Origin of the sequence: Pseudomonas sp. PDM01 (assembly GCF_014852325.1) — a bacterium.
In the GTDB taxonomy this organism is placed as follows: Bacteria; Pseudomonadota; Gammaproteobacteria; order Pseudomonadales; family Pseudomonadaceae; genus Aquipseudomonas; species Aquipseudomonas migulae.
This window is the reverse complement of record NZ_JACVBK010000009.1, coordinates 56,830-114,500: the sequence shown is the minus strand read 5'-3', so window position 1 is coordinate 114,500 and position 57,671 is coordinate 56,830. Positions and strand designations below refer to the sequence as shown.

Genomic DNA, 57,671 nt, shown 5'->3' with positions numbered 1-57,671 from the left:
GTTTGCTGGCCAGCCCCGGTGCCAGCGTGAACAACTGCCGCTCCAGTTCCGGCACGGTCTGGCCTTTGCTGATCTGCCCCAGAGAACCGCCTTGCGCCTTCGAAGGGCAGGCCGAATATTTCACCGCCAGCTCGGCGAAGCTGCCGGGGAAGTCTTCCAGCCGTTGCAGCAGGATTTCTGCCTGGGCATGCGCCAGCTCGCGAGCCTCGGCATCGTCCGGCGCGCATTCCAGCAGGATGTGCCGCACCGCCAGCAACGGCGCGCTGTGAAAGCGCCCGCGATTGTTTTCGTAGTAACGAAGGCTGGTTTGCTCGTCGCATTGCGGCACGATCACCTCGCGTTCGAGCAACAAGCGCGTGGCGGCTTCTTCTTCGTTCTCACCGGCACCGACCTCCAGCGACACGCCCAGTTCGGCAATGCGCTGCTGCAACAACTCGCGGATCACCAGCGCCTTGGCGGCCAGATACACCGCCTCTTCGCGGCTTTCGGCCGGGTGATATTGCAGCTCCTGGGCCATCGCTTCCGGGGTGATCACCACCTCGTTGACGCTGATGATCGGCCACTCCTGCTCACTGCTGGCGATCAACTGCGCCGGCGCGTCATCGGCCGCCGCAGGCTCAACCGCGAGCTCTTCAAACGGCGCGACATCGTCCGGCACCACAGCCTCTACTTGTTTGGAAGATCCGCAGCCACCGCTGCCGCCGTTACCACCGCCACATCCACATCCACCTGACATGATTGTCTCCTCAGAATTTCTGCCGAACGATTTGATAACGGCGTCCCAGGTACCAGACCGGTGCACTGATCACATGTACGAGACGGGTGAAGGGGAACAGCACAAACAGGGTCAGGCCGAGGAACACGTGCAGCTTGTAGGTCAGCCCGACCGGCGCGATGGAGGCCGCCGCTTCCGTCGGCCGCAACAGCACGGTGTTCTGCGCCCAGTCGGCGAGCATCACCATCACCGAACCGTCCATGTGCGCGGTGGACGCAACGATGGTCAGCAGGCCGAGCAGCAATTGCGCCAATAGCACCAGCAGAATCAGGATGTCCGACGTACTGGACGTGGCGCGGACCCGAGGGTCGCTCAGGCGCCGGTTGACCAGCATCAGCAGGCCGATCAGGCACAACAGGCCGAAGAAGCCGCCGGACACCATCGCCAGCAACTGCTTGTTCTCAGTGCTGATGACATGGTGATAAACCGACGCAGGCGTCAGCAGGCCGACGAAATGCCCGGCCAGCACGAACAACACACCGATGTGGAAGAAGTTGCTCGCCACACGCATGCCGCGCTGGTTGAGCATTTGGCTGGAGCCCGCCTTCCAGGTGTACTGCGACAGGTCGAAGCGGGCCCAACTGCCGATCAGGCAAATGGCCAAAGCGATATAGGGATAAATCCCGAACAACAACAGGTTCCATTTAGACATTGCCTACCTCCTGGACTGGCGCGGCGGCCAGTCCTTCATGCTGAAAATCCACCCAGTGCAACGGCACCGCGCTTTCTTCCCGGGCCTTGCCCGGCGCGCTTGGCAGCGAACCGCAACGGTCCTGCTGTTCGGCCTGGAGAAAGTCCACGGCCTCCTCTTCCCAGATTTTGTCGAGGGCTTCGAGCGAGTCGTCGCGCACTTCCGCCGCGACCTGCTCACGCAGGTCGGCCACGGCCTGATGCGGTTCGGCCCCGGCAATCTGCAGCAGCGCCCGGAAGCAACTGGCGTAGGCGCTTTCACGCTCTTCCAGACGCGCCGCGAGCAAGGCCAGCAGGTGCGAGACATCCGCCAGGCCCTCGCGGGCCTCGATGTCTTCGCGAGTGGACAGAAACTCCAGGTACAGCGGGATGTAGTCCGGCAGCTCTTTGACGCCGATGGCAAAACCGGCGTCCTCGTACTGCGCCATCATGTCGACCATGGCCTGGCCACGGTCGCGGGACTCGCCGTGCACGTGTTCGAACAACAGCAACGAGAGCGCGCGCCCCCGACCGAACAGCGCACCGTAGTGCTCCTGCCCGTCCATCAGGTCATTGGCGCAGATCAGCTCCAGCAACTCGAACAACGCACCGCGCTGCTTCGGGCTGATTTCACGCGACTGAATGATCGCCTGCTCCAGTTCGTCGCGGCCGCTGATCAGCGTTTCAGTCGGGTAATCGAGCAGCAGCGAAATCACTTTGAGAATTTGCATGCTCATTCCTCCCACAACTGCACGGTTTTCAGGACGTCGCGACGGTTGGCCTTTTTCGCGCCGAACATGTTGGTGTCGGAGCTGCCGCTGCAACCGCTGCCGAAGCTGAAACCGCAACCGGAGCGTTCGGCAAAGGCGTCGCTCATGGCGTCTTCGCGGTGGGCGGTCGGTACCACAAAGCGGTCCTCATAGTTGGCGATGGCCAGGTAGCGGTACATTTCCTCGACCTGGTCCACGCTCAAACCGACGTCCGCCAGCACTTGCAGGTCTTGCACGCCATCGACTTGCTCGGAACGCTTGTAGGCACGCATCGCCAGCAAGCGTTTCAACGCACGCTTGACCGGTTTTTCATCGCCGGCAGTCAGCAGGTTGGCCAGGTACTTCAGTGGAATACGCAGGCTGTCGACGTCCGGAATCACCCCGTTCATGCCGACGGTGCCAGCGGTTGCAGCGTTTTGAATCGGCGACAGTGGCGGTACGTACCAGACCATCGGCAAGGTGCGGTATTCCGGGTGCAGCGGCAGCGCGAGTTTCCAGTCCACGGCCATTTTGTAGACCGGCGAACGCTGGGCGGAATCGATCACCGACTGCGGTACACCGTCTGCCAGGGCCTGACGGATCACCGCCGGGTCATTCGGATCGAGGAAGATCTCCAGTTGTTTTTCGTACAGATCCTGCTCATTGGCGGTGCTCGCCACTTCGCTGATGCGGTCGGCGTCGTACAGCAACACGCCGAGGTAACGGATACGACCGACGCACGTTTCGGCGCACACGGTCGGCATCCCGGCTTCGATACGCGGGTAGCAGAAAATGCACTTCTCGGACTTGCCGCTTTTCCAGTTGAAGTAGATTTTCTTGTACGGGCAGCCGCTGATGCACATGCGCCAGCCACGGCATTTTTCCTGGTCGATCAGGACGATGCCGTCTTCTTCACGCTTGTAGATCGCCCCGCTCGGGCACGATGCCGCACACGCCGGGTTGAGGCAGTGCTCGCACAGGCGCGGCAAATACATCATGAAGGTGTTTTCGTACTCGCCGTAAATGTCCGCCTGGATCTTGTCGAAGTTCTTGTCCTTGCGACGCTTGGCGAATTCAGTGCCAAGGATTTCTTCCCAGTTCGGGCCCCACTCGATTTTCTCCATGCGCTTGCCGGAGACCAGCGAGCGTGGGCGCGCCGTAGGCTGATGCTCGCCCAGCGGTGCGGTGTGCAGGTGCTGGTAATCGAAGTCGAACGGCTCGTAGTAGTCGTCGAGGCTCGGCAGGTCCGGGTTGGCAAAGATGTTGGCCAACACGCGGAACTTGCCGCCGATGCGTGGGTTGATCGAGCCGTTGGCATTGCGGATCCAGCCGCCCTTCCACTTGTCCTGGTTTTCCCATTCTTTCGGGTAGCCGATCCCGGGTTTGCTTTCGACGTTGTTGAACCAGGCGTATTCCATGCCTTCACGGCTGGTCCAGACGTTTTTGCAGGTGATCGAGCAAGTGTGGCAACCGATGCACTTGTCCAGGTTCAGCACCATGCCGATTTGTGAGCGAATCTTCATCTCAGTTCTCCTCGATATCGGTCGGCAGAGGACGCGGCAGGTCATCACCGGACGAACCATCGAGCCAGTCGACTTTGGACATTTTGCGCACCACGACGAACTCGTCGCGGTTGCAACCGACCGTGCCGTAATAGTTGAAACCGTAGGCCTGCTGGGCATAGCCACCGATCATGTGGGTCGGTTTGAGCACGACGCGGGTCACCGAGTTGTGGTGGCCGCCACGGGTCTTGGTGGTTTCCGATCCGGGCACGTTCACGATCCGTTCCTGGGCGTGGTACATCATCACCATGCCGTCCTTGACCCGCTGACTGACCACCGCACGGGCGGTCAGCGCACCGTTGGCGTTGAAGCACTCGATCCAGTCGTTGTCCTCGATGCCGGCGCTTTTCGCGTCGTTCTCCGACAGCCAGACAATCGGGCCGCCGCGGCTTAAGGTCAGCATCAACAGGTTGTCGCTGTAGGTGCTGTGGATGCCCCACTTCTGGTGCGGCGTGATCCAGTTCAGGACGATTTCCTTGTGGCCGTTGCTGCGCTTGCCTTTCACCCCGGCGATGGTCCGGGTGTTGACCGGCGGCCGGTAACTCATCAGCTGCTCGCCGAACGCCTGCATCCACGGGTGATCCTGGTAGAACTGCTGGCGACCGGTGATGGTGCGCCATGGAATGGCTTCATGAACGTTGGTGTAACCGGCGTTGTAGCTGACGTGATCGTCTTCAAGACCCGACCAGGTCGGGCTGGAAATGATCTTGCGTGGCTGCGCCTGGATGTCGCGGAAGCGAATCGCCTCATGCTCCTTGCCCACCGCCAGATGGCTGTGGTCGATGCCGGTGAATTCCGACAGCGCGGCCCAGGCCTTGACCGCGACGTGGCCGTTGGTTTCCGGTGCCAGCGACAGGATCACTTCCGCTGCATCGATGGCCGAGTCGATTTTCGGACGGCCGTGACTGATACCGGCGTCCCGTTCGTGGTGGTTGAGCTCACCGAGGAACTTCACTTCGGCTTCGGTGTTCCAGTTGATGCCCTTGCCGCCGTTGCCGTGTTTCTCCAGCAATGGCCCGAGGGACGAGAACTGCTTGTAGATGTTCGGGTAGTCGCGCTCGACCACGTGCAGGTTCGGTGCGTTTTTACCCGGCACCGGTGCCACGCCTTCGCTTTTCCAGTCGGTGCCGCCAAACGGCTGGGCCAGTTCGCCGACGCTGTCGTGCATCAGCGGAATGGTCACCAAATCCTTTTCGACGCCCAGGTGCCCTTCGGCCATGCTGGAAAACGCCTTGGCGATGCCTTTGTAGATTTCCCAGTCGGAACGCGATTCCCACGCCGGGTCGATCGCGGCCGACAACGGGTGAATGAACGGGTGCATGTCCGAGGTGTTCATGTCGTCTTTTTCGTACCAGGTCGCGGTCGGCAAGACGATGTCGGAATAGACGCAGGTCGAGGACATGCGGAAGTCCAGCGTAGTCACCAGATCGAGCTTGCCGATGGCGCCCTCGTCCACCCATTCGGCTTCTTCCGGTTTGCAGTCGCCGACCTGGCCGATGTCTTCGTTCATCACCCCGTTCTTGGTGCCGAGCAGGTACTTGAGCATGTACTCGTGGCCCTTGCCCGAGGAGCCCAGCAGGTTGGAGCGCCAGATGAACATGTTGCGCGGGAAGTTCACCGGGCTGTCCGGTTGCTCGCAAGAGAAGCGCAGCGAACCGTCCTGCAGCGACTTGACCACGTAGTCTTTCGGCTCCATGCCGGCAGCAGCGGCATCACGGCAAATGTGCAGCGGGTTGGTGTTGAGTTGCGGTGCGCTAGGCAACCAGCCGGCGCGTTCGGCGCGGATGTTGTAGTCCAGCGCATGCTCGGGGAATTGCGACTTGTCGGCCAATGGCGAGAGCACGTCGTGCATGCTCATCTTCTCGTGGCGCCACTGCGAACTGTGGGCGTAGAAGAAGCTGGTGCCGTTCATTTGCCGTGGCGGACGGTTCCAGTCCAGGCCGAACGCCAGGGGCAGCCAGCCGCATTGCGGACGGAGTTTTTCCTGGCCGACGTAGTGCGCCCAACCGCCACCGGTCTGACCGACACACCCGCAGAGCATGAGCATGTTGATCAGCCCGCGGTAGTTCATGTCCATGTGGTACCAGTGATTCATCGCCGCGCCGACGATGATCATCGAGCGGCCCTTGGTCTTGTCGGCGTTATCGGCAAACTCACGGGCAATCTGGATCGCTTTCTCGCGGCTGACGCCGGTGATCTGCTCCTGCCAGGCCGGGGTGCCGGGCACCGAGGCGTCGTTGTAATCCTTGGCGACGTTTTCGCCACCCAGGCCACGGTCGATCGCCAGGTTAGCGGCCGACAGGTCGAACACGGTGGCGACTTTGGCCACGCTGCCGTCAGCCAGAACGAGGCTGTGCACCGGCACACGACGGTATTGCACGGCATCGCCGGCCACGTGCTGGAAGTGCTCGTGGGACTCGCCGGCAAAATACGGGAACGCCACTTCGGCCACGTCATCGCCGATCAGGCTCAGTTTCAGATCGATCTCGCGACCTTCGCCGCCTTCACGCGGCAGGATGTTCCACTTGCCCTTCTCGCCCCAGCGATAACCGATGGAGCCCTGAGGGGACACCAGTTCGCCGCTGGTATCCAGGGCGATGGTTTTCCATTCCGGGTTGTTTTCCTGGCCGAGGTTGTCGGTCAAGTCGCTGGCGCGCAGGAAACGGTCCGGCTGGTAACCGGCGCCCGGCGCCTTGTCGGCCATTTGCTTGAGCAGCACCAGCACCGGCAAATCGGTGAAGCGCTTGGCGTAGTCAGTGAAATAGGCGCTCGGTTTGTCCAGGTGGAATTCTTTGAAGATCACATGGTTGAAGGCCTGCGCCAGCGCCGCGTCGGTGCCCTGCTTGGGGTTCAGCCACAGGTCGGTGAGCTTGGCGACTTCCGAATAGTCCGGGGTGATCGCCACGGTCTTGGTGCCCTTGTAACGGACTTCGGTGAAGAAGTGCGCATCGGGGGTACGGGTCTGCGGAACGTTGGAGCCCCAGGCAATGATGTAGTTGGAGTTGTACCAGTCGGCCGATTCCGGCACGTCGGTCTGCTCACCCCAGACCATCGGCGAGGCCGGTGGCAAGTCGCAATACCAGTCGTAGAAGCTCAGGCAGGCGCCGCCGATCAGCGACAGGTAACGCGAACCTGCGGCGTAGCTGACCATCGACATGGCCGGGATCGGCGAGAACCCGACGATCCGGTCGGGGCCGTACTGTTTGATGGTGTAGACGTTGGACGCCGCGATGATCTCGTTGACTTCGTCCCAGCTGGAACGAATGAAGCCGCCCATGCCGCGCTTGCTTTTATAGGAGTCGGCCTTGGCCTTGTCCTCGACAATGCTGGCCCAGGCTTCGACCGGTGCCATGGTCTGGCGCGCATCGCGCCAGAGCTTGAGCAACGGCTTGCGGATTTTCGGGTACTTGAGCCGGTTGGCGCTGTAGATGTACCAGCTGTAACTGGCTCCGCGCGGGCAGCCACGAGGCTCATGGTTGGGCAGGTCGTTGCGGGTACGCGGGTAGTCGGTCTGCTGGGTTTCCCAGGTGATCAGGCCGTTCTTCACGTAGATCTTCCACGAGCAAGACCCGGTGCAGTTCACCCCGTGGGTGGAACGCACGATCTTGTCGTACTGCCAGCGCGAACGGTAGACGTTCTCCCAGTCGCGCGACTCTTTGCGGGTCTCTCCATGACCCTCGGAAAACTCGTTTTGCTTGCGATTGAAAAACCGCAATTGATCCAGTAAATGACTCACGGTGTAGTCCTCTCAGGCTTGCTGCGGGGTTCTGTGCCCCGCCCACGCAATGGTTGGATTCGGGTCGTCTCAGCAGGGTGTCGCGGCGCCTTTGCGCGCGTACCACCACCAGGTCACGACGATGCAGCTCAGGTAAAAACCGACGAACATGTAGAAGGCCATCTCCGGTCCGCCGGTCTGGGCCATCGAAGTGCCGAAGGATTTGGGAATGAAGAACGCACCGAAGGCGCCCATGGCCGAACTGAAGCCCAGGACGGCGGCGGACTCTTTGCCGGCATTCTTGAGTGCTTGTTCGCGTACGGCCGGGGATTTTCCGGCAGCGGCTTTTTCATGCTGGGTGCGGAAGATCACCGGGATCATGCGAAAGGTGGAGCCGTTGCCCACGCCAGTGGTGATGAACAGCAGCATGAACATGCCGAGGAAGCCGTAGAAGTTGCCGCCCGTACCGTTCTGCGGCAGGAAGTGCATGACGCCGAAGACCATCACGATCATCGCGACGAAGTTCCACAAGGTCACTTTCGCGCCGCCGAGCTTGTCCGCCAGCCAGCCGCCCAATGGACGCACGAGCGCGCCCACCAATGGGCCGAGGAAGGCGAATTTCAGTGCGATCACATCAGGGAACGAGGTTTTGATCAGCAATGGAAACGCAGCGGAAAAACCGATGAACGAACCGAAGGTCGCCAGGTACAACCAGCACATCAGCCAGTTGTGCTTGCGTTTGAAGATCACCGCTTGCTCGCTGAACGAGGCCCGCGCACTGGACAAATCGTTCATGCCGAACCAGGCCAGCACCGTCACCAGAACAATGAACGGCACCCAGATGAACCCGGCGTTCTGCAGCCACAATTGGCCACCGTCCGGCAGGGTTTGCGGATTTCCACCCATGACGCCGAACACGCCGAAGGTGATCACCAGCGGTACGCAGAACTGCATCACCGAGACGCCCAGGTTACCCAACCCGGCGTTGAGGCCCAGGGCCGTGCCTTGCTGGGACTTTGGATAGAAGAAGCTGATGTTGGACATGCTCGAGGCGAAGTTGCCGCCGCCAAAACCGCAGAGCAAGGCAATCCATACGAACACGCTGTACGGGGTGCCCGGGTCCTGCACCGCGAAGCCCATCCAGATCGATGGCACCAGCAACGATGCAGTGCTCAGGGCGGTCCAGCGCCGGCCACCGAAGATCGGCACCATAAAGGAATAGAAGACGCGCAAGGTCGCGCCGGACAGGCCCGGCAACGCCGCCAGCCAGAACAACTGGTCGGTGGTGAAGGTGAAGCCGATGGCGTTCAGGCGCACGATCACCGTGCTCCAGACCATCCACACCGCGAAGGCCAACAGCAGCGCGGGAATGGAGATCCACAGGTTGCGCGTGGCGGTCTGTTTGCCGCTGCTTCCCCAGAACGCAGGGTCCTCGGGGCGCCAGTCATGAATGACCGGCCCTTTTTCAGGCTTTTGCAGAACGGACATGTTGTTCTCCTTGGGCAATGCTGGAAATCGGGGACGGGGTCAGCGTCGGCGCTTTACCAAGCACCGGGCTTTTGCGCATTTCGCTGAAGTACATCCAGGTGAGGGAGACCCAGACCACGCCGTACATCAACATGAAGCAGGACGAGCGCACGCCGGTGAGGTCCACCAGGGCGCCAAACATGATCGGCAGCACGAAACCGCCCAGGCCACCGGCCAGACCGACGATGCCGGACACCGCGCCCATGTTTTTCGGGTAGTCATTGGCGATGTATTTGAAGACCGAGGCCTTGCCGAACGCGAAGGCAATGCCCATGACGAACAGCAGCACGGTGAACAGCGCGGGATTGAGGCCGATGTGGAAATCCACGGTGCCGTTGATGGTCTGCACTTGCAGTTGGGTCTGTGGGTACGAGAGCAGGAACAGGCAGATCCAGCTGACCCACAACACCCACCAGGTCACGCTTTGCGCGCCCCAGCGATCCGACATCCAGCCACCGACGGCACGCAGCACGCCACCGGGCAGGGAAAAACACGCCGCCAGCAGCGCCGCGCTTTGCAGGCTGAAACCGTATTCCTGCACGTAGTACTTGGTCATCCACAGCGCGAGGGCCACATAGCCGCCGAAGACGATCGAGTAGTACTGGCAGTAGCGCCACACCGCAGGATCTTTCAGCGAACGCAGTTGCTCACGCAGCGTGGCGCCCGAGGCACTGCGGTGGTCCTTGTTTTCGGCACTGAGGAACCAGAACGACAGCGCAGTGATAAAGAGGATGGCGCTGAAGACTTTCGGCACCAGCTGCCAACTGCCGGCGGCGATCAAGGCCGGGGCGAGAAATTTGGTGACCGCAGCCCCGGCGTTACCGGCGCCGAAGATGCCCATGGCGAAGCCCTGGTTCTCTTTGTCGAACCACTTGGCGACGTAGGCAATCCCGACCGAGAACGAGCCACCGGCCAAACCGACGAACAGGCCCAGCAGCAAAAACTGCCAATAAGCAGTGGCGTGGCTGATCAGGTACAGCGGTGCGACGCAAGACAGCATCAGCAGAAAGAACACGCTGCGCCCGCCAAAGCGGTCGGTCAGCAGCCCCAGCGGCAAACGCACCAGCGAGCCGGTCAAGACCGGGGTCGCGGCCAGCAGGCCGAACTGGGTTTCGTTGAGCTGGAGCAGTTCCTTGATCGGCACCCCGAGCACGGCAAACATCATCCAGACCATGAAACATACAGTGAAGGCCAGCGTGCTCATGCCCAGCACCAAGCCTTGTCGTACACGGGGTTGGGTCACAATGCTCTCCAGTCAGTTAGCCATGGCGGCAGACTAGAGAGAGCAACCCCGTAAAAACTTGATCCACGTCAACGAAGCCCAAGCGGGCCCAAGCCTATGCTTGCACTGCCTACCTCCAAGGAGGTAGACCGGAGAATGCTTAAAACCCCTTGTTTATCAGCGTTTTAACTTTTTCCACCCAGTGTTCTGTCGACAGGGAGCCGTCGACAACTCTTTAGAGGTAGCGCGCCCGGGATCGGTGGTTTTCTTTAGATCGCCTTCGCGGGCAAGCCTCGCTCCTACAGGTTGCCGGCGTTTCAGTGATCGATACCTAACCTGTAGGAGCGAGGCTTGCCCGCGAAGAGGCCATAACAAACAACCTCACTCTGGAGCTGTACATGCTCTGCTTTCTGCTTTACCCCCGGGACCTGCGCCGATGATTCGCTGGTTGCGCAGCTCCCTGCCCGCCCGCGCCGGGCTCGCGGTGATCCTGATCGCCGTGCTCGCCCTCGCCAGCTCGTTGAGCGCGGGGTTGATCGCCTGGTTCAGCCAGGGCGATGCCGCCGCCATCAATACTGCGGGCTCGGTGCGCATGGAGACCTACCACCTGAGCTGGAAACTCGCCGCCGGTGCCACCGATGAAGAAATCATCGGCATCACTGAAAGCCTGCAACGTCGCCTCAACAGCCAGTCACTCAAGGCCGTGCTGGAAGATGGCCCGACCACCGCGTTGCAAACCAGCTACGGGCAACTCCAGCAACAATGGAACGAGGCGTTGCGCCCGGCGCTGGAACGCGGTGATGCCGTGGCGTTTCAAGCCCAGGCCCGGCCGTTCGTTGAGCAACTGAACCAGTTCGTCAGCCTGCTCCAGCGCCAGAGCGAGCAAAAGCAAGGCTGGCAACAAGTGATCCAGGGCATGGCGCTGTTCACCACCATGATTGTCCTGTTGATCGGTTTGTACGAGTTGCAGTACGGCGTCGTCACGCCCCTCAAGGAGTTGGTGGACGCAACCCAGCGCTTTCGACGCGGTGATTTCAAGGTGCGGGTCAACCATCAGTCCCAGGACGAACTGGGCCAGTTGGCCACGAGCTTCAACGCCATGGCCGAAACGATAGAAGAGTCGCACCGCACGCTGGAAAGTCAGGTCCGGCAAAAAACCCTGAACCTGCAACAGGCCAACGCTGCGCTGGAGCTGCTGTATCAAAGCAGCCGCAGCCTGGCCACACGCCTGGCCAATGCCGAAGGGCTGGACGAGTTGATCCGGCGCTTCCAGCAACGCCTGCCGGGCTTGCGCCTGTCGCTGTGTTTGCAGGGCCAGGCGCAGGCGCCTGCCCAGCAACTGATCGCCCTGCATGGCGCCAACATCCGCGACGTCTGCGCCAGCAGCGATTGCGCCACGTGCCAGAAACACCACGACGCGAGGCCGCAATCCTTCAGCATCAGCAACCAGGGCAGCGAACTGGGTGAACTCAAGGCCTACTTTGTCGACGGCCACCCCACGCAAGCCTGGGAAACCCAACTGATCCAGGCCCTGGCCAACCTGATCGGCACTTCGCTCTCACTCAAACGCCAACGGGAACAGGATCATCGGCTGCTGTTGCTGGAAGAGCGCACGATCATCGCCCGCGAACTGCACGACTCACTGGCCCAGGCCCTGTCCTACATGAAGCTGCAAGTCAGCCGCATGCAGACCCTGATGCGCCGGGGCGAACCGGTGCAGACCCTGGAAAACGTCACCGCCGAACTGCGCGAAGGACTGAACAATGCCTACCGCCAATTGCGCGAACTGCTGACCACTTTCCGCCTGCAGATTCACGATGCCGGGCTGGTGCAGGAGCTCAAGGACACTGCCGCAGAATTCTCCCGTCGTGGCGAATTCCAGGTGCACCTGCACGTCGATGCGCTGGCCTTTCAGCTCTCGGCCAGCGAGCAGATCCACATTTTGCAGATCACCCGCGAGGCGCTCTCCAATTGCCTGCGCCACGCTCACGCGCAAAACGCCTGGCTGGAACTGCGTCAGGACGGCGAAACCGTGAGGCTTTCGGTCGAGGATGACGGGCGCGGCTTCAGCGGCGACGTCGACCAGCGCGAACATCACGGCCTGAACATCATGGATGAGCGGGCGCGGAGCTTGCGCGGCCACTTGCACATATTTTCCAGGGAGCCTCAAGGCACCCTCGTCCAGCTGGAATTCCACCCGGAATTTCTCGGACAGCACACAGAAGGTAGCGTCACATGAACCCGTCCCCACACCATAGAATCCTGCTGGTAGACGACCATCCCATGATGCGTCGCGGCATCCGTCAAATGCTCGAACTGGAAGATGACTTCCTGATCGTCGGCGAAGCCAACCATGGCGAGGAAGCGCTCAGCCTGATCGAACCGCTGCAACCGGACCTGGTGTTGCTCGACAACAACATGCCGCAAATGAACGGCATTGAAACCCTGCGTCGACTGCGCGCGATGCACTACACCGGCAAGGTGTTGCTGTTCACCGTGTCGGACGCCGAAGACGATATTCGCGACGCGTTGCGCCTGGATGCCGACGGTTATCTGCTCAAGGACATGGAGCCCGAACTGTTGATCCAGTACATCCGCGAAGCGTTGGACGGTGCATTGGTCATCAGCCCCGGCCTGACCCAGGTCATGGCCCAGGCGTTGCGCTCGCCACCACGCCAGGCCGTAGTCGAACTGACAGAGCGCGAACGCCAGGTGTTGAAAACCATCGCCAGCGGCTTCAGCAACAAGGTCATCGGGCACAAGCTGGGCATCACCGAAGGGACGGTCAAGGTTCACGTCAAGAACCTGCTGCACAAACTCGGTTTGCGCTCGCGGGTCGAGGCGGCGGTGTGGGCCATGGAGCATCTGCGCAGTGCGGGCTGACGGTCATGCCTCCTTGGAGGTAGGCCTGCAGAGGCATAGGTCAACCGGCCTGCGCTCTCTACTATGACCGTCAGCGGAGGTACGCCATGCTGACCCACCCTTCCATCGTTTTAACGTTGCGCCGTCATCATCTGTTCAGCCAATTGCCGGAGAAAGTCTTCGAGGAAGTCTGTGCCCTGGCCATGCTCAAGCGCCTGCCCTGTCACAGCACGCTCATGCATCAGGGCGATCCGGCCAAACGATTTTTTCTGCTGGTCAGCGGCCAGGTCAAGTTGTACCGGCTCACTGGCGAAGGCCAGGAAAACCTGGTGGAGATCATCCAGCCAGGGCAAACCTTTGCCGAAGCGCTGCTGTTCAGCCAGGCCCGGCTCTACCCGGTGAGCGCCACCGCGTTGAAGGACAGCGTGCTGGTCAGCATCGAGGGCACCCACTATCGCAATGCGCTGGAGGACCAGCCGAAAGTCTGCCTGGCGATTCTGGCGAGTATGAGCGTGCACCTGCACTTGCGGCTGCGGGACATCGACACCTTGACCATGGCGAGCGCGAGCCGTCGGGTGATCAATTTCCTGTTTCAGGAACGCAACCCGGTCACCGGCCAGATTGTCTTGCAGATGTCCAAACGCCTGGTGGCGTCGAAGCTGGGGATTCAGCCGGAAACCTTTTCGCGGATTTTGCATCGCCTGGTGGACAGCGGCCTGATCGCCATGGAGCGACGCCACATCAGCATCCTCGCGGAAGAGGACCTGGCGGCGTTCCAGTAACCGGAATTGACTGCCATCAATGCGCAATGTCCTGTGCCTTGCACACTTGAACACCCCATCAACGGAGAGCGTCAATGCCCCCTTCGACTTTGCCTCTGGTCTATGCCTGTTCCGGCTGTTCCAATGTTGCGCAACTGGCCAACACATTGGCTGTGCGCCTGGATCGCAGTGGCGTTGCTGAAATGTCCTGCATCGCCGGTGTCGGCGGGCATGTGGCCGCGCTGGTCAACAAGGCGCGGTCGGGGCGGCGGATTTTTGCGCTGGATGGTTGCCCGCTGCAATGTGTCGAGAACTGTCTGAAGCAGCATGGTTTGCATGCGGATGTGCATTTGATTCTGAGTCATTACGGGGTGCGTAAGCGTTATGGCGAGGATTGCACCGAGGCGCAGAGCGATGAGTTGTTTGAGGGGATCAGGGGGTTGATTGTCAGTGATACCCGGCAGCATGTAAGCCGGGCTTGAGGGCAGCGAGCATCCCCTGTAGGAGTCGGCTTGCCGGCGATGGCTGTGTTTCGGCTGACGAGTTTTTTGATGGGGTGCATATCCATTGCTGCGGTAACGGCGGCTATTGGTTTCGCCCTTACGGCGAGTCACTTGGAAGAGCCCCAAGTAACCAAGGGCTCTTGCCCCTTTCGTTCGGTGCCTCGCTAATGCTCGGCATACCCTCGCTCCGGTCCTGCTCCGTGGGCCCGCCGCCATCGGCCATCCATGGCCGGGGGCGGCTAACCCGGCATCCATGCCGGGTTGCCCACTGCGCAGAACCTCCACTCGGCCTCTCGAGGGGGCGCTCAGATCAAAAGCGGAAGGCGAGCTAACGCTCGGCCTGATGGGTGGTGAAAAGCGAAAGCGTACGCAGATCTCCTGTAGGAGCCGGCTTGCCGGCGAAAAACGCCCAGACACCGCGTTCATTCAGACACCCCGCGTTATCGTTGACGTCCATCGCCAGCAAGCTGGCTCCTACAGGGAATGTGTACGCCTGACATCTCAGATCAACAACAAAGCCCCAGCAGCATCGTCATACGAATCCGATACGCGGGCATGACACCGATCAACTGTAGGAGCCGGCTTGCTGGCGATGGCGGTGGGCCAGCCAACATATTTAATTGACTGGACGAACGCTATCGCCAGCAAGCCGGCTCCTACAGGGGAATGCGTACGATCATAGAGACAGGTCGGCTGGCAGGCCGCCTCGTTTTTGCTTTGCCTTGGTTTTTGCTTTGCTTTGGCTTTTGATTTTGATCTGCCCCGTCGGAAGGCCGAGTGGAGGTTCTGCGCAGTGGGCAACCCGGCATGGATGCCGGGTTAGCCGCCCCCGGCCATGGATGGCCGATGGCGGCGGGCCCACGGAGCAGGACCGGAGCGAGGGCATGGCGAGCCTTAGCGAGCCACCGTACGTCAGGGGCAAAGCCTTTTGGTTCCTTTTCGGCGTTTGGAAAAGGGACTCGCTGTAAGAGCGAAACCATCAGCGGCCGTTACCGCAGCAACGGATATGTACACCATCAAAAAACTCGACACACAGCCATCGCCGGCAAGCAATACCGATCACCCCGCCGCCAGCCCCTTCCCCGCCCGCTCCAGATTCCGCCACAACCAGACCGGCAACACATCAGGATCAAGACTGTCGATCAAATTCTTCAACGCCAACCCCAATTCTGTGTCGCCCTCAATCACCAGACGCCGACGAAAAAACAGCGTGTCCGGATCCTCCTGACGACTGGCCAACAGTAAAAACTCACGCCAGTTCCCGCTGATGGTCACAGCCGCCGTAGCATGCTCGGCAATCCGCAACCCCTGACGACTGAGCGTCAAGTACCAGGACAACCCCAGATCCGGAATCCGCAAACACAACCAACGCCCGCGCAACACCTCAAACTCGCCATCGCGCAACGGCTCGGCGAGGCAACGATTGAGCGCCTGCTGCAACGCCAGGCGCTGCACGGCAAACGGCACCCGACGCACCAGCGGCAACAACCGGTCGGCACCTTTGAGCAGCCACTTTTTTCGGTTCAGCACAGGCCGACCTCCTCGACGCGCAACATGCCGGCCTGGCCATGCCAGTAGCCATTGCACCCTTCGACAAACAACGGCGGCATCTCGCCCGAACGAACCCGCTGATAACTGTCAATCACCTCAGCCATGCCCTGCGCACGCGGGCTCAGGCGCAACAGATCGGCGCCGCAGTCCACCAGCCCGGAATAATCGGCGAGCAAATTGGTGACTTCGGCCGACATGGTCTGAATACCGTTGAGGGTAAACAGTGGCTGCCCTTCCTGGCTGGTCAACGCCATGCCGTCGGGGTAATTGATGCAGCAAAACTGGCAGTCGTCCTTGGGCCGGTTTTCCGCGCGGGCAGTGAAACAGCGCGCGGAATAGGCCAGGGGTAAATGCCCATAGGCAAAAATTTCAACTTCCGGCACCGCACGCCCAAGTTCACGGACCTGCCCGATCACGTCGCGGATCAGCGCCGCCGAACACTCCACGGGCGGCACCCAGCGGGTCATTCCGCAGTCGAGCAGCTGCGCCAGCGAGTGGCCGTTGTACAGATTGAGGGCCGGACCACCCACGAACGGCAACTGGCGCTCGGCGAGAAACTGCACCGCGCCCATGTCATTGGCCTCCACCAACAGTTGGCCGTTGTCACACAGGCGGCGCAGGCTGGAAAGTTCCGACGCTGCTTCGATCAGCGTCAGGCTGGAGAGCACCAACTGCGCCCGGCTGCACTCCTGTAACTCGCGCCCCAGTCCCAGCCACTGATCCAGTGAAAAGGCCCGGCGTTTCGAGCACACGGTTTCCCCCAGGTAAATCACGTCCAGGGGCATGGCCGACATCTCGGCGTAAAAGTTGCTGAGTTGCTCCTTGTCCCAATAAAACAGGACCGGTCCCAGGCTGAGCTTCATGTCGCGTCCCCTCATTGCCATGATCGATGATAAGCACCCAGGGTGGTCTGGCTGCCCTCGGACAACCCGGCCAGCACCTGACGCCATTCTTCCTTGACCCGAAAAGCACCCGGCGCACCGCGATGGGCATCCAGCGCGGCGCGCCAGACCCGGGTGACTTGCTCGACATAGGCCGGGCTGCGTTGGCGGCCTTCGATTTTCACGGCTTCGACGCCGATGGCCGTCAGCTCCGGCAGCAGGTCCAGGGTGTCGAGGCTGGTGGGTTCTTCCAGGGCATGAAAGCGTTTGCCGTCGACCAGGAAACGGCCCTTGCACAAGGTCGGATAACCGGCCGGTTCGTCGGGGGTGTAGCGGTCGATCAGGACTTCACTGAGCCGCGCGCTCAACCCTTCGGCGTCCTCGCTCCAGCGCACCGCCTTGGCCGGCGAACAGACGCCGCACAGGTTCGGTGACTCGCCGGTGATGTAGGACGACAGGTGGCATCGCCCTTCGGCCATGATGCACAGGCTGCCGAAGCCGAAGACTTCAATGGGCACTGGGCTGCTGGCGGCCACCTGGCGCACCTGCGCCAATGACAACACCCGTGGCAGCACGGCGCGCCGAATATCGTAGCGCTGCGCGTAAAACGCCAGCGCAGCGGCGTGGGTCGCCGAGCCCTGGACCGAGAGGTGCAACGCCAGTTGCGGATGACGCTGGCTGGCATAGTTGAGCACCCCGGGGTCGGCGGCAATCAGCGCATCCACACCGAAATCGGCAGCACGGTCCACCGCCCGCTGCCAGCGCTCCCAGCCCTTGGGTTGCGGGTAGGTGTTGACGGCGACATAGAGTTTGCGTTGATGCTGACGGATGTGGGCGACGGCGGCGTCGAACTGCTTATCGTCCATGTTCAGCCCCGCGAAATGCCGGGCGTTGGTGTCATCGCGAAAGCCGACATACACGGCATCGGCGCCTTGGCGCACCGCCGCTTTGAGCGCAGGCAGGTTCCCTGCCGGGCAGACCAGTTGCATGGGTAATCCTCATGAAAAAAGCGGCGCTGCCAGTCTAGCCAGACCGGCAGGCACTGCCTTGACGGCAATCAATTGCCCTCACTGCATCAGGTCGGCAAAGGACAGGAACATCACGTTGTCGTGCTTGAGCACTTGCTGCTCGCAGTCGATCACTGCCAGCCCGTCAGCCCAGCACGCGGCCGTCAACATCGCCGAGCTTTGCTGAGGGTGCAGTTCCACGCGCAACTGGCCGTCTGCGCCGGGCGTCAACCTGGCTCGCAGGTATTGCCGGCGCTTGTTGCTTTGCAACCACTCGAACCCGGCGGGCACGGCCAGTGGCCGTGGCATCACGTCCGTCATACCCTGAGCCCGGAGCAAGAACGGTCGCACCACCACCAACGCGGTAATCAGTGCCGCCGAAGGATTGCCGGGTACGCCGATCCACGGTTTGCCCGCCACTTCGCCAAAGGCCAGCGGTTTGCCCGGCTGCATGGCGATGCGCCAGAAATCGATGCTGCCCAGTTCCTCGATGGCGTGCTTGAGATGATCCTCCTCGCCGACCGAAACGCCGCCGCTGCTCAGCAACAGGTCGCATTCCGACGACGCCAGGCTCAAGGCGTGCCGACTGGCTGCCAGCTCATCGGCCATCACGCCGTAGTCATGCACCTCCACGCCCCAGCCACGCAACAGCTCCGCCAGGCAGTAGCGATTGCTGTTGTAGATCTGTCCCGGCGCCAAGGGATCGCCCGGCTCGCGCAGTTCATTGCCGCTGCTGAGCAAACACACCTGCAACGGTCGATAGACTTCGATCCGCGCAATTCCGGCGCCGGCCAGCAACCCGATTTCCTGTGCGCGCAGGCGCTTTCCCGCCTTGAGCAGCAGGTGCCCGCGACGAACTTCTTCACCCTCTTTGCGTACGTGATCGCCAACGCTTGCGGGCGGCAACCAGACACGCTCGCCGTCGACCCGGCAACGCTCTTGCGGCACGACGGTGTCGGCGCCCGGAGGCAAGGGTGCACCGGTAAAAATCTGCACCGCTTGTTGCGCGAGCAACGGTGCGCACGCTTGATCCCCCGCCGCAATTCGCCCGCCGATCAACAGCCAGCCACCCTCCTCGGGCAGGTCGACGGCCCTGAGGGCGTAACCGTCCATGGCGCTGTTGTCCCAGGCCGGCAGGTTCACCGGGGAATGGATATCCGCTGCCAGCACGCGCCCCATCGCTTGATCCAGGCGGATCATTTGCACCAGGGGCGGCGGCGGAGCCTGATCGAGCAGGCGGCTGATGGCCTCGTCCACCGGCATCAGGTTGCCGAGGTCGCACACCCGGCCGGTCATGAGCGTGTCTCGCAGGCATCAATGTTGCGTTGGGCCTGAGGTTTCAAATGCGGGGCGAAATTGCAGGGGCCGGTGCGACTGTCCAGTTGTTCGAGCAGGATCTTGTTCCAGGCCGTCCGGCAGGCACCGGGCGAACCGGGCACGCAGCACACCAGCACGCCGTTGCTCATGCCGGCCAGTGCCCGGGATTGCAGGCTGGACATGCCGATTTCCTCCAGGGACACCTGGCGGAACAATTCGCCGAAGCCTTCCACGTGCTTGTCCAGCAGCGGCAGGACAGCTTGCGGCGTGTTGTCGCGAGCGGTGAAACCGGTGCCGCCGGTCATCAGCACAACTTGTACTTCGGGGTCGGCGATCCACCGGGAAACGGTGGCGCGGATCTGATAGATATCGTCCTTGACCAGATCACGATCGATCAATACATGCCCGGCGGTTTGCAGCAAATCGGTGAGGGTCTGTCCTGAGGTGTCTGTGTCGAAGGTGCGTGTATCGCTGATGGTCAGCACGGCAATGTTCAGGGGTTCAAATGTGCGTTGCGCCAGATGGGCCATGTCCAGGTTTTCCCGTAGATGAGGGTATGGGCCCAAGCCTGAACCGGAATCCTTGATGAGCCTATTCCTCCAAGGAGGTACCTCTCGGGCGCATGGGTATAGCGCGATGAGCGTAAAACTTTGTTGGTGTACATATCCGTTTCTGCGGTCGCGGCGGCTATTGGTTTCGCCCTTACGGCGAGTCACTTTGGAAAAGCCCCAAAGTAACCAAAGCGCTTTTGCCCCTTTCGTTCGGTGCCTCGCTAAGGCTCGGCATGCCCTCGCTCCGGTCCTGCTCCGTGGGCCCGCCGCCATCGGCCATCCCTGGCCGGGGGCGGCTAACCCGGCATCCATGCCGGGTTGCCCACTGCGCAGAACCTCCACTCGGCCTCTCGAGGGGGCGTGTACCTCAAGATCAAAAGCTGAAGGCGAGCTAACGCTCGGCCTGATGAGTGGTGAGAAGCAAAAGCGCACGCAGGTCCCTGTAGGAGCCGGCTTGCCGGCGAAAAGCGTCTAGGCGACGCGCTCATTCAGACACCCCGCGTTATCGTTGACGTCCATCGCCGGCAAGCCGGCTCCTACAGGGGATCGGTGTACATATCCGGAATGAGGGAACGCGTGCACCAAAGAGCCAGGTCGGCTTTCAGGCCGCCTCGGCGGCTGTGGCGGTAGCCGCCCCCTCGAGAGGCCGAGTGGAGGTTCTGCGCAGTGGGCAACCCGGCATGGATGCCGGGTTAGCCGCCCCCGGCCAGGGATGGCCGATGGCGGCGGGCCCACGGAGCAGGACCGGAGCGAGGGCATGGCGAGCATTAGCGAGGCACCGAACGAAAGGGGCAAGAGCCCTTTGGTTACTTTGGGGCTTTTCCAAAGTGACTCGCCGTAAGGGCGAAACCAATAGCCGCCATCACCGAAGAAACGGATATACACACCAACAAAGCCCCCCACCATTTCCCATCAGACTCAAGGCGCCAAACGGCTCCGTTTCCAGACACCCTCATGCAAGCGATAGTCAATACGGTCATGCAACCGGTCCGCACGCCCCTGCCAAAACTCCAGGCGCTCAGGATGCAGACAATAGCCGCCCCATTGCTCAGGTCGCGACACAGTCTGCCCGACGAAGCGTTTGATCGTGTCAGCCAACAGCAATTCAAGCGCTGCCCTACTCGCCAGCGGACGGCTTTGCGGCGAAGCCCAGGCGCCGAGACGACTGGCCATGGACCGGGAATCAAAGTACTCATCCGACAGCGCCGGATCCAGCCTCGAGACGCGACCTTCGATACGCACCTGCCGCTCCAGCCCCGGCCAGAAAAACGTCATGGCGGCATAAGGATTGGCGGCCAGTTGCTGGCCCTTGTCACTCTGGTAATGACCGAAGAACGTAAAACCTTCCTCGCTCAAGCCCTTGAGCAACAGGACACGACAGTGCGGCCGCCCATCGCTGTCGACCGTCGCCAGCATCATGCTATTGGCTTCGACAGGCGCGCTCTCGGTGTCGCGGGCCAGTTGCAGCCATTGGCGAAACATCACCAAAGGGTCATCCAGCGCATGCTCGTCCTGCAAGCCATACAGGGTGTAGTTGCGGCGCATTTGGGCCAGGGAAAGTGGCATGACAGTGATCTCCGGAAGGTTTTGCTCAGTGTGCTAGGCACTGCGCCAACCGACCTTGACCGCCATCAACAGTGTCGATTACTTGAGCCGCAGACGCCGCGCCAGTTTGTGCAAATTGCTCGGATCGACTTCCAGAATCCGCGCCGCGCTGGCCCAGTTTTCCCCGGACAGGCTCAGGGCCTGGAGAATTTTCTTGCGTTGATAATCGTCGACGGCTTCACCCAACGGCTGGAACGGCAGATCAGCCGGAGCGGCGTCGCAAGGCTCAGAAACAACCTGCGGTGCGTTCGGAGCACTGTCGAGATCAAGAATTTCGGGCTCCAGTGTCATGATCAACGCACGACTGCTGCCGCGACTGAGCTGCTTCAAGGCAGCACGACTGATCACATGCTCGAGCTCGCGCACGTTGCCCGGCCAGGTATACGCCAGCAGCGCGCGTTCCGCCGCCGGCGACAGACGCAAGCCACGCAGGCCGAGCCGAGCCCGATTGAGCTCAAGGAAATGCCCGGCCAGCATCAACACATCATTGCCGCGTTCGCGCAACGACGGGATCGGCACCGGGTACACCGAGAGCCGGTGATACAGATCGGCCCGAAACAGACCATCGCGAATGCTGTCCGGCAAGTGCCGATTGGTGGCGGCGATGATCCGCACATCGACATGCAGCGGCTTGTCCGCGCCCAGGCGCTGGATCTCGCCGTTCTGCAGAGTGCGCAGCAATTTCGCTTGCACACTCAATGGCAACTCACCGACTTCATCGAGGAACAGCGTGCCACCGTTGGCCGCATCGAAGCGCCCGGCACGGTCACCCGTGGCACCGGAGAAGGCGCCTTTGACGTGACCGAACAATTCACTCTCCGCCAACGACTCGGGCAAGGCCGCGCAGTTGACCTGAATCAGCGGCTTGTGGCTGCGCCGTGACAGACGATGCAAGCGCCGGGCGAACAGTTCTTTGCCAACGCCGGTCTCGCCCAGCAGCAACACCGGCAGATCGGAATCGGCCAACACATCCAGCTCATTGAGTAACTGATGCAACACCTCGCTCTGCCCGAGGATCTCGCCTTCCTCGACCGGCATTCGCAAATCCTGAGGATCGCTGCGGGACAGGCGCAAGCTGCGGTTTTCCTGTTCCAGGCGAGTGACCCGCACGGCTGCTTCGATCTGCAAGGTGCAGCGCTTGAGTTCCTCCCGTGCGCGGCTGTCGAAGGTTCCGGCGTGCAGCGCATCAAGGGTGATCGCGCCCCAGATCCGCCCCTCGACATACAGGCTCACGCCCATGCAGTCATGCACCGGCAGCGGTTCGCCGATGTGGTTGTCGAGCAATCCGTCGTAAGGATCCGGCAGGCGACTGTCGGGCTCGAACCAGACGGGTTCGCGCGAGGCCATGATCGCCGCCAGCCGGGGATGCTGGGCGATGACGAACCGGCGCCCCAACGCTTCATGCACCAGCCCCACCGTCGCCACGGGCCTGAGGCTGTCGTCATCCAGACGCAACAAACCCACCGCGCCACTGTTGAAGTATTGGCGCAGGGTCTGGACCAGTCGTTGCAACCGCACGGCATTGGGCAACTCGACAATCAGGTCGGCCGCCAGGCTTTCACGCAGCATGGTTTTAATTACCCTCTATGGTGGGATTCACCCTAATGCGTCAGGGTGCGCATCACCACAACTAAAAATAAATTCATATTTATCAATCAGTTAAATATGGCACGCCGGATGCAACAAGCCAGGGGAACCGTTGAAACCCAAGCAAGGAACCCCTGATGAGCCAGACCCTACTGGAACAAAGCCTCGGCCAACTGGCCTGCGACATTCCCGGCGCCACCCGAATCTTTCACAACTTCAAACTGGACTTCTGTTGCGGCGGGCATAAAAGCCTGCGGGAAGCGGCCCTTGGCAAAGACCTCGATCCGCTGCTGATTGCCGATGCCCTGGAAACCCTGCAAGACACCGGCGAAACCCAGCACGACTGGCGCACCGAAACGTCCGAGGCGTTGATTGCCCACCTCCTGACGCGCTACCACGCCCGCCACCGCGAGCAACTGCCGGAACTGATCCGCCTGGCCCGACGCGTCGAGCAAGTGCACGGGGCGCGCAGCACCTGCCCCAACGGCCTGGCCGATCTGCTGAGCGACATGCAGCAAGAACTCGAAGGCCACATGCTCAAGGAAGAACAAGTGCTCTTCCCGATGCTGCAACAGGGCATCGGCCCGCAGGCCGCACCGCCGATCCAGGTGTTGCGTTTCGAACATGATCAACATGGCGAAGCGCTGGAACAGATGCTCGCCCTGACCCACCACATCACCCCGCCGGCGGATGCCTGCAACACCTGGCGCGCACTCTATCGCGGGTTGCTGGAATTCAAGGACGACCTGATGCAACACATTCACCTGGAAAACAACGTGCTGTTCATCAACGCCCTGAACCCACACCACTGATCACACTTTTCGCGAGCAGGCTTGCCCCCACAGGGATCAACATTCCCCTGTGGGAGCGGGCTTGCTCGCGAATGGCGCCACCTCAGAACTACCGGTTTTACAGCGCCATCAGCCGTGCCAATAGAACATTGCCTTGGCCAGGATCACGATCAACACCATGTGCCCGAGAATGCTGCGGCGAATCCAGGTCGCGCGGGTCGTGGACAGCCGCGCGCTTTTCAGCCAATACGCCAGCAGCAGGTAATGGCCGATGATGCTCAGGGCCAGGATGATTTTCAGGCTCAGCAAAGTGCCAAAACTGCTGGCCAGCGGCTGGCTCAAAACACCGCGGTGTTGCCAGGCGAGTGCGATGCCGGCGCCATACAACAGCAACACCACACCGTGCAGCACCTTGCGCGAGCGCACGGCAATCGCCTGATCCGCCGTCGCTCGCGCCACTTCCGCCAGCGGCTGGCGGGCGCGGTGCCAGATCACCACTTCGAAAAACAGCGTGCCGATGAAGGCGATGGCTGCCAGCAAATGCGTAATCAACAAAAAGGGATACATCATCGCCCGCCTCCATTCTTTGGCCTGCTCATCCCGGATGACCGTCGACCCGGGCCCGCAGCAGCATCGGCCCATAACGCCAGGCGTACAGCGCAAACGCCAGCGTCCAGCACAGACCGGCCAGCCACAACGCCGGCAAAGGGAAAAACACAATCAACACGACCCGACTCAGACACGCCAGGTTGAGCAAAATGAACGCCAAGGTCATGCCCGACGGTGGCTCCAGCGCACGGCCGGTATGCCCGAGCGTTACCCGCGCGATCATCGCCAGCACCAGACCGCCCATGGCGCCGATTGTCAGGCAATGCACTGCCAGGCTCGGGTTCAGCGGTACGCCGAAATGCCACAGCGCCATGCCGAGACAAGCCACCGCCAGCCAGCCGTAAGCCAGGTGCAGCGACCACAACAACGGCACGCGCCACAGGCCGCGATCTTGCCAGCGCACCAGGCGCACCAGATGCCCAGCCCCCAGCACCGCGAACAACAAACCCACCCAGACATTGGCGTTGAGCGCAGGGCCGACGGCATACAGCAACGCCACCAGTGGCGAGCCAATCAGCAGCAGCCAATCCAGCCATGGCCAAGGGGCAACAGCGTCAACCCGGCCGAGGCCGCGCTGGGTAAAGAACGGAATCACGCGCCCGCCGATCAACCCCATCATGGCCGCCACCAGCCAGATGCCGGTCAGCACGCCCTGACGCTGCCAGCCTTCATGACCTGCAACCAGCCCCGACACAGACAACCCGTCGGCCCCGGCCAGCAACAGCAGGACCACCACAATCGGGTAGTTACGCTTTTGCCGTACCTTCCACAACGTGAAGCCCATCAATACCGCCACCGCCAGCGGGAACGCCATTTCCAGCACCACCAGCAGCGGCCACGGGGCATTGACCAGCCACGCCACGCGCGCCGCCAACCACAGCAGCGCCAGCGCGGCCAACGGTTTGCCGCTGAGGCCGGGGCGACCGGTCCAGGTCTGTACGGCCGTCAGCAGGAAGCCCGCAATAATCGCCAGCCCGAACCCGAACAGCAATTCATGCCGATGCCAGCCCAGCCAACCACCGGCCGGCTGCCATGCGGACAACGAACCGCTGAAGGCCGCCAGCCAAAGCGGGATGACCAGCACGGCCAACAGCCCACCCGCGAGGAAGAACGGCCGAAAGGCCAGACGTAACAGCGGCGCGATGGCCATCGCTTTACGGCGGTCAAGCACTTGCATAAAGCCACTCCTCTACCTTGTTGCTGACCTGGCGCCAACCAGCGCGCGAGGTAATTCCGGGTGCAATCATCGGGTATTGCCGAACAATTGCCTTTGTCGCAGATCAAGTGTGCAAGGGCCGTGCCCCCGCTCCAGATCAACGGCTGGCGGCACTTCCTAGCTGTAACGGTAGCTGACGCAGGGTAAAAATGACCATTTGAAGGTTGTTTTTACCCTGATTGCATGGGTCTTTTTTACCCTATCCGTCTACAACCCCAATAAACAAAGGCCTTCAGGCATGGCCCGCGTCTTGCTCAAGCCTCGGGAACTCAAAGCAAACTCGATCCCGGGAGTCCTCATGAAAAAAGTCGTCCAGCCACTGGCCTGGTTTGTGGTGTTGACCTCTGTCCTGGCGTTGGCCAGCGGCATCTCCCTGGGCCTTGTCTGATTCTTGATCGCAAGCCACCTCCTCAACCTTCAGGATGAATTCCCATGGTGCTTCATCGCGTCCATCACCAGATTTTGCGCAGTCATCACTTGTTCGAGCCGTTGAATGAAGAACAGCTGGATGAATTGATGAGTACCAGCCAACTGCTGAGCATCGACAAAGGCGAGCCGTTGTTCCGTCAGGGCGAGCCGGCCGATTCGTTCTATTTCGTGATTGCCGGGGCGGTGAAGATCTACCGCCTGACACCCGACGGGCAGGAAAAAGTATTCGAGGTGCTCAGCGATCGGCAAACCTTCGCCGAAGCGATGATGCTGATGGACACCCCCAACTATGTGGCCTCGGCCGAAGCGGTCTGCCCTACCCAGCTCTACCGGTTATCCAACAGCACCTACATGCGCTTGCTGCAGAACAACAGCCGGCTGACCTTCGCGCTGCTGGGCAAGCTCTGCGTTCGCCTGCACCAGCGGGTCAACGAAATCGAAACCCTGTCACTGAAAAACGCTACCCACCGGGTCGTGCGCTATCTGCTGACGCAACTGGTGCGCCAGCAAACCATCGACAGTCAATTCGAACTGCCGATGGCCAAGCAACTGATTGCCGGGCACCTGTCGATCCAGCCGGAGACGTTCTCGCGCATCATCCGCCGCCTGATCGATGAAAAAATCATTACCCAGGACGGCCGCCAGATCGCCATTCTTGATCGTCCACGCCTGGAACAGTTCGAGTGAGCGCCATGCCCGTCTGCCTGTATTGCCAGCACGCCAACCCATCAAAAGAAACCGAATGCCGCCACTGCGGTATGCCCCTGCCGGCGCTGGCCGAACGCTCTGAAGAGCGTCGGCAGCATCGGTTCATGTGGTTCTGCATCGGCCTGACGATCTTTTGCGTGGCGATGTTTTTCTGGCTGCCGCGCTGAAGCCAGGGTCAAGGCTGGGTCAACTGGCGATACAACTGCGGTAAGCGCAGGGGCAGTTGTTCGGGCTGGCGGATCAAGGTGTAGCCATTGGCGCCAAACATGTACGGCAAGTAGTCCCCGGCCTCGCGATCAATCGTGATGCAGAACGGCGTCAACCCCTGGCGCCGCGCCTCCCGCACCGCCTCGCGGGTGTCTTCGACACCGTAGCGGCCCTCATACAAATCCAGATCATTCGGTTTGCCGTCGGTCAGCAGCAGCAACAATTTGCTGCGGCGTTTGCTGGTGCCCAGCAGTTTGGTGGCCTGGCGAATGGCGGCGCCCATGCGTGTGTAATAACCCGGCTTGAGTCCCTGTATGCGACCTCGGGTGTTGTCGTCATAACGCTGGGTGAACGACTTGAGTTCCTGCATGCGCACTTGCTGGCGACGCAATGAGGAAAACCCGTACAGGGCAAAATCATCACCCAGCACCGACAGGGTTTCGCCGAACAGCAGCAGGCTGTCGCGGATGACGTCGATGACACGATGTTCATCGTTGAGATGGGCGTCGGTGGACATCGACACATCGGCCAGCAACAGGCACGCGAGGTCGCGGCGGGTCTGGCGTTGTTCCATGAACAAACCCCGCTCGGCGCACTCGCCATGCTCGCGTTCAACGTGAAAATCCAGCCAGGCCTGCATGTCCAGTTCAGAGCCCTGGGGTTGCTGGCGTAACCACTGGCGGTCGTTGCGCAGGTGCTCGAACTGGCGGCGCAAACGTCGCGCCGAGGCCTTGAGCCGTGGCGGCAGCGGCTGCGCTTCACAGTCGCGCGGCACCATCATTTGCAGATTGACGAAGCTGTCCTGCATCCGCTGCTTGCGATAGTCCCACTCCGGCAACTTGATGCCCTCGCCCAAGGGAATATCGTCGACATCGGCCGGCGGCAGGTCCAGGTGCAGCTTGAGGCCACCGCCCTTGCGCAGACGGGTGCGCGACAGCGTCAGTTCGTCCAGGTCATCGGCGACCCGGGCGGCGTCCGGGTCTTCGCTGTCGTCTGACCAGCGATCCAGATCCACGTGTTCGGTCCAGCTGAACAGATTCTCCAGGCGCACCACCAACAGCCCGCCATCACGGGTGCTTTCATCGATCCGCGTGGCGCGTTTGCGTCCGCTTTTCTGTTCACCGGGTGGCGTGGTCAACGATTCTTCGGATTCATCGCCCAGATCGGCTGCCTGCGCACTGCCGAAATTTTGCGGCGGGTACAACCACAACGGCAGCGGCCAGGCTGCACGTTCGCTACGAGGAAAATGCTCGACACTGCCCGGCTCACGCAACGCCTGGCATAACGCCCGTTCCAGCGCGGCTTCGCTGCGGTTCAACGAGGCGGGATCCGGGCGTAATTGCAGATGCGCATCGACCAGGCGTTGATAGCGGACGCGCAACGCGGGGAAGCGCTGCAACAGCTGTTGCGTCCAGCGCTGATTGTCCCGCCCCCAGTGACGCATCGGCCCGGCCTGCGCCGCCAGCAGCGCGAGCCAACGATAGAGTTCTTCGTTCAGAGCGACGTCAGGAAACACCGCCAGGCTCGACGGCAGCCGAAGATTTGCGTCGTCGCACCACGCCAACGGCACTTGTTTGCAGGTGCCGGCGATCTGCTGCAACACGTTGCGCCGCAGCAGCAGATCGCGGTCGCTGGCGGCTTCGACGCCGACACCGTTGGCACCGCCCATGGCGCGAAACAACAGCGCCAGCGGGCGTTGCTGGCTGATCAGCTCAACGCGTGCCTCGGGGAAATCCGCACTGGCGCGCCGGGTGATGAAACGGTGCCAGACACTGCCGACCCACTCTTCCAGTTCAACGGTAAAGGCCATGGTAGTTGCCCTTTTTCCAAAGCAAAAAAACGGCCCGCTGTCTCAGCCGGGCCGACCTTTTCTAGCCGTTATGCAGGCTCATGACGGAACCACGGCAGCCGGGGCGCGCAAAGCGGCGCGGCCACGTTGCTTGAAGCTGAACAAGTAGCAGAGCAACCCGGCGAAGAACCCCACACCGGAACCCAGGCGGGCCCAGAACAGCACTTGCAAATGTTCGACCGTGGACATGAAGGGCAACGCGATTCCGTCGGCCTGCCAGCGTTGCAGGTAGACCTGCACGACACCGGCAGCGGTGAGGAACAATGTGATCATCACCATCGACAGGGTCATCAACCAGAAGCCCCAGATCTCCAGCGTCTGCGAGCGCTCGTCGCCGGCTTCACCCAAGCCGCGCAAGCGTGGCATGGCGTAGCTGATCAAGGTCATCACGATCATCGCGTAAGCGCCGTAGAAGGCCAGGTGACCGTGAGCCGCCGTCAGTTGCGAACCGTGGGTGTAGAAGTTGACCGGGGCCAACGTGTGCAGAAAACCCCAGACGCCCGCACCGAAGAACGCCGTGACCGTGGTGCCCTTGGCCCACAGCGTGGCCGCACGATTCGGGTGTTGCCGACGACGGTTTTTCACCATGCTGAACGCGAAGATCACCATGGCCAGGAACGGCAGCGGTTCCATGGCGGAAAAGATCGAGCCGACCCACAACCAGACCTCGGGCGCACCGATCCAGAAGAAGTGGTGACCGGTGCCGATGATCCCGGTAATCAGCGCCATGGCGATGATCACGTACAGCCATTTTTCCACGACTTCCCGGTCTACCCCGGTGATCTTGATCAGCACGAAGGCGAGCATCGAACCCATGATCAGTTCCCACACGCCTTCCACCCAAAGATGCACCACCCACCACCAGTAGAACTTGTCACGGGCGAGGTTGCCGGGGTTGTAGAAGGAGAACAGGAAGAACACCGCGAGCCCGATCAACCCGGTCATCATCACCATGCTGACGGTGGTCTTGCGACCTTTGAGCAGGGTCATGCCGATGTTGTAGAGGAAACCCAGGCACACCACCACGATGCCCATCTTGGTGATGGTCGGCTGTTCGAGGAACTCCCGGCCCATGGTCGGCAGCAACTCGTTGTGGGTCAGCCTGGCCAGGCCCGCATAAGGCACCAGCAGGTAGCCCAGGATCGTCAGCACACCGGCGGCGGCGAACACCCAGAACAGGAGGATCGCCAGTTTCGGGCTGTGCAGCTCTCGGTCGGCTTCTTCCGGAATCAGGTAGTAAGCCGCGCCCATGAAGCCGAACAGCAGCCAGACAATCAACAGGTTGGTGTGCACCATCCGCGCCACGTTGAACGGAATGATCGGGAACAGAAAGTCTCCGATCACGTATTGCAGGCCCATGATCAAACCGAACAGCACCTGACCGAGGAACAGGATCAGGGCAAACACGAAGTACGGTTTGGCCACGGCTTGCGAGGCGAATTTCAGATGTGGATTGGCAATGCTCATTGCTCAGCCCTCCTTGTTTGGCGGCCAGCCATTGGTGTTGATGTTCGAGCTCCATTTGAGGAACTCGGCGATGTCATCCACCTCCTGGTCACTCAATTTGAACTGAGGCATCGCGCGCCGGCCCGGTACGCCCAGCGGCTGCATTTTCATCCAGGCATGCAGGAAAGGTTTGAAGCCCTGTTCCCCGCCGCGCCGCTGAAAGACGTTGCCCAGCTCAGGCGCAAAGTAGGCGCCCTCGCCCAGCAGCGTGTGGCAGCCGATGCAGTTGTTTTGCTCCCAGACTGTCTTGCCGCGAATCACTGATTCGGTTAATTGCGCTTCGTTGCTGCGCACCGGGAAGGTCTGTTCCGTGTGGTAGGTCAAGGCCAGGAATACCAGGAAGAAGAAGATGCTTCCCCCGAAGTAGATGTTCCTGGCCATGCCTTTGGTGAAGGTCTCTGACATGGTCGCTTCCTCTTTGCTTGGCCCGTCCATGATAGGAAGCGAAGGGTTGAAACCTGCTTGATGGCGATCAAGAAACTCCGATGGTTTTGCTCGGGTATTGCCGATGCCGCTGATCTAATGTCGGAGCGTTTTTGTGTCAGGTGGTTTGTTTTTTTGAAGGGGGGGCATATCCGTTTTTGCGGTGATGGCTGGTATTGGTTTCGCCCTTACGGCGAGTCACTTTGGAAAAGCCCCAAAGTAACCAAAGGGCTCTTGCCCCTTTCGTTCGGTGCCTCGCTAAGGCTCGGCATGCCCTCGCTCCGGTCCTGCTCCGTGGGCCCGCCGCCATCGGCCATCCCTGGCCGGGGGCGGCTAACCCGGCATCCATGCCGGGTTGCCCACTACGCAGAACCTGCGCTCGGCCTCTCGAGGGGGCGACCACCGCCACAGCCGCCGAGGCGGCCTGAAAGCCGACCTGGCTCTCTGTTCGAACGCGTTGTTCTTCACTGCTGCGCTCACTCATTCCGAACATGTACACCAATTCCCTGTAGGAGCCGGCTTGCTGGCGATGGCGTCCTTTCAGGCGATAAATGCGCGACTGACCCACCGCTATCGCCAGCAAGCCGGCTCCTACAAGGGATTGGGCTCACACGACTCAAAATTGTAGGAGCCAGCTTGCTGGCGATGGACGCCAACGATAACGCGGGCTGTCTGAATGAACGCGTTGTCCAGACGATTTTCGCCGGCAAGCCGGCTCCTACAGGGATCGGCCTGCGCTTTTGATCTTCACCACTCATCAGGCCGAGCGTTAGCTCGCCTTCCGCTTTTGATCTTGAGGTACACGCCCCCTCGAGAGGCCGAGTGCAGGTTCTGCGCAGTGGGCAACCCGGCATGGATGCCGGGTTAGCCGCCCCCGGCCATGGATGGCCGATGGCGGCGGGCCCACGGAGCAGGACCGGAGCGAGGGTATGCCGAGCCTAGGCGAGGCACCGAACGAACGGGGCAAGAGCGCTTGGTTACTTGGCGCTTCTCCAAGTGACTCGCCGTAAGGGCGAAACCAATAGCCGCCATCACCACAGAAACGGATATGTACTCAATCAACCACCACCAACATCCCCCCCACAACCACCGCCAACACCAACGCCCAACTCACCAACAACCGACGCCACAATCGCGGCGCATGGCGCATTTCCATAAAGCCATCAGTAATCAACCAGGCTTTGACAACCGCCACCAGCAAAATGGCCACGGACAACACCCCTGTCGCACCCGACTGCGCCAGCAACACAGTGCTTACGCTCAGCGTGGCCAGCGCTGCCCAGCAGACAAACAAGAACCTGGAAGCAGACATGAAAACCTCATCAACCCAGCACGTAAACCAGCGGAAACAACACCACCCAGATCAGATCAACCATGTGCCAATACAACACGCCGGATTCAAATCCGCTGCGATTACTGGCGTCGTACAACCCACGACGGCAACGCTCGGCCAGCCATCCGAGGATGAACATGCCAAGCAACACATGAAGAAAATGAAACCCGGTGAGGATCCAGTACAGCGTGAAAAATGTGTTGTGCTCCATCCCCAGCCCCGAGGCCAGCAAGTGTCGGTACTCGGTGACTTTCAACACCACATAGACACTGGCGACGAGCAACGCCGCCAGCAACCAGACAGCGCCGTGGCGAGGCCTTGAGCGCCTGACTTGCGCCTGCGCCAGCGCCGCGAACAGCCCGGCGGTCAGCAGGCTCAGGGTCATTGCCAGACCGGTCGACGTGTTCAGCAACAGACGGCTTTCACTGAACAGCTGCGGCTTGAGTGCCTGGGTCACGGCGAACACCAGAATCAGAATGGCAAACACCGACAGCTCGGCCAGAATGAAAAACCACATTGCCAGATCACCCGGCAAATGCCTGGGCGCGACGCCGCCGGTCTCAACCGAAGTGGACATCAACCACGTCCATCAGCGCCGCAACGGTCAGCGGATCATCGCTCAATGGTTCGGCCAGGCAGGCCATGCACGCCTCACGCGGGCTCATGCCGGCGCGGATCATTCGTGCGGTGAAAATCAGCAACCGCGTCGAAGCGACTTCCTCCAGATCATGCTGATCGAGCCGCCGTAGCGCCTGCCCCAGCCTGACCACTTGCGCCGCCAGCGCGCTGTCCACCTGAGCCTCGCGGGCAACAATGCGCTCCTCATCGGCCACCGGCGGGTAATCGAAACGCATCGCCACGAAGCGTTGTCGGGTACTGGGTTTCATGCCTTTGAGCAGGTTCTGGTAACCGGGGTTATAGGACACCACCAGCATGAAGGACGGCGGCGCCTGCAACACCTCGCCGGTGCGCTCCAGGAACAACTCGCGACGATCGTCGGCCAGCGGATGCAACACCACCACGGTGTCCTGGCGCGCCTCGACCACTTCGTCGAGATAACAGATGCCGCCTTCACGCACAGCGCGGGTCAGCGGTCCGTCCTGCCACCAAGTGCCTTGGGCACCGATCAGATGGCGACCGATCAAGTCAGCCGCGCTCAGGTCGTCGTGGCACGCCACGGTGTACAGCGGCAAGTTCAACCGATGCGCCATGTGCTGGACGAAACGGGTCTTGCCGCAACCGGTCGGCCCCTTGATCAGCACCGGCATGCCGTGTTGCCAGGCCTGCTCGAACAGCGCCTCCTCATTGTTGAGCGGTTGGTAGAAGGGTTCGGCCTTGTGTTCGCCAGACGGGAGATGGTCCATGGGGCACCTGATTCAACAACAGAATTGAGGGACACGCTACGGACCCCTGCGACAACCTGGCAAGTGACATGGCCGACAAACTTGATCGCCGTCAAGCGGGCATTGGCCTGCTCGGGCATAGCCTTGCAGCGCACTAAGAACCTGCGTCCTGCGCTGTCGTTCCAGCGCATCGCAAAGGTCTTGCCTGAGGAGAAATGGAATGCTGATCAGCAATAGAAAAACGTTTGCTCTGACCGTCGCCACCCTGTGTTCGACACTGGCCTTTGCGGTGTCTCACGCAGCCAGAGCCAACGAGCCCGCCGCCTCACCGCCCATGGTCAAAACCGCTGGCGCTCCCGACATGAGCCGGGCCGAGTTCGATTCATCCAAGGAAATCTACTTCCAGCGCTGCGCCGGCTGTCACGGCGTGCTGCGCAAAGGGGCGACCGGCAAGCCGCTGACCCCGGACATCACCCAGTCGCGCGGGCAACCGTTCCTGGAGGCCTTGATTACCTACGGTTCACCGGCAGGCATGCCGAACTGGGGGACGTCCAATGCCCTGACCAAGGAGCAAATCACGGCCATGGCCAAGTTCGTTCAGCACACGCCGCCGACACCACCGGAATGGGGCATGGCCGAGACGCTGAAAACCTGGAAGGTGCTGGTCAAACCCGAGGATCGTCCGAAAAAGCAATTGAGCAAACTCGACCTGCCCAACCTGTTTTCGGTGACATTGCGCGATGACGGCAAGATTGCCCTGATCGACGGCGACAGCAAGAAAATCGTCAAGCTGATCGAGACCGGTTATGCGGTGCACATCTCGCGGATCTCCGCCTCGGGCCGCTACTTGCTGGTGATTGGCCGCGACGCCCGGATCGACATGATCGACCTGTGGCCGGTGGAGCCGACCAAGGTCGCCGAAGTCAAAGTGGGCATCGAAGCGCGCTCGGTCGAGACCTCAAAATTCAAGGGCTACGAAGACAAGTACACCATCGCCGGTTCCTATTGGCCGCCGCAGTTCACCATCATGGACGGCGAAACCCTGGAGCCGAAGCAGATCGTCTCGACACGCGGCATGACCGTCGACAAGCAGGAATATCACCCTGAGCCGCGTGTCGCGGCGATCATCGCGTCCCACGAATGGCCGGAGTTCATCGTCAACGTCAAGGAAACCGGCAAGGTCATGCTGGTCAATTACCAGGACATCAAGAACCTCACCGTCACCTCCATCGACGCCGCGCCGTTCCTGCATGACGGCGGTTGGGACAGTACGCACCGCTACTTCATGACCGCCGCCAACAACTCCAACAAAGTCGCCGTGATCGACTCCAAGGAGCGCAAGTTGACCGCGCTCGTGGACGTCGGCAAAACCCCGCACCCAGGGCGCGGCGCCAACTTCGACCACCCGACCTACGGGCCGGTCTGGGCCACCAGCCACCTGGGCGACGAAGGCATCTCGCTGATCGGCACCGACCCGGTCAAACACGCGCAATACGCCTGGAAACAGGTCGCCTCGATCAAGGGTCAGGGCGGTGGATCGCTGTTCATCAAGACCCACCCCAACTCCCGTCACCTGTACGTCGACACCACCCTCAACCCGGACGCAAAACTCAGTCAGTCGGTGGCGGTGTTCAACATCGACAAGCTCGACGCCGGCTACACCGTGCTGCCCATCGCCGAATACGCGGGCATCAAGCAAGGGGCGATGCGCGTCGTGCAACCGGAATACAACAAGGCCGGCGATGAAGTCTGGTTCTCCGTGTGGAGCGGCCAGGCCGACGAATCGGCGCTGGTGGTGATCGACGACAAAACCCTGAAGCTCAAGTCAGTCATCAAGGACAAACGACTGATCACACCCACCGGAAAGTTCAACGTCTACAACACCCAACACGACATCTATTGAGCTCCATCAATGCAAGGAAACACCATGAAAAATACTCTGCTTTCACTGTTCGCCCTGACCGCTGCGCTGAGCGTGCAACCGGCCATGGCCCAGGACGCGCTGGAGCTGTTCAAGAGCAAACCCTGCGCCGCCTGCCACTCCATCGACACCAAACTGGTCGGCCCGGCACTCAAGGATGTAGCGGCCAAGAATGCGGGCGTAGCCGGGGCCGCGGACACCCTGGCCAGTCATATCAAAAACGGCACACAGGGCAATTGGGGGCCGATGCCGATGCCGGCAAACCCGGTCACGGATGAGGAAGCGAAGATTCTCGCGACCTGGGTCCTGACACTCAAATAACCGCCTGGAGGGCGCCAAGATGATTTTTCGAAAGGCTCCGGTTCTGGCGGCCCTCCTCCTCATTTGCGCAACCACGGTTGCCGCGCCCGACGCCCAGCGTCAGGCGCAACTCGAACACCTGCTGGCCCAGGACTGCGGCGCCTGCCATGGGCTGCACATGACCGGCGGCCTCGGCCCCGAACTGACCCGCACAGCGCTGGCGGGCAAGTCCAGGGACAGCCTGATCGCCACCGTCACCCATGGCCGGCCCGGCACCGCGATGCCCGGTTGGGCCCCGCTGCTCAGCACCGCCGACATCCGTTGGCTGATCGATCTTCTTCTCCAGGGATATCCCGCACCATGATCCGCTCAATCCTGCTGTCAGCGGCGACCGGGCTGTTATTGTCCGCCTGCGCTCAGCCACCCTTGCGTGGCACCGGCGACTTGGGCGTGGTGGTGGAACGCGCCACCGGCAGCCTGCAAATCATCGAAAGCGACAACCGCATTTCGCTGGCCCGGCTCGAAGGATTGGGCGACCTGTCCCACGCCTCCGTGGTGTTCTCCCGCGACCAGCGCTATGCCTATGTGTTCGGCCGCGACGGCGGTCTGAGCAAGATCGACCTGCTGACCCGACGCATCGATCACCGAGTGATCCAGGGCGGCAACAGCATCGGCGGCGCCATCAGTCAGGACGGAAAATTGATCGCCGTGTCCAACTACGTGCCCGGCGGGGTCAAGGTCTTTGATGCGCAGACCTTGCAGCTGGTGGCCGACATTCCCGCTACCCCGCTGGCCGATGGCAGCAAGCGTTCCCGCGTGGTCGGCCTGGTCGACGCGCCTGGCCAGCGTTTTGTGTTCAGCCTGTTCGACACCGGCGAGATCTGGACCCTGGATTTCAGCCAGGGCACCACCCCGCAGATCAGCCGCTTCACCGACATCGGCGAGCAACCCTACGACGCGCTGATCACCCCGGACGGACGCTACTACATGGCCGGCCTGTTCGGCGAAGACGGCATGGCGCAACTCGACCTCTGGCATCCCGAGCGTGGGGTAAAGCGGGTGCTCGGTGATTACGGACGCGGCCAGGCAAAACTGCCGGTCTACAAAATGCCGCACCTTGAGGGCTGGGCCGTCGCCGACCATCAGGCCTTCGTCCCCGCTGTCGGTCGCCATCAAGTGTTGGTGATGGATTCGCGCACCTGGCAGCAGAGCGCCGTGATCCCTGTGGCCGGCCAACCGGTGTTCGTCACCTCGCGACCGGACGGTCGGCAACTGTGGGTCAATTTCGCCTACCCGGACAACGATCGGGTCCAGGTGATCGACACCGAAACCCACGCCGTGGTCGCCGACCTGCGACCGGGCCCGGCGGTGCTGCACATGGAATTCACCGCACGCGGCGATCAGCTGTGGCTGTCGTTACGCGACGGCAATCAGGTTCAGGTCTGGGACCCGTACAGCCTGAAACAGCTGAGCACCCTGCCGGCCACCGCACCGAGCGGCATCTTCTTCAGCAGCCGCGCACAAAAAATGGGCTATTGAAATGGACCTCGACCTGCTTGCCTGCCAACTGATCGATCGCTTCCAGCATGGCATGCCGCTGTGCCCTGAACCTTATCTCGAAATGGCCCAGGTGTTGGGTTGCAGCGAGTCGCAAGTGATCGCCTGCCTGCAACGCCTGGAACTGGCCGGGGCCTTGTCGCGGATCGGCCCGGTGTTCGACCACAGCCGTGCCGGCGCCAGCACCCTCGCCGCCCTCGCCGTGCCCGCCGAACGCCTGCATCAAGTTGCCAAGCGCGTCAGCCAATACCCCGAGGTCAATCACAACTATGCGCGCGAGCATCACTACAACCTGTGGTTTGTGTTGACCGGCCCCGATCGCCAACACATCGAGCGCATTCTCGAAGAACTGGAGTACGACACCGGCCTCACCCCACTGGACCTGCCGATGTTGACCGCTTACCGCATCGACCTCGGCTTTGCCCTGGGAGAAAGCCGATGAAAGCGCCATTGAATCCCAAACAGGCACTGGCCCTGCGTCGGCACCTGGAAGGCGGGTTGCCGCTGGTCTCGCGTCCTTATCAGGCACTCGCCGAACGGATCAACGCCGAGGAAAACCAGGTGCTCGCGCAAATGCACCAGTGGCACGAGCAAGGGTTGTTCCGCCGGGTTGGCCTGGTGCTCAACCATCGCGCGCTGGGCTTTACCGCCAACGCGATGCTGGTGCTGGACATTCCGGACGCGTTGATCGACGAAGTCGGCCAGCGCCTTGGGCGAGCGCCCGGCATCACCCTCTGCTATCAGCGACCGCGACGCCTGCCTGACTGGCGATACAACCTGTTCTGCATGGTTCACGGTCGCCAACGCGATCAAGTCGCGGCGCACATTCAGGCGCTGCTCGAAGAACACCTGCTGAGCGACCTGCCCCACCAACTGCTGTTCAGCACCCACGCCTTCAAACAATGCGGCGGGCGCTTTGCGCCCTCATCAACAGGAGCCTCCGACCGTGGATGACCTCGACCGTCGACTGATCAACCGCTTGCAACTGGGCCTGCCGCTGGTGCGCCATCCCTGGAAAGTACTGGCCGCCGAACTGCAAAGCAGCAGCAGCGAACTGCTCGATCGGCTCCACGCACTGCTGGAAGACGGCGTGCTCACGCGCTTCGGCCCGATGTTCGACATTGAACGGCTGGGCGGTGCCTTCACGCTCGCGGCGCTGGCAGTGCCGGAAGAACGCTTCGAAGACGTCGCCGAGCAACTGCACGCCCTGCCGGAAGTGGCCCACAACTATCGACGCGAACACCCCTGGAACATGTGGTTTGTGCTCGGTTGCCCGACCGAACAAGGCATTGCCGAGACCCTGCAGCGTATTGAATCCCTGACCGGCTTGCCGCTGCTGAATCTGCCCAAAGAGGAGACCTACCATGTCGGTTTGTATTTCCCGGTCTGAAGACACCCTGGCCCATCGCCTGATCGAGCTGACCCAGACCGGCCTGCCCTTACTGGACGACCCTTGGGCCTGGCTCGCCGAGCAGCTGGACTTGAGCATCGAATCCACCCTGGACTTGCTCAAGCGTTTGCAGGCCGAGGGCGCCATCCGGCGCATCGCCGCCGTCCCCAACCACTATCGCCTGGGTTATCGCTACAACGGCATGACGGTCTGGGATGTGCGCGACGCCGACATGCCGCGCCTCGGTGCGCTGATCGGTGCGCAGCCCTTCGTCAGCCATTGCTATCGACGCCCGCGCCGTGAGGACTGGCGCTACAACCTGTTTGCCATGGTGCACGGTCGCAGCAGCGAGGAAATCGACAGCTACCGCGAACACCTGCGCTACTTGCTGGGCGATGCCTGTGCCGCCGACGAGATGCTGGTGAGCAGCCGCATCCTGAAAAAAACCGGATTGCGCCTGCCACCCGCAACGCACTGAAGGCGCGCCGACTCAAGGAGAGTTGCATGTTAAGGATCAGCCAATACCTGCGTGCGCTGGCCGGCCAGGCGCCCGCCCCCAGAACCAGCCCACCGGGCAGCAACCGACCGCCCGTGGTGATCTGGAACCTGCTGCGGCGCTGCAACCTGACCTGCAAACACTGCTACGCAACCTCAGCCGACAGTGTCTTTCGCGATGAACTGGATACGCCCGCCGCACTGAGCGTGATCGATGATCTGCGCGCTGCCGGGGTGAAAGTGCTCATCCTGTCCGGCGGTGAACCGCTGCTGCGCGATGATCTGTTTGTGCTCAGCGCCTATGCCCGCGCCAAGGGTTTCTTTGTTGCCTTGTCCACCAACGGCACGCTGATCGATGAGCACAACATCATGCAGATCCGTGCGGCGAACTTCGACTATGTCGGGATCAGCATCGATGGACTGGAAGCCACCCATGACGCCTTCCGCCAACTCAAGGGCAGTTTTGCCAGTTCCATGCGGGCGATCCGCCTCTGTCGCGAACAAGGTATTCGGGTCGGCCTGCGCACCACCCTGACCCAGGAAAACCATGCGCAACTTCCCCAATTGCTGGCGCTGATGCGCGAGTACGACGTGCAAAAGTTTTACCTGTCGCACCTCAACTACAGCGGTCGCGGCAAACGCAGCCGCCAGCTCGACGCCCGGCAACAGATGAGCCGCGAGGCGATGACGCAGATTTTCGAACGCGCCTGGGAAGACATCGCGCAGGGTCGCGACAGCGATTTCGTCAGCGGCAACAACGATGCCGACGCGGTTCTGTTGCTGCAATGGGTAGGGCTGCATCTGCCCGAACATTACCCGCGCCTGGAACACATGCTGCGCGCCTGGGGCGGCAATGCCTCGGGCAGCGGCATCGCCAACATCGACAACACCGGCGAAGTGCACCCGGACACCTATTGGTGGCAGCACTCGGTGGGCAACGTGCGGCACACGCCGTTTCGCACGCTCTGGCTGGACCGGCCGGACACCTTGTTGCAACAGCTGCGGGCGCATCCGCGCGCCGTCGGTGGCCGCTGTGGCCAATGCCGCTGGCTGGACATCTGCAACGGCAACACCCGAACCCGCGCCTGGGCCGAAGGCGATCTGTGGGGGCAGGACCCCGGTTGCCACCTCAGCGATGAAGAAATCGGTGTGCCGCCCATCACGACAATCCCTTGCGTCATGCACTGAAGCATCCGCCTGGCAAGCCCCGGCCAACCTGATGAAGAACCAAGGACGTCCCATGTACCCATCGATTATTTTACCGGCCGCACTTGCGTCCCTGTTCAGACCGGGCGAAGTCGCCCTGGTCGGCGCGGGTCCCGGCGATCCACGCCTGCTGACCCTGCGCGCCTGGAGCCTGTTGATGCAGGCCGACGCCGTGGTTTACGACCGTCTGATCAGCCCCGACCTGCTGACATTGATCCCCCTCACTTGCGCCCGGCATTACGTCGGCAAGGCCAGCGGCTGCCACAGCCTGCCCCAGGAACAAATCAACGAGCTGCTGGCCGACCTCGCCGAGCAAGGGCAACGCGTGGTCCGGCTCAAGGGTGGCGACCCGTTCATTTTCGGTCGCGGCGCCGAGGAGTTGCAGTATCTGCTGCAGCGCAACATCGACTGCCAGGTGGTGCCGGGCATCACCGCCGCGTCCGGGTGCAGCGCTTACGCCGGCATCCCGCTGACGCACCGGGACCTGGTCAATTCCTGTCGATTCATCACCGGCCACTTGCAACACGACGGCGAGTTGAAACTGCCTTGGCGCGATCTGGCCGACAGCAGCCAGACCCTGGTGTTTTACATGGGCTTATCGAACCTCGGGGTGATCGCCCGGCACCTGATCGAGGCCGGGTTGTCGGCCGACACACCGGCAGCGCTGATCAGCAACGGCACGCGACCCGACCAGCACGTTGCCCGTGGTTTGTTGCACCAACTGCCGACGTTGGCGCTGGAGTGCCCGCCCGGTATTCCGACGCTGACGGTGATTGGCAAGGTGGTCGATCTGTTCGCCGCACAACCGATGGAATACCCGGCGCGCTTTTATCCTGTTCAGGCGTTGCAACGGCACGGCAAGGTGGCGCTATGAAGCGCGGGCTGCTGCTGCCGTTGTTATGGGTCAGTGTCGCCGCTGGCGCCGCTGATCCGGCACTTGAACACGCCGCGAACGACTACCGCCAGCATTGCCAAAGCTGCCATGGCGCCAACCGTTTCGGCGGTACCGGGCCGGCGTTGTTGCCAGAGAGTCTGAGCCGGATCAAACCCGATGAAATCCGCAGCGTGATCCAGAACGGCCGCCCCGCAAGCCAGATGGCCGGGTTTGCCAACGTGTTCAACCCGGCGCAGATCGACGCGCTGGTGAGCTACCTTCAGCAACCGCCCGCCACCGCGCCGACCTGGAACAACGACGAGATTCGCGGCAGTCACTCGATGCTCGCCGACATCAGCAAGCTGCCCACCACGCCCCAGCATGGCGCCGATCCGCTGAACCTGTTCGTGGTGGTGGAAGCTGGCGATCACCACATCAACATCCTCGACGGCGATCGTTTCGAAGTGCTGGCGCGGTTTACCTCGCACTTTGCCGTGCATGGCGGGCCGAAGTTCTCACCCGACGGGCGCTTCGTCTACGTCGCCTCGCGCGATGGCTGGGTCAGCCTGTACGACCTGCACAACCTGAAACTGATCGCCGAGGTCCGCGCCGGGCTCAACACCCGTAACCTGGCGGTGAGCAAGGATGGTCGCTGGGTGTTGGTGGGTAACTATTTGCCGGGCAATCTTGTCGTGCTGGATGCCCGCGATCTGTCGCTGGTCAAAACCATTCCAGCCATCGGCCAGGACGGCACGGCGTCACGGGTCAGCGCGGTCTACACCGCGCCGCCACGGGACAGTTTCATCGTCGCGCTCAAGGACGTGAAGGAAGTCTGGGAACTATCGAGCGCCGGGACTCCGGACTTCGAGCCGCGACGGATCGAGGCTGAGGACATGCTCGACGACTTTTCCTTTTCACCGGACTACAAGCAATTGCTGGCCACGTCGCGCAAGGCCAAGGGTGGTCAGGTGATCGACCTCGACAGTGGCAAGGTGGTCACCGACATTCCGTTGCCGGGCATGCCGCACCTGGGGTCCGGGACCTATTGGAAACGCAACGGTCAGTGGGTGTTTGCCACGCCGAACATCAGCAAGGGGCTGATCTCGGTCATCGATTTCAAGACTTGGAAGCTGATCAAGGAAATCCCGACGCTGGGGCCGGGGTTTTTCATGCGCAGTCACGTCAATTCGCGGTATGCCTGGACGGATGTGTTCTTCGGGCCGGACAACGATGCGATTCATTTGATCGACAAACAGACTCTGGAAATCGCCCGTACCTTGCGTCCGATGCCTGGCAAGACGGCGGCGCACGTCGAGTTCACTCGCGATGGTCGGCACTTGCTGCTGAGTATTTGGGCCACTGATGGGGCGCTGATTGTTTATGACAGTGACACGCTTGAGGAGATCAAGCGTATCCCGATGAACAAGCCGTCGGGCAAGTACAACGTTGGCAACAAGATCGAGTTTGTGGAGGGGACTTCGCATTAGGGGTTGGGTGTATATCCGTTTTTTTGGTGATGGCGGCTATTGGTTCCGCTCTTACAGCGGGTCACTTGGAAGAGCCCCAAGTAACCAAGGGCTCTTGCCCCTTTCGTTCGGTGCCTCGCTAAGGCTCGGCATACCCTCGCTCCGGTCCTGCTCCGTGGGCCCGCCGCCATCGGCCATCCATGGCCGGGGGCGGCTAACCCGGCATCCATGCCGGGTTGCCCACTGCGCAGAACCTGCGCTCGGCCTCTCGAGGGGGCGCTCAGATCAAAAGCTGAAGGCGAGCTAACGCTCGGCCTGATGAGTGGTGAAAAGCGAAAGCAAACGCGATTCCCTGTAGGAGCGAGGCTTGCCCGCGAAAAACGACCGGGCAACGCGTTCATTCAGACAGCCCGCGTTATCGTTGACGTCCATCGCCAGCAAGCTGGCTCCTACAATTTTGAATTGTGTGAACCCAATCCCCGTGTAGGAGCCGGCTTGCTGGCGATAGCGGTGAGTCAGTCAACGTATGTATTGGCTGGACGGACGCCATCGCCAGCAAGCCGGCTCCTACAGGGGAATGCGTACGAACAAAGAGCCAGGTCGGCTGGCAGGCCGCCTCGCTTTGGCTTTTGCTTGGCTTTTGATTTTGATCTGCCCCGTCGGAAGGCCGAGTGGAGGTTCTGCGCAGTGGGCAACCCGGCATGGATGCCGGGTTAGCCGCCCCCGGCCATGGATGGCCGATGGCGGCGGGCCCACGGAGCAGGACCGGAGCGAGGGCATGCCGAGCCTAGGCGAGGCACCGTACGTCAGGGGCAAAGCCTTTTGCTTACTTTTCGGCGTTTGGAAAAGTGAGTCGCTGTAAGAGCGAAACCATAAGCCGCCGTTACCGCAGAAATGGATATGTACCCCGATCCCCCCGTCAGCCCAACGTATAACCGTTATCAACCTTCCAGTCCTGTCCATAAACCCCCCGCGCCCCCTGGGACAGCTGAAAAATAATCACGTTGGCCACCGCAGACGCATCAAGAAAATGCCCCGGCAAAAGACGCTTGCCAAGCGTGTCAGCAACATCGTCAAGCTCACCGTCGCTCAAGCCCAGGTTGTCCCACATCGAGGTCGCGGTCGGCCCCGGCGAAACCAGGTTGATGCGCACATCGTAACGGGCAAACTCCACCGCCAAAGTGCGCGCCTGTGCCGCGAGTGCGGCCTTACTGGCAATGCAAGCCGCCAGGCCGGGAAAACTCGACCCCGTCAGGAAGCTGCCGACAAACACCACCGACGCCGGGTTCGCCAACTCACCGCGCAACGCCGCCAGGGTATTCAACGCACCGGCACCGTTGACCGCCCATTGCCGCTGGAAGGCCGGCATGTCCAGGCTGTCGGCCATTTCGGCAATGCCGGCGTTGGGCACCAGATAATCCACCCGCCCCAACGTCGCCGCCCGCCGGGCCAACCCTTGCAGATCGTCCTCGCAGGTAACGTCCCCGGCACACCATTGCAGCCGTTCACCATAGATCTGCTGCAAGGCCGGCAAATCACCGACGGTGCGCGACATCGCCAACACCCTGACCCCACGCGGCAACAGCGCCGCGCACAAGGCCAGGCCAATCCCGGAACTGGCGCCGGTGATCACGGCCAAACGATCCTGAAACTCGGTTTGCATCATGTTCTCCTGGGCATCATCGATGCCAAGCACTGGGGACCTGGCGGGCCCCTATCTTTGAACAGATGCAAAAATACCGACTTGACGGCGATCAGATTTTCTCAATGGATCGACCGCTCAATGAGTCGAGTGCGACATGGCCGGTTGCTGCAGCACCGACTGATCGATCTCGCTGAACCGCAGCACGCGACCGCCCTGCTCCGTGGCCAGTTTTTCAGCAGCCTGCTGGCTGGAGAACGACGCCAACACCACCCCCATCGCCCCCTTGAGCCGGGTGCCGACCACGTAATATGCATCTTTGGCATCGATCAGTTGGGTGTCATCCGGCGAATTCCAAGGGCTGTGCTCCATGTCGTGGACATACAGCCTGGCATCGCCATGATGGTTTTCCGGTTGCAACCACCAACCGATCATTTCCGCCGTCGAGCAGAATTTCTTGATGCCGCTGTGCTCGACCACTTCACCCTTGGGGCCGGGGAAGCCGTCGATGATCATGCCGCAGACATGGCACTCATCACTGGGATGAAAGGCGCTGGGGGCATCGCTGTAGCTGGCTTGCACGGGTTTGTCACACGCCGTCAGCAGCACACAGACCATCAGGCCCGCCAGGTTGCGCAGCGTCTTCCAATCAAGCGTTCTCATCATCAGGTGCTCCAAAAAACCAAAGTAAGAATTCAAGTCGCCCGTCGACGGAACAGCAGCCAGGCCGTACCCAACGGCGCCGCCACCCACAACAGCAGGCAGAGCCAGAGCATCGAGCCCGGCACAGGCAAATCGCTGCCCAGGGTCAGCACGCCAGCGGTACTGGCGACGGCGTCAAAACCGGAAAGATTGATCAAGCGATAGAGGTCGGCGGGATTGAACAGCAGCAACCAGGGCAGCACTTTGGGGTTGAAGTGCCCTTCGCTGAGCACCAGCAGGGCGAGCAGCGCCAGGTCGAACACCAGCACGAAAAAGAACCACACGCCCAGCGCCAAACCGGCAGCCGTGGATTTCTCGGCTGCCACACTGCTCAGCACATAAGCCAGCCCCAGGAAGCCCCAGCCCAGTAGCGTCGACGACACAATGAATCGTCCGAAGGCCCAGAGCAGCAGGTTCAGTTCGACGTCGTCCACCAGCACGGCGATCGCGAGCATCGCGCAGCCGAAACCGATCAGCGTCGCCAGCGCCAGGATCAACCCGTGGCCAATGAACTTGCCGAGCAGGATGTGCCCGCGCCCCAGCGGATAGGTCAACAACAGCAGCAAGGTGCCGCTTTCGTCCTCGCCGACAATGGCGTCATACGCCAGCATCAAGGCGATCAGCGGCATCAGGAACGTCGCCAGGCTGGCCAGGCTGGCGATGGTCGCGGGCACCGAGGTAAAGCCCAACTGACCGGACGCCGCCGCGCCCAGCCAGGCAATGCCGGTGGCCAGCACCGCGAACAACAGGCTGATCGCCAGCAACCAGCGGTTGCGCAAACCGTCATTGAATTCCTTGCGGGCCATGTTCCAGATCGGGTTCATAGAATCTCTCCACTGTGGGTCGCAGCGGCCCGTCCCATGTAATAGCGGTAGAGGTCTTCCAGGGACGGTGGAGTGATTTCCACGTCCGCCGGCTCATCCTCATTGAGCAACTGGCGCAACAGGCCCAGTTTGCTGCCATTGAGCGCGGCCACTTCGAGGCCCTCCACGCCCCAACGCTGAGTGACATGCCCTGCAATGTTCCACGAGGCCTGCAAGGGGCCGGCATGCTTGAGTCCGTTGGCGCGAATCAGCGTCGGCAACCCGGCTTCCTCGCGCAGGCTGCGCAGACTGCCGAGGGCCAGCAGACGCCCCTGGGTCAGGATCGCCGCACGATTGATATGCGCCTCGACCCCCGGCAAAACGTGGGAACAGAGAATGACGCTGGTGCCCTGGCTGCGTAGACGGTCGAGCAACCGATACAGGTCTTGAGTGGCGATGGGATCGAGGCCGACCGTCGGCTCGTCGAGCAGCAACAGGCGCGGTTCGCCGAGCAAGGCTTGCGCCAGCCCGAGGCGCTGGCGCATGCCTTTGGAGTAGGTCTTGACCCGTCGATGCGCCGCCCCTGCCAGGCCAACCTCCTCCAGCAGCCCGTCCACCTGAGCGAACGCGGCCCCTTTGAGTCGCGCGAAATGACGCAAGGTTTCCAGGCCACTCATTTGCGGATAAAACGTCACGTTCTCCGGCAAATAGCCGAGCAGACGCCGGACATTCGGATCACTGGGCAAGCGGCCAAACACCCTGACCTGCCCTTCGCTGGCCTGCAGCAAACCGAGCACCAGTTTCATGCTGGTGGTCTTGCCGGCGCCGTTGTGCCCGAACAAACCCAGCACTTCGCCTTCGGCCAGACTCAGGCTCAACTGATGCAACACCGTGGTGTGCCCATAACGCTGGCTGACGCCTTCCAGATCGACGACATTCATGTGACGGGCTCCTTGGTCAGGGTGTGCGTGGTGGATTTCATCAACGGATGGCTGTCGAGTACGCCCGGCGATTTCATCACCGGAAACGCCCGTTGCACCCAGCGCAGCAGTTCAATCCCGGGGCTGTTCATCAACAGCCGCACCTGCGGGTACAGCCACAGCAGGCGGTCGACGTTGTCGTTGGGTTCGTAGGCGATATCGCCCAGGCCATCGTTGTTGCGGTCCCAGCCCAGATAGTCGCTCCAGTAATTGCCCCGGCCATCCGCCGACCATTCCTGCAAGCGGGTGGCGACGTATTTGACCTGGCGCTGGTTGCCGACAAACGCGTTGTCGGCGATGCGGTTGTCTTCGGAGCCGGCGGTGAGGTGAATGCCCACGGCGCTGTGCTCGAAGTGGTTGTGTTCGATGCGGTTGAACAGCGAGTTGTAGATGAACAGCGCCTTGCCCTCGGCGCCGCTGATCATGCTGTCGCCGGTCGAGCCGTCGCGCACGTCGGTGACGAAGTTGTCGCGCAAGGTCGAATAGGTGATGTAGTTCATCAGGATGCCGTAGTTCTGATCCTGTTCGGAGCGGTTGCCGATCACCGTGAGTTTGCGGCTTTGCATCAGGGCGTAGCCGGTGCGGGTGCGGCGGGTGGTGTTGCCGATCAGCTGGTTGTCGTTGGCGAACATGTAATGCACGCCGTAACGCAGGTCTTCCAGGGTATTGCCTTGCAGCAGGTTGCCGTTGGAAGTGTCGATGTAAATGCCATCGCGGGTATCACGCACCTGGTTGCCGATGACCCTGGCGCCATGCACGGCATACAGGTGAATGCCGTTACCGCGATCCTGTGAACGCATCGCCGGATCGCCCTGGATGCGGTTGTCGATCAGGCTCGCATCCTGAGTCCCATCGACCCAGATCCCGAATCCCTGACCTTGCAGTCGATTGCCTTTGATCACCGCGCCACGGGCCTTGGGCTGGAGGAACACCGCCGCATTCATGGCCGTTAGGTCGTGCCCCCAGTCCAGAAAAGTGCAGCCCTCGATCCCGACATCCGGTGCGCTGACAATCACCCCGTTGCCCTGCCCTTGCGCCTGAAACACCGCGCCGGGCTCGCACACAATCTGCATCGGTTGATCGACGCTGAACGAGCCACGGTATTCGCCCGCCGGCACGTGCCAGCGTTGCTCGGCGTCAAGGCGCAACGGCAGCGTGGTAATGGGTTGCACCGCCAGCACGCTGCCGGGCATCAGCAGGAGCGCAAGCGCGATCACCTTGATCGGGTTTCCCTTGATGTCGGTCATCGGTCCGCTCCTGTCGATGCTCAACCGTCAGGCCCGCTCGACCTTCATGCGGCCGACCATTTCCATGTGCAGCGCATGGCAGAACCAGCTGCAGTAATACCAATGCAGGCCGGCCTTGTCGGCGGTGAAGGTGATGGACGAGGTTTGCTGCGGGCTGATCTCCATGCTCGCGCCGTGGTTGGTCATGACGAAACCGTGGGACACGTCCTCGATCTGGTCGATGTTGGTGATGGTCACGGTCACTTCGTTGCCCTGCTTGACGGTGAACTCGGTCAGGCCATACGCCGGTGCCATGGAGGTCATGTAGACCCGCACATGATTGCCGTCGCGGATCACCTTGTTGTCGGTCTCCAAGTTGATGCCATCCTTCTTGGCCAACTCCACGGTGGCGGCGAAGAACGGGTCGTTACGGTTCCAGATTTTTTGCGTCTTGATCTGATCCCGCCGCGCGAGGATGCAATCGTGCGGTTCGGCAAACGCCGGGCCGTCGTGCACCAGCTTCATTTCTTCGCCGGAAATATCGATCAACTGGTCGTTTTCCGGGTGCAGCGGCCCGGTTGGCAGGAAGCGGTCCTTGGAGAACTTGCACAACACCACCAGCCACTTGCCGTCCGCCTCACTGGTTTCGGTCAGCGACGCGTGGTTGTGGCCGGGCTGGTAATGCACGTCGAGTTTTTGCTTGATGTAATTGACCTTCTCGCCCTTGTAGGCACGCACCGCGTCCGCCATGTTCCACTTCACCACCTGGCTGTCGATGAACAGCGTGGTGTAGGCGTTGCCGCGACCGTCGAAGGTGGTGTGCAACGGGCCCAGGCCCAGTTCCGGCTCGGCGGCGATGACTTCGCGCGGGTCCTTGAATTTATCGGCGAACAGGTCATCCAGACGGTCGATGGCGATCATCGATACGGTTGGCGACAGCTTGCCGTTGGCGATGAAATACTTGCCATCGGATGAGGTGTTGAGGCCGTGGGGGTTCTTCGGCACCGGGATGTAACGGGTGAATTCGGAGTCCTTGCCATCGGTTTTACGACCGTCGACCACCGGCACTTTCGAGTTTTCCAGGGTGATGAACTTGCCGGCCTTGATCGCGGCTTCGATGCGCGGAATGTTGAACACCACGACCCAGTCGCGCTCGTTGCGCATCATGCCGCCGAGGTCGTAGGCCTTCTCCGAGTTGTAGCAGGTGGACGCGGCGTACTTGCCGGTGTAGTCCATGTCGGCGTTGTCCAGATTGCCGTCGACGATCACCTGAAACGCCATTTCCATTTTTTCGGCATCGACGGCGTTGAACATGGTGAAGCTGTTCTTGTCTTGCAGGTCGAAGGTGTGGCCGTCATTGGGGTGCGGAATGACAAACTCGGCGTTGGCGAACACGTACTTGGTGTACGGCACTTTTTGCAGGCGCAGGCCGTGAATGGCTTGCACGTTCGGCACCGTGAGCATCTTGTCGCACTTCATGATGTCCAGGCGGATGCGCGCAATACGGGAGTTGGCCTTGTCGTTGATGAACAGGTACTTACCGTCGTACTTGCCGTCCGTCATGGAGATGTGCGGGTGATGGCAATCGCCGTTCTGGAACTTCGCGCTGTCGCCCATGATGCGCTTGCTTTCGTTGGTCAGGCCCCAACCGGTGGCCGAGTCGACGTTGAACACCGGAATACGCATCAACTCGCGCATCGACGGCACGCCCAGCACCCGCACTTCGCCCTGATGTCCACCGCTCCAGAAGCCGTAGTATTCGTCCAGCTCGCCGGGGCCGACATGGGTTTTCGCCTGCGCATCCTTGACCGCAGCCGCCCATGACTCGCGGCTGAACACCGCCCCGCCCAATGTCGTGGCCCCTGCCAGCACCGCCCCGGTGACGGCGCTGCTACCGAGAAAACCGCGACGGCTGAGTCCGGTGTGCTCTTCTTCCTGCACCGGTTTTGTGGATTCTGTGTCAGTCATGCTGCGTACTCCTTGAAGGGATAAAACGGTGTGCGGCTAGAACTCGGTCAACGGTAGGAGCGAGCCTGCTCGCGATGGACTCAAGAGCGCCGCGTTGAGCCAGTCATTACGCGTCAACGTTAGCGACCATCGCGAGCACGCTCGCTCCTACAAGGGGCGCGTCATTCAGGGGCGGTCACTTCCACGACAGGTATCAGTTGCGCCGCCACAGGTGCCGGTTTGCCGCGCTTCTTGCGCTTGTTGATCAGCGGCGGGCATTTGTGTTCGTTGTGGTAAGTCATCTGGCAATCGAGGCAGTAGTGGCACTCGTTGGCATTGATCCGGCCATCCGGGTGAATCGCCTGGATCTCGCATTCTTTGGCGCACAACTGGCAGGGGTTGCCGCATTCCTTGCGGCGCTTGAGCCAGTCGAACAGGCGCAGCTTGGTCGGGATCGCCAACGCGGCACCCAACGGGCAGATGTAGCGGCAATAGACTTTGCGCGTGAAGATGTTGATGACCAGCAGCGCCACCGCGTAGAGGACAAACCACCATTGGCGGTCGAACCTGAGGGTGATGGCGGTCTTGAACGGTTCCACTTCGGCGAACAGTTCGGCGGTGGACATGGATTCCAGGGAGATACCGAACAGCAGCAGCAAAATGATGTACTTGATCGCCCACAACCGCTCATGCACCGCGAAGGGCAATTCGTACTGGGGAATTTTCAGCTTGCGCGCGGCTTCGTTGATCAGTTCTTGCAAGGCACCGAACGGGCACAACCAGCCGCAGAACACCCCACGCCCCCACAACAGAATGCTCGCGGCGGTGAACACCCACAGCATGAAAATCAGCGGATCGGTGAGAAACAGCTCCCAGCGAAAGTGCTCGAACAACGCATGGACAAAGGTCAGGACATTGACCACCGAGAGCTGCCCCAGCGCATACCAGCCGAGGAACACCACGGTGAAGATCAGGTAACCGCGACGCAGCCAGTGCAGGAAATGCGGGCGGCGGGTGAACTTGTCCTGCAGGAACAGGATCGCGGTCAGCAGCAACAATGCGGTGGCGAGTACACCGACCTGGAAGTATTTCTGATACCAGATCGTCAACCACATCGGCCGGTTGGCTTCCTCGATGGCGACCAGTTCTTCGGCAGTCGGTGCGGGGCGCTCAAGGTATTGCTCGGGCAATTGATAAGACAGTTCGAAGCTGCTGAACATGCCGCTGACCGGACCGGTCTGACGCCGTACCAGCAACTCCAGGGACCAGGGCGATCCCGGATCGAAACCCGCCTGCTTGCGCACAATGAACACCGACATCTCATTGAACTCGGGCATGCCCTTGGCGAACACGTCAGAGAGGCGCTGATGGTCCATGTCGCGAAAGCTGATGACATTGCCGAACTGGCGCAATTGCACCCGGTCGAAAATCCCGCCGCGCACGTAACCCGAGCCTTTATACGAATACAAGCCGCGTCCCAATACAGCAATGGCTTGCTCGCCGGGCTTGAGCTCTTGCATGAGGACAAGGTATTGAATGTCACCCAGCAGCGCGCGGCCGATGGTCGGCGGGTTCAGGTCGGCGGTGTACAGCTCGATAAAGGTGTCATCGACCTGGTCAGGCGCGGCCGTGTCGACGCCTTCGGCCTCGGTGCCTTTGAAGGCGGCATCGACCTGTCCACGGGTCAGGTTCAAGCGACGGATGGCGCCGTTTCCGCTCAGTTGCTCCCAGGTGGCAGGCTCGAAAAAGTCCTGGCGCACAGTGGCGGGCTTGCTCGCCACTGCCCCCTTGTCTTCGATCAGCTTGAGCGATACGGCCACTTCATGGGCGGCCCGCATGATGACTTCATTGACCACCATGGCGGTGACGGTTGCGCCGGCAATGGCATCCACGGTGACCGCACTCGGGTCACTGGAGTGGCCGACAACCACTCGCTGGCTGACCTTGATCCCTGTGTAGCGGGCGCTGAAACCGTGGAGTTTTTCTTCGGGGATGCCGATCAGCAGAATCGGCTCATGGTGTTCCAGGACGTAGGCATCCTGAATCACACCGGCGGTGTCGAGGATCACCTGGGTATTGATTGGCTTGCCCGAGTAGGCCGGAATGTCCACCACGTCCAGGCTCTGGAAGACATAACCGATGACCTTGCCGGCCGCTGATATCGTCCGCACCTTGAACGGGCCTTCCGCTGCGGAAACCGAATCGGTTTGCGGGAAGACCTTCTCGATACGCTGCTGCTCGATGTCGCCGTATGACTTGGCCTCAACCACCGCGAACATCGCGAGTATCAGCAAGACCGTCACCACCAGACCAACGCTCCAGATGCGCAGGTTGCCAGGTATCGAAGGCGAAGAGATTGTCATGAGCAGGCTGATTTCAAAGGGTCTGCGGTCATGTTAGGGAGCATTGCGCCCCCGTCCCTTGATTGAAATCAACTTGCCGACAATCCCCGTTCCAGAGCGCCCGAATGTCTCAAACAGTGCGCGAAAACTGGCCTTTTTGCTGATCGCCCAAGTAGGCATCAAACGCCATCGCGGCGCTGCGCATCATCAAATGCCCTTGCGGCAACAGCACCAGCTCGTCACGGTGAATCTGCAAGAGCCCGTCGCGAACGTGCTCGCCGAGTTGGGCCAATGACTCGGCAAAATACTCGGTGAAGCAGATCGCGTGACGTGCTTCGAACTTGGCGAAATCGATCCGGCCATGACACATCAGGTCGCTGATCACTTCGCGGCGCAACAGGTCGTCAGCGCTCAGGCGATAACCCCGATGCACCGGCAGCAGACCTTGATTGATGCGCGCGTAGTACTGCGAAAGCTCCTTGACGCTCTGGCTGTAGCTGTCGCCGACCTTGCCGATCGAAGACACCCCGAGGCCGATCAAGTCGCAGTCGGCATGGGTCGAGTACCCCTGGAAATTGCGTTGCAGCGTGCCATGGGCGCGGGCCAGCGCCAGCTCGTCATCCGGCAAGGCGAAATGGTCCATGCCGATGTAGACATAACCGGCCTCGGTCAAACGGCGAATGGTCAGTTCGAGCAACTCCAGCTTGCGCTCCGGCGGTGGCATGTCCTCCGGGCGAATCAGCCGTTGCGCGCGCACCAGCTCCGGCAGATGCGCATAACTGTAGGCAGCAATCCGGTCCGGGCGCAGGGCAATGATCTTGGCGAGGGTGACGTCAAAACTCTGCACCGTTTGCAGGGGCAGGCCGTAAATCAGATCGACGCTGATCGACTTGAATTGCGCCTCGCGCGCCGCCGCGACCAGCGCATAAATCTGCGCTTCACTTTGTTGGCGATTGACCGCCGCCTGGACGTCGGGATCGAAGTCCTGCACACCAAAGCTCAGGCGATTGAAGCCCAATTGGCGCAGCGAGTGGATCTGTTCGCTGCTGATGGTGCGCGGGTCGACCTCGATGGAAAACTCATGGTCATCGCTGTCGTCCATGTCGAATGCCTGGTGCAGGCAGTCCATCAGGTCGGCCAGTTGTTCTTGGGTCAAATACGTCGGTGTGCCCCCGCCCAAATGCAGTTGCGTAAGCTTGCGCGTGCTGTCGAACAGCGCGGCCTGCATGGCGATTTCACGCTTGAGGTACGTCAGGTATTCGACGGCACGATGGGTCTTTTGGGTAATGATTTTGTTGCAGGCGCAGTAGTAACAAAGGCTTTTGCAGAACGGAATGTGGATGTACACCGACAACGGTTTCGGCACAGCGGCCTGGTTGCTGTCGTGGGCGGCACGCTGATAGTCGTCAACGGCAAACGCCTGATGAAACTGCGGTGCCGTCGGGTAAGAGGTGTAGCGCGGCCCGGGCCGGTCATATTTTTCGACCAGGGCACGATTGAAATCGAATGAAGGCTTCATGATCAATCAACTCGCAGGTGGGTTAATGTTTTGCACTGTCCACCTCCTTTTCAAACAGGCTGCAGATAGCATCCACCTCCTGCCGGCCGGCGGGAAGGATGCTGATGAAACGCTCTGACAATTCAATCAAACCGTCACGACTCAATTGCTCCAGCAACGGCCAGACGGATGAGAAATACATGGGGAACACCAGCCCATAGCGCCGCTCGATGGCACGGATATCCAGCTCCTGATCACACGCCAGTCGCTCCATGACCATTTGCCTGATCTGCTCCCCCGCCTCGAAACGCCAGCCACGTGCTGTCGGCAGCTGGTCGTTGTCCAGCTGACGCTGATAGCGCTCAATGGCGTCGGTATTTTGCGTGTACAAATCGTCGATCCGGCTGATGGCGCCCACACCGAACCCGATGTGGTCGCAATAGCCGTGACGGGTGAAACCGTCGCAGGTGCGGCTCAAGCGGCCCCGCTCCTGAGCGATCGCCAGGTCATCATCGGGCCGGACAAACTGCCCCATGCCGATGTAGTGATACCCCGCTGCCAGCAATTGCTCGAAGCAGATCTGACGCATCGCGCCTTTGTCGTCCTGGCTGCACAACGCCCTGGCCTTGTCACCGAGCACAGGCCGATAGCGGCGTGGCGGCCGTGCGTAGTCGAACACCATCAGGCGGTCGGGCTCCAGCTCGATAATCGTCGTCAGCTTCAGCGCAAAACTGTCCGGCGTTTGCCAGGCATGGCCAAATCCCAGATCGACATTGATGGAGCGATAACCAAACGTGCGCGCGGCATCGATGAGCGAATGGATCGGCGCCGGATTCTGGTAGCAAGCCACGGACATCTCGCACTCGGTGTCGATGTCCGGAACGCCAATGCTGACGTGATTGAATCCCTGGTCACGCAGCACGCCCATGGTCGACCAATCGGTGTGATGCAAATCCACTTCAACGCTGTAGTCACCAGACTCATGCGCCAGAAAGTTGAACCGGCGACGCAAATGCCCCATCAGTCGCTGAATATGGGCGATGGTGGGCGTTCCACCGCCCAGGTGAAATTGCTCGACCCGTTGCTCTGGATGGGTGTGGCAACCGACCAGGTCGATCTCGTGCTCCAGACGCCGCAGGTACTGCTCGATGGCGCCCTGCTCGCCGCAGGCATCAGCAAGGGTGCAAAAGGACGGCTTGAGGCTGGAAGGCAGGCGCAAGTTCAGGGAGAGCGGCCGGCGTTTCTGGCGGCTGACGCGCAAGGCACGAAGCAAATCCAGAGAGCCGATGCCGTTGTGAAACTTTTGCGTATCGGCATGGCAGTTGGGGTCGAGCACACCCTGATCGCACCGAGCGACAAGCTCGCCAGGGTTGTGAAAGAAATCGAGCATGACGGGTCTCCCAGACTGGCTGCAGATCTTCAGTGTCCGGGATCGGCAATCATCGCTCCTTGATTTGTATCAAGCCGCCAGCCAAGTGCTTGCAGAGGCCGACCATCGGTCACCACGTCAGGTAAAACATGCCCTTGGCCAGCAAGACGATGGCGACCATATGACAGAACAGACTGCCGTGGATGAACTGCAGGTATCGAGCGTTCATGCGCCCGCTCTTGAACAGAATCATGGCAACCAGAAAATGCAGGAGCACGCTCACGGCAACGACGATTTTCACCATCAGCAACGTGCCGAACGAGGACGCCAGCGGCGTGGCAAGAGCGGGCAAGTAACGCTGCCAGACCATGCCGATCCCCGCGCCGAACAACACCAGCAACACCCACGGTATCAGCGTCCGTGCTCGACGACCGATCCCCTGCTCGACCAGCATCATTACCCTGTCGGGCAATTGCTTGCGGATGCTTTCCAGAAACAGGACCTCGAAGAACACCGTGCCGATGAAGATCAGCGCGGCGAACAGGTGCAATGTCAAAAAAACGGGATAGACCATGAGAGGGATGGCTCTGATGACTCAGCGAGAAGAACATCAATCCCATTGTGTCGCCAGTGCCGGTGAACTTCGGCCCAATGGGAACTCGCGCGTTCATCCGCAAGGGCGCGCGAGTGTTGCTTCACAGAATACAGAGCTGCCCGTCCCACCCGTTTGACACCGATCAAGAAACGTCCCTGTCCCTGATGCGGGCTAGCCCACCTTTCAGTGGGGCGCGCGAGGAATCGTCTTGAGCAGATCTTCAGGACTGATGTAACCGACGACCGGCTCCGCGACGCTGCCCGGTAGCGGCAGGTCAAGGATGTGGCCCTTGATCTTGCCGATCACGTGCATTTCGCAAGGTTTGCAGTCGAACTTCAGCGTCAGCACCTCGTCACCGTGCACCAGTTGCATCGGCGCAACCTTGGTGCGAACGCCGGTGACGCCTTTGGCCTGTTTGGGGCAAAGGTTGAAGGAGAAGCGCAGGCAGTGCTTGGTGATCATCACCGGCACTTCTCCGGTTTCCTCGTGGGCCTCGAAGGCTGCATCGATCAGCTTGACGCCGTGACGGTGATAGAAGTCGCGAGCCTTTTGGTTGTAGACGTTGGCCAGGAACGACAGGTGCGACTCCGGGTACACCGGCGGCGGGTTTGTCTCGGCCTTGCGACCACCCCGTGGGTGGGCCAGCAGACGGGCCGCGGTCAGCGCTTCGATCACTTCCCGACGCAGCGCTTTGAGCTGCGAGTTGGGGATGAAGAACGCCTGGGTTGCTTCCAGCTTGATGCCGGTGGCGTGGTAGTCGGTGGTGCCCAGTTGACCGAGCAGATCACGCAGTTGGTCCAGGGCCTGCTCCGGCTTGTTGGCCAGACCGAACGGGCCGTCCAGAGACACGCTGGCACTGACGCCCTCCTCGCTGGTGGCGGTGAGTTGCAGGCGCTGCTCGTCCAGCTGTGCGACCCAGGCCAGACCGATACGACGTTCAGCGGAAGTCTTCTGCAAGGCTTGCTGCCAGTTATGGTCCAGGTTGCGGCTCAGTGGATGGTTGGGCCGCAGCTTGTACATCCCGTCCGGCATCTCGTTGGGCTCGACACGGTAGCGATAACGCTTCTCGCCCTCTTCGAGGAACTCCCCCTTGGGCTCGGCGATGTTGGCGCGAAAGCCCACTACTTCGCGCTTGATCTGCACGTTGAGACCGTCGCCATTGGACAGCGGCTCAGAGGTCACCACCTGCAAGTCACGCTTGCCCACCTTCTCCACCACGCCCACTGGCAGGCCGGTGAAAGTCGGTGAATCGAAGGCTCCGATGTCGACCTTGCGGTCGGTGACAAAGTAGTCGGTGCTGCCACGGTGGAAGGTCTTGTCCGGGTCGGGCACGAAGAAATGCGCAGTGCGGCCACTGGACGCGCGGGCCAGGTCCGGACGATCTTCAAGAACGTCGTCCAGGCGCTGGCGATAGTAGGCCGTGATGTTCTTCACGTAGCCCATGTCCTTGTAGCGCCCTTCGATCTTGAATGAGCGAACGCCGGCTTCCACCAACGCGCGGATGTTGGCGCTCTGGTTGTTGTCCTTCATCGACAGCAGGTGTTTTTCGTAGGCGACGACGCGGCCCTGGTCGTCCTTGAGGGTGTACGGCAAACGACAGGCCTGTGAACAGTCGCCACGGTTGGCGCTGCGACCGTTCTGTGCGTGGGAGATGTTGCACTGGCCGGAGAACGCCACACACAACGCGCCATGGATGAAGAATTCGATGGCCGCATCGGTCTCGTCGGCGATGGCGCGAATCTCTTGCAGATTCAGCTCGCGGGCCAGTACCAGTTGGGAGAAGCCCGCCTGGTCCAGAAACTTCGCCCGTGCCAGGGTGCGGATGTCGGTCTGGGTGCTGGCGTGCAACTCGATGGGCGGGATATCCAGCTCCATCACGCCAAGGTCCTGAACGATCAACGCATCGACCCCGGCATCGTAGAGCTGATGGATCAGCTTGCGGGCTGGCTCCAGCTCATTGTCATGCAGGATCGTGTTGATCGTCGTGAACACCCGGGCGTGGTAGCGCCGGGCGAACTCCACCAGTCCGGCGATCTCACTCACTTCGTTACAGGCATTGTGGCGGGCGCCGAAGCTCGGGCCACCGATATAAATGGCGTC

51 protein-coding genes (2 of these 51 only partly in view) are annotated in these 57,671 nt (G+C 61.3%); 18 read left to right on the top strand and 33 right to left on the bottom strand.

The features are described from left to right. From IB246_RS22255 to IB246_RS22225, 7 genes are all read right to left on the bottom strand, one after another. Positions 1–736, bottom strand: the 5' portion of a protein-coding gene (locus IB246_RS22255; RefSeq protein ID WP_008043734.1) for a peptidylprolyl isomerase. It extends 215 nt beyond the left edge of the window; only the first 736 of its 951 coding nucleotides appear in the window; it begins with the start codon at positions 734–736; the stop codon falls past the left edge of the window. 10 nt (positions 737–746) lie between these two features. Further along, on the bottom strand, positions 747–1,427 hold the full coding sequence (gene narI, locus IB246_RS22250) for a respiratory nitrate reductase subunit gamma (protein WP_008030998.1): 681 nt from the start codon (positions 1,425–1,427) through the stop codon (positions 747–749). After that, positions 1,420–2,175, bottom strand: coding sequence for a nitrate reductase molybdenum cofactor assembly chaperone (gene narJ, locus IB246_RS22245; RefSeq protein ID WP_008043733.1), 756 nt, complete (start codon positions 2,173–2,175; stop codon positions 1,420–1,422). The genes narI and narJ overlap by 8 nt, the downstream gene beginning before the upstream one ends. A gap of 2 nt (positions 2,176–2,177) precedes the next feature. Then, positions 2,178–3,716, bottom strand: coding sequence for a nitrate reductase subunit beta (narH, locus tag IB246_RS22240; protein ID WP_008030993.1), 1,539 nt, complete (start codon positions 3,714–3,716; stop codon positions 2,178–2,180). A 1-nt stretch (position 3,717) separates the two neighbouring features. Further along, positions 3,718–7,491: a nitrate reductase subunit alpha gene (locus tag IB246_RS22235; RefSeq protein WP_008043732.1), complete on the bottom strand. Its 3,774-nt coding sequence runs from the start codon at positions 7,489–7,491 to the stop codon at positions 3,718–3,720. Positions 7,492–7,560: 69 nt separating this feature from the next. Continuing rightward, positions 7,561–8,958 (bottom strand): NarK family nitrate/nitrite MFS transporter, encoded by a 1,398-nt coding sequence (locus IB246_RS22230; protein WP_008043731.1) that lies wholly within the window; start codon positions 8,956–8,958, stop codon positions 7,561–7,563. After that, positions 8,936–10,240 (bottom strand): MFS transporter, encoded by a 1,305-nt coding sequence (locus tag IB246_RS22225; protein ID WP_008030986.1) that lies wholly within the window; start codon positions 10,238–10,240, stop codon positions 8,936–8,938. Before IB246_RS22225 ends, IB246_RS22230 begins: the two co-directional genes overlap by 23 nt. Positions 10,241–10,655: 415 nt before the next feature. Between IB246_RS22225 and IB246_RS22220 the strand changes: the two genes are divergently transcribed. From IB246_RS22220 to IB246_RS22205, 4 genes are all read left to right on the top strand, one after another. Beyond that, complete coding sequence (locus tag IB246_RS22220) at positions 10,656–12,458, top strand: HAMP domain-containing protein (RefSeq protein ID WP_008043728.1); 1,803 nt, start codon at positions 10,656–10,658, stop codon at positions 12,456–12,458. Then, on the top strand, positions 12,455–13,102 hold the full coding sequence (narL, locus tag IB246_RS22215) for a two-component system response regulator NarL (RefSeq protein ID WP_008030980.1): 648 nt from the start codon (positions 12,455–12,457) through the stop codon (positions 13,100–13,102). Before IB246_RS22220 ends, narL begins: the two co-directional genes overlap by 4 nt. A gap of 86 nt (positions 13,103–13,188) precedes the next feature. Then, on the top strand, positions 13,189–13,863 hold the full coding sequence (locus tag IB246_RS22210; protein ID WP_008030978.1) for a Crp/Fnr family transcriptional regulator: 675 nt from the start codon (positions 13,189–13,191) through the stop codon (positions 13,861–13,863). A gap of 74 nt (positions 13,864–13,937) precedes the next feature. Next, positions 13,938–14,324, top strand: a complete 387-nt coding sequence (locus tag IB246_RS22205) for a putative zinc-binding protein (protein WP_008043726.1) — start codon at positions 13,938–13,940, stop codon at positions 14,322–14,324. A 1,080-nt stretch (positions 14,325–15,404) separates the two neighbouring features. On the opposite strand, the gene ubiT is transcribed toward IB246_RS22205, so the two are convergent. From ubiT to norR, 7 genes are all read right to left on the bottom strand, one after another. Next, positions 15,405–15,875, bottom strand: a complete 471-nt coding sequence (gene ubiT / locus IB246_RS22200; protein WP_008044144.1) for a ubiquinone anaerobic biosynthesis accessory factor UbiT — start codon at positions 15,873–15,875, stop codon at positions 15,405–15,407. Then, positions 15,869–16,759, bottom strand: coding sequence for a U32 family peptidase (locus tag IB246_RS22195; protein ID WP_008034783.1), 891 nt, complete (start codon positions 16,757–16,759; stop codon positions 15,869–15,871). The genes ubiT and IB246_RS22195 overlap by 7 nt, the downstream gene beginning before the upstream one ends. An 11-nt stretch (positions 16,760–16,770) precedes the next feature. Further along, a complete protein-coding gene (gene ubiU, locus IB246_RS22190) occupies positions 16,771–17,766 on the bottom strand; it encodes a ubiquinone anaerobic biosynthesis protein UbiU (RefSeq protein WP_008034782.1) in 996 nt (331 codons plus the stop codon). A gap of 78 nt (positions 17,767–17,844) precedes the next feature. Continuing rightward, positions 17,845–19,080 carry a gephyrin-like molybdotransferase Glp gene (gene glp, locus IB246_RS22185; RefSeq protein ID WP_008044146.1) on the bottom strand — a complete coding sequence of 412 codons (1,236 nt, stop codon included), beginning with the start codon at positions 19,078–19,080 and terminating at the stop codon, positions 17,845–17,847. Further along, positions 19,077–19,631, bottom strand: a complete 555-nt coding sequence (gene moaB, locus IB246_RS22180; protein WP_008034780.1) for a molybdenum cofactor biosynthesis protein B — start codon at positions 19,629–19,631, stop codon at positions 19,077–19,079. The genes glp and moaB overlap by 4 nt, the downstream gene beginning before the upstream one ends. 939 nt (positions 19,632–20,570) lie before the next feature. Further along, positions 20,571–21,218 (bottom strand): pyridoxamine 5'-phosphate oxidase, encoded by a 648-nt coding sequence (pdxH, locus tag IB246_RS22175; RefSeq protein ID WP_008043454.1) that lies wholly within the window; start codon positions 21,216–21,218, stop codon positions 20,571–20,573. Positions 21,219–21,296: 78 nt separating this feature from the next. Beyond that, positions 21,297–22,826: a nitric oxide reductase transcriptional regulator NorR gene (gene norR, locus IB246_RS22170; RefSeq protein WP_008043455.1), complete on the bottom strand. Its 1,530-nt coding sequence runs from the start codon at positions 22,824–22,826 to the stop codon at positions 21,297–21,299. A 155-nt stretch (positions 22,827–22,981) separates the two neighbouring features. Between norR and ytfE the strand changes: the two genes are divergently transcribed. Then, positions 22,982–23,656, top strand: coding sequence for an iron-sulfur cluster repair protein YtfE (gene ytfE, locus IB246_RS22165; RefSeq protein ID WP_008029646.1), 675 nt, complete (start codon positions 22,982–22,984; stop codon positions 23,654–23,656). A 108-nt stretch (positions 23,657–23,764) separates the two neighbouring features. Here ytfE and IB246_RS22160 read toward each other — a convergent pair whose 3' ends face one another. After that, positions 23,765–24,202, bottom strand: coding sequence for a CopD family copper resistance protein (locus IB246_RS22160; protein WP_008043456.1), 438 nt, complete (start codon positions 24,200–24,202; stop codon positions 23,765–23,767). 28 nt (positions 24,203–24,230) lie between these two features. Then, the gene (locus IB246_RS22155; protein ID WP_008043457.1) at positions 24,231–25,421 is read right to left on the bottom strand and encodes an NnrS family protein; all 1,191 of its coding nucleotides are present in this window, start codon (positions 25,419–25,421) and stop codon (positions 24,231–24,233) included. Positions 25,422–25,892: 471 nt separating this feature from the next. Between IB246_RS22155 and IB246_RS22150 the strand changes: the two genes are divergently transcribed. Then, the gene (locus IB246_RS22150; RefSeq protein ID WP_008029654.1) at positions 25,893–26,576 is read left to right on the top strand and encodes a Crp/Fnr family transcriptional regulator; all 684 of its coding nucleotides are present in this window, start codon (positions 25,893–25,895) and stop codon (positions 26,574–26,576) included. After that, positions 26,573–26,764, top strand: coding sequence for a hypothetical protein (locus IB246_RS22145; protein ID WP_032832810.1), 192 nt, complete (start codon positions 26,573–26,575; stop codon positions 26,762–26,764). Before IB246_RS22150 ends, IB246_RS22145 begins: the two co-directional genes overlap by 4 nt. 8 nt (positions 26,765–26,772) lie before the next feature. Here the strand turns inward: IB246_RS22145 and IB246_RS22140 are convergent, their stop codons facing one another. The 6 genes from IB246_RS22140 to IB246_RS22115 all read right to left on the bottom strand — a co-directional run bounded on the left by IB246_RS22140 (position 26,773) and on the right by IB246_RS22115 (position 33,279). Then, positions 26,773–28,614 carry a nitric oxide reductase activation protein NorD gene (locus IB246_RS22140; protein WP_008043465.1) on the bottom strand — a complete coding sequence of 614 codons (1,842 nt, stop codon included), beginning with the start codon at positions 28,612–28,614 and terminating at the stop codon, positions 26,773–26,775. A gap of 78 nt (positions 28,615–28,692) precedes the next feature. Next, complete coding sequence (locus IB246_RS22135; RefSeq protein WP_008029660.1) at positions 28,693–30,120, bottom strand: cbb3-type cytochrome c oxidase subunit I; 1,428 nt, start codon at positions 30,118–30,120, stop codon at positions 28,693–28,695. A gap of 3 nt (positions 30,121–30,123) precedes the next feature. Further along, positions 30,124–30,564 carry a c-type cytochrome gene (locus IB246_RS22130; RefSeq protein WP_008029662.1) on the bottom strand — a complete coding sequence of 147 codons (441 nt, stop codon included), beginning with the start codon at positions 30,562–30,564 and terminating at the stop codon, positions 30,124–30,126. A gap of 1,072 nt (positions 30,565–31,636) precedes the next feature. After that, on the bottom strand, positions 31,637–31,894 hold the full coding sequence (locus IB246_RS22125) for a cytochrome C oxidase subunit IV family protein (RefSeq protein WP_008043677.1): 258 nt from the start codon (positions 31,892–31,894) through the stop codon (positions 31,637–31,639). A 10-nt stretch (positions 31,895–31,904) separates the two neighbouring features. Beyond that, the gene (locus IB246_RS22120) at positions 31,905–32,492 is read right to left on the bottom strand and encodes a cytochrome c oxidase subunit 3 family protein (protein ID WP_008043676.1); all 588 of its coding nucleotides are present in this window, start codon (positions 32,490–32,492) and stop codon (positions 31,905–31,907) included. Further along, positions 32,476–33,279 carry a CbbQ/NirQ/NorQ/GpvN family protein gene (locus IB246_RS22115; RefSeq protein WP_008043675.1) on the bottom strand — a complete coding sequence of 268 codons (804 nt, stop codon included), beginning with the start codon at positions 33,277–33,279 and terminating at the stop codon, positions 32,476–32,478. The genes IB246_RS22120 and IB246_RS22115 overlap by 17 nt, the downstream gene beginning before the upstream one ends. 313 nt (positions 33,280–33,592) lie before the next feature. On the opposite strand from IB246_RS22115, the gene nirS reads away from it, so the two are divergent. The 11 genes from nirS to IB246_RS22060 are packed head-to-tail and all read left to right on the top strand — an operon-like array spanning position 33,593 to position 42,488. Next, positions 33,593–35,161 carry a nitrite reductase gene (gene nirS, locus IB246_RS22110; RefSeq protein ID WP_223413864.1) on the top strand — a complete coding sequence of 523 codons (1,569 nt, stop codon included), beginning with the start codon at positions 33,593–33,595 and terminating at the stop codon, positions 35,159–35,161. Positions 35,162–35,185: 24 nt separating this feature from the next. Next, positions 35,186–35,500 carry a c-type cytochrome gene (locus IB246_RS22105; protein ID WP_008043673.1) on the top strand — a complete coding sequence of 105 codons (315 nt, stop codon included), beginning with the start codon at positions 35,186–35,188 and terminating at the stop codon, positions 35,498–35,500. 19 nt (positions 35,501–35,519) lie between these two features. After that, positions 35,520–35,843 (top strand): c-type cytochrome, encoded by a 324-nt coding sequence (locus tag IB246_RS22100; protein ID WP_008043672.1) that lies wholly within the window; start codon positions 35,520–35,522, stop codon positions 35,841–35,843. Further along, on the top strand, positions 35,840–37,018 hold the full coding sequence (locus IB246_RS22095; protein ID WP_008043671.1) for a cytochrome D1 domain-containing protein: 1,179 nt from the start codon (positions 35,840–35,842) through the stop codon (positions 37,016–37,018). Before IB246_RS22100 ends, IB246_RS22095 begins: the two co-directional genes overlap by 4 nt. Position 37,019: 1 nt before the next feature. Further along, on the top strand, positions 37,020–37,478 hold the full coding sequence (locus IB246_RS22090; RefSeq protein WP_008043670.1) for an Lrp/AsnC family transcriptional regulator: 459 nt from the start codon (positions 37,020–37,022) through the stop codon (positions 37,476–37,478). Continuing rightward, positions 37,475–37,990, top strand: a complete 516-nt coding sequence (locus IB246_RS22085) for an Lrp/AsnC family transcriptional regulator (RefSeq protein ID WP_008034419.1) — start codon at positions 37,475–37,477, stop codon at positions 37,988–37,990. Before IB246_RS22090 ends, IB246_RS22085 begins: the two co-directional genes overlap by 4 nt. Then, on the top strand, positions 37,983–38,426 hold the full coding sequence (locus IB246_RS22080; RefSeq protein ID WP_008034421.1) for an Lrp/AsnC family transcriptional regulator: 444 nt from the start codon (positions 37,983–37,985) through the stop codon (positions 38,424–38,426). Before IB246_RS22085 ends, IB246_RS22080 begins: the two co-directional genes overlap by 8 nt. Then, positions 38,401–38,904 carry an Lrp/AsnC family transcriptional regulator gene (locus IB246_RS22075; RefSeq protein ID WP_008043669.1) on the top strand — a complete coding sequence of 168 codons (504 nt, stop codon included), beginning with the start codon at positions 38,401–38,403 and terminating at the stop codon, positions 38,902–38,904. Before IB246_RS22080 ends, IB246_RS22075 begins: the two co-directional genes overlap by 26 nt. A gap of 26 nt (positions 38,905–38,930) precedes the next feature. Beyond that, positions 38,931–40,109, top strand: a complete 1,179-nt coding sequence (nirJ, locus tag IB246_RS22070; RefSeq protein WP_008043668.1) for a heme d1 biosynthesis radical SAM protein NirJ — start codon at positions 38,931–38,933, stop codon at positions 40,107–40,109. A 52-nt stretch (positions 40,110–40,161) separates the two neighbouring features. Continuing rightward, complete coding sequence (cobA, locus tag IB246_RS22065; protein WP_008043667.1) at positions 40,162–41,001, top strand: uroporphyrinogen-III C-methyltransferase; 840 nt, start codon at positions 40,162–40,164, stop codon at positions 40,999–41,001. After that, the gene (locus IB246_RS22060; RefSeq protein WP_008043666.1) at positions 40,998–42,488 is read left to right on the top strand and encodes a nitrite reductase; all 1,491 of its coding nucleotides are present in this window, start codon (positions 40,998–41,000) and stop codon (positions 42,486–42,488) included. Before cobA ends, IB246_RS22060 begins: the two co-directional genes overlap by 4 nt. A gap of 898 nt (positions 42,489–43,386) precedes the next feature. Here IB246_RS22060 and IB246_RS22055 read toward each other — a convergent pair. The 11 genes from IB246_RS22055 to IB246_RS22005 form a co-directional block, all read right to left on the bottom strand. Continuing rightward, on the bottom strand, positions 43,387–44,130 hold the full coding sequence (locus IB246_RS22055) for an SDR family NAD(P)-dependent oxidoreductase (protein ID WP_008032084.1): 744 nt from the start codon (positions 44,128–44,130) through the stop codon (positions 43,387–43,389). A 117-nt stretch (positions 44,131–44,247) separates the two neighbouring features. After that, positions 44,248–44,772: a nitrous oxide reductase accessory protein NosL gene (locus tag IB246_RS22050; RefSeq protein ID WP_008037451.1), complete on the bottom strand. Its 525-nt coding sequence runs from the start codon at positions 44,770–44,772 to the stop codon at positions 44,248–44,250. 32 nt (positions 44,773–44,804) lie between these two features. Continuing rightward, positions 44,805–45,635: an ABC transporter permease gene (locus IB246_RS22045; protein WP_008037452.1), complete on the bottom strand. Its 831-nt coding sequence runs from the start codon at positions 45,633–45,635 to the stop codon at positions 44,805–44,807. After that, positions 45,632–46,555 carry an ABC transporter ATP-binding protein gene (locus tag IB246_RS22040; protein WP_008037453.1) on the bottom strand — a complete coding sequence of 308 codons (924 nt, stop codon included), beginning with the start codon at positions 46,553–46,555 and terminating at the stop codon, positions 45,632–45,634. Before IB246_RS22040 ends, IB246_RS22045 begins: the two co-directional genes overlap by 4 nt. Next, complete coding sequence (locus IB246_RS22035) at positions 46,552–47,841, bottom strand: nitrous oxide reductase family maturation protein NosD (RefSeq protein ID WP_008032076.1); 1,290 nt, start codon at positions 47,839–47,841, stop codon at positions 46,552–46,554. Before IB246_RS22035 ends, IB246_RS22040 begins: the two co-directional genes overlap by 4 nt. Positions 47,842–47,868: 27 nt before the next feature. Then, positions 47,869–49,788: a TAT-dependent nitrous-oxide reductase gene (gene nosZ, locus IB246_RS22030; protein ID WP_008037454.1), complete on the bottom strand. Its 1,920-nt coding sequence runs from the start codon at positions 49,786–49,788 to the stop codon at positions 47,869–47,871. A 161-nt stretch (positions 49,789–49,949) separates the two neighbouring features. Beyond that, the gene (gene nosR / locus IB246_RS22025; RefSeq protein WP_032832363.1) at positions 49,950–52,130 is read right to left on the bottom strand and encodes a transcriptional regulator NosR; all 2,181 of its coding nucleotides are present in this window, start codon (positions 52,128–52,130) and stop codon (positions 49,950–49,952) included. A gap of 109 nt (positions 52,131–52,239) precedes the next feature. Then, the gene (gene hemN, locus IB246_RS22020) at positions 52,240–53,628 is read right to left on the bottom strand and encodes an oxygen-independent coproporphyrinogen III oxidase (RefSeq protein ID WP_008037456.1); all 1,389 of its coding nucleotides are present in this window, start codon (positions 53,626–53,628) and stop codon (positions 52,240–52,242) included. A gap of 22 nt (positions 53,629–53,650) precedes the next feature. Beyond that, positions 53,651–54,997 carry a coproporphyrinogen III oxidase gene (locus IB246_RS22015; protein ID WP_008037459.1) on the bottom strand — a complete coding sequence of 449 codons (1,347 nt, stop codon included), beginning with the start codon at positions 54,995–54,997 and terminating at the stop codon, positions 53,651–53,653. Between the two features lie 109 nt (positions 54,998–55,106). Then, the gene (locus IB246_RS22010; protein WP_192230173.1) at positions 55,107–55,550 is read right to left on the bottom strand and encodes a CopD family copper resistance protein; all 444 of its coding nucleotides are present in this window, start codon (positions 55,548–55,550) and stop codon (positions 55,107–55,109) included. 204 nt (positions 55,551–55,754) lie between these two features. Continuing rightward, positions 55,755–57,671, bottom strand: the 3' portion of a protein-coding gene (locus IB246_RS22005; RefSeq protein WP_032832365.1) for a peptidase U32 family protein. The gene runs 84 nt beyond the window's last position; 1,917 of the gene's 2,001 nt are visible here — the last part of the coding sequence; its start codon lies off the right edge, out of view; it ends in the stop codon at positions 55,755–55,757.

What these genes read in the sequence shown, in the direction of transcription:
- IB246_RS22045 (WP_008037452.1), bottom strand. Translation starts at nt 45,635, where the DNA reads ATGAACCCGATCTGGAACATGGCCCGCAAGGAATTCAATGACGGTTTG.
- nosR (WP_032832363.1), bottom strand. Translation starts at nt 52,130, where the DNA reads ATGACAATCTCTTCGCCTTCGATACCTGGCAACCTGCGCATCTGGAGC.
- narH (WP_008030993.1), bottom strand. Translation starts at nt 3,716, where the DNA reads ATGAAGATTCGCTCACAAATCGGCATGGTGCTGAACCTGGACAAGTGC.
- nirS (WP_223413864.1), top strand. Translation starts at nt 33,593, where the DNA reads ATGGTCAAAACCGCTGGCGCTCCCGACATGAGCCGGGCCGAGTTCGAT.
- IB246_RS22015 (WP_008037459.1), bottom strand. Translation starts at nt 54,997, where the DNA reads ATGCTCGATTTCTTTCACAACCCTGGCGAGCTTGTCGCTCGGTGCGAT.
- IB246_RS22135 (WP_008029660.1), bottom strand. Translation starts at nt 30,120, where the DNA reads ATGAGCATTGCCAATCCACATCTGAAATTCGCCTCGCAAGCCGTGGCC.
- IB246_RS22115 (WP_008043675.1), bottom strand. Translation starts at nt 33,279, where the DNA reads ATGGACCATCTCCCGTCTGGCGAACACAAGGCCGAACCCTTCTACCAA.
- narL (WP_008030980.1), top strand. Translation starts at nt 12,455, where the DNA reads ATGAACCCGTCCCCACACCATAGAATCCTGCTGGTAGACGACCATCCC.
- moaB (WP_008034780.1), bottom strand. Translation starts at nt 19,631, where the DNA reads ATGGCCCATCTGGCGCAACGCACATTTGAACCCCTGAACATTGCCGTG.
- IB246_RS22150 (WP_008029654.1), top strand. Translation starts at nt 25,893, where the DNA reads ATGGTGCTTCATCGCGTCCATCACCAGATTTTGCGCAGTCATCACTTG.
- narI (WP_008030998.1), bottom strand. Translation starts at nt 1,427, where the DNA reads ATGTCTAAATGGAACCTGTTGTTGTTCGGGATTTATCCCTATATCGCT.
- ubiU (WP_008034782.1), bottom strand. Translation starts at nt 17,766, where the DNA reads ATGCAACTGGTCTGCCCGGCAGGGAACCTGCCTGCGCTCAAAGCGGCG.
- narJ (WP_008043733.1), bottom strand. Translation starts at nt 2,175, where the DNA reads ATGCAAATTCTCAAAGTGATTTCGCTGCTGCTCGATTACCCGACTGAA.
- IB246_RS22220 (WP_008043728.1), top strand. Translation starts at nt 10,656, where the DNA reads ATGATTCGCTGGTTGCGCAGCTCCCTGCCCGCCCGCGCCGGGCTCGCG.
- IB246_RS22095 (WP_008043671.1), top strand. Translation starts at nt 35,840, where the DNA reads ATGATCCGCTCAATCCTGCTGTCAGCGGCGACCGGGCTGTTATTGTCC.
- IB246_RS22195 (WP_008034783.1), bottom strand. Translation starts at nt 16,759, where the DNA reads ATGAAGCTCAGCCTGGGACCGGTCCTGTTTTATTGGGACAAGGAGCAA.
- IB246_RS22085 (WP_008034419.1), top strand. Translation starts at nt 37,475, where the DNA reads ATGAAAGCGCCATTGAATCCCAAACAGGCACTGGCCCTGCGTCGGCAC.
- IB246_RS22055 (WP_008032084.1), bottom strand. Translation starts at nt 44,130, where the DNA reads ATGCAAACCGAGTTTCAGGATCGTTTGGCCGTGATCACCGGCGCCAGT.
- IB246_RS22125 (WP_008043677.1), bottom strand. Translation starts at nt 31,894, where the DNA reads ATGTCTGCTTCCAGGTTCTTGTTTGTCTGCTGGGCAGCGCTGGCCACG.
- cobA (WP_008043667.1), top strand. Translation starts at nt 40,162, where the DNA reads ATGTACCCATCGATTATTTTACCGGCCGCACTTGCGTCCCTGTTCAGA.
- IB246_RS22210 (WP_008030978.1), top strand. Translation starts at nt 13,189, where the DNA reads ATGCTGACCCACCCTTCCATCGTTTTAACGTTGCGCCGTCATCATCTG.
- IB246_RS22090 (WP_008043670.1), top strand. Translation starts at nt 37,020, where the DNA reads ATGGACCTCGACCTGCTTGCCTGCCAACTGATCGATCGCTTCCAGCAT.
- IB246_RS22140 (WP_008043465.1), bottom strand. Translation starts at nt 28,614, where the DNA reads ATGGCCTTTACCGTTGAACTGGAAGAGTGGGTCGGCAGTGTCTGGCAC.
- pdxH (WP_008043454.1), bottom strand. Translation starts at nt 21,218, where the DNA reads ATGCCACTTTCCCTGGCCCAAATGCGCCGCAACTACACCCTGTATGGC.
- IB246_RS22010 (WP_192230173.1), bottom strand. Translation starts at nt 55,550, where the DNA reads ATGGTCTATCCCGTTTTTTTGACATTGCACCTGTTCGCCGCGCTGATC.
- IB246_RS22060 (WP_008043666.1), top strand. Translation starts at nt 40,998, where the DNA reads ATGAAGCGCGGGCTGCTGCTGCCGTTGTTATGGGTCAGTGTCGCCGCT.
- nirJ (WP_008043668.1), top strand. Translation starts at nt 38,931, where the DNA reads ATGTTAAGGATCAGCCAATACCTGCGTGCGCTGGCCGGCCAGGCGCCC.
- ytfE (WP_008029646.1), top strand. Translation starts at nt 22,982, where the DNA reads ATGAGCCAGACCCTACTGGAACAAAGCCTCGGCCAACTGGCCTGCGAC.
- IB246_RS22100 (WP_008043672.1), top strand. Translation starts at nt 35,520, where the DNA reads ATGATTTTTCGAAAGGCTCCGGTTCTGGCGGCCCTCCTCCTCATTTGC.
- norR (WP_008043455.1), bottom strand. Translation starts at nt 22,826, where the DNA reads ATGCTGCGTGAAAGCCTGGCGGCCGACCTGATTGTCGAGTTGCCCAAT.
- IB246_RS22075 (WP_008043669.1), top strand. Translation starts at nt 38,401, where the DNA reads ATGTCGGTTTGTATTTCCCGGTCTGAAGACACCCTGGCCCATCGCCTG.
- IB246_RS22120 (WP_008043676.1), bottom strand. Translation starts at nt 32,492, where the DNA reads ATGTCCACTTCGGTTGAGACCGGCGGCGTCGCGCCCAGGCATTTGCCG.
- IB246_RS22040 (WP_008037453.1), bottom strand. Translation starts at nt 46,555, where the DNA reads ATGAATGTCGTCGATCTGGAAGGCGTCAGCCAGCGTTATGGGCACACC.
- IB246_RS22105 (WP_008043673.1), top strand. Translation starts at nt 35,186, where the DNA reads ATGAAAAATACTCTGCTTTCACTGTTCGCCCTGACCGCTGCGCTGAGC.
- IB246_RS22160 (WP_008043456.1), bottom strand. Translation starts at nt 24,202, where the DNA reads ATGTATCCCTTTTTGTTGATTACGCATTTGCTGGCAGCCATCGCCTTC.
- glp (WP_008044146.1), bottom strand. Translation starts at nt 19,080, where the DNA reads ATGACCGGCCGGGTGTGCGACCTCGGCAACCTGATGCCGGTGGACGAG.
- IB246_RS22230 (WP_008043731.1), bottom strand. Translation starts at nt 8,958, where the DNA reads ATGTCCGTTCTGCAAAAGCCTGAAAAAGGGCCGGTCATTCATGACTGG.
- IB246_RS22035 (WP_008032076.1), bottom strand. Translation starts at nt 47,841, where the DNA reads ATGACCGACATCAAGGGAAACCCGATCAAGGTGATCGCGCTTGCGCTC.
- nosZ (WP_008037454.1), bottom strand. Translation starts at nt 49,788, where the DNA reads ATGACTGACACAGAATCCACAAAACCGGTGCAGGAAGAAGAGCACACC.
- IB246_RS22155 (WP_008043457.1), bottom strand. Translation starts at nt 25,421, where the DNA reads ATGCAAGTGCTTGACCGCCGTAAAGCGATGGCCATCGCGCCGCTGTTA.
- IB246_RS22130 (WP_008029662.1), bottom strand. Translation starts at nt 30,564, where the DNA reads ATGTCAGAGACCTTCACCAAAGGCATGGCCAGGAACATCTACTTCGGG.
- hemN (WP_008037456.1), bottom strand. Translation starts at nt 53,628, where the DNA reads ATGAAGCCTTCATTCGATTTCAATCGTGCCCTGGTCGAAAAATATGAC.
- IB246_RS22205 (WP_008043726.1), top strand. Translation starts at nt 13,938, where the DNA reads ATGCCCCCTTCGACTTTGCCTCTGGTCTATGCCTGTTCCGGCTGTTCC.
- IB246_RS22050 (WP_008037451.1), bottom strand. Translation starts at nt 44,772, where the DNA reads ATGAGAACGCTTGATTGGAAGACGCTGCGCAACCTGGCGGGCCTGATG.